The organism is Phenylobacterium sp. (genome assembly GCF_013911965.1).
Classification (GTDB): Bacteria; Pseudomonadota; Alphaproteobacteria; order Caulobacterales; family Caulobacteraceae; genus Phenylobacterium.
The window spans coordinates 1-54,801 of sequence record NZ_JACESE010000004.1 but is presented as its reverse complement, the minus strand read 5'-3'; the positions used below and the strand labels follow the sequence as shown (position 1 = coordinate 54,801).

Annotated in this window: 55 protein-coding genes, 1 tRNA gene, 1 pseudogene and 1 riboswitch (1 of these 58 only partly in view); of the genes and pseudogenes, 29 read left to right on the top strand and 28 right to left on the bottom strand. The window is 70.0% G+C overall.

The genetic code is table 11. The features are described from left to right. Positions 1–1,019: the 5' portion of an NAD-dependent epimerase/dehydratase family protein gene (locus H2041_RS05190; RefSeq protein WP_293410206.1), read on the bottom strand. Its footprint begins 190 nt before the window's first position; 1,019 of the gene's 1,209 nt are visible here — the first part of the coding sequence; its start codon is at positions 1,017–1,019; its stop codon lies beyond the left edge, outside the window. A 112-nt stretch (positions 1,020–1,131) separates the two neighbouring features. Next, positions 1,132–2,001 (bottom strand): UTP--glucose-1-phosphate uridylyltransferase, encoded by an 870-nt coding sequence (locus H2041_RS05185; RefSeq protein WP_293410203.1) that lies wholly within the window; start codon positions 1,999–2,001, stop codon positions 1,132–1,134. Between the two features lie 184 nt (positions 2,002–2,185). Between H2041_RS05185 and H2041_RS05180 the strand changes: the two genes are divergently transcribed. Continuing rightward, positions 2,186–2,470 (top strand): hypothetical protein, encoded by a 285-nt coding sequence (locus H2041_RS05180; RefSeq protein WP_293410201.1) that lies wholly within the window; start codon positions 2,186–2,188, stop codon positions 2,468–2,470. Positions 2,471–2,509: 39 nt separating this feature from the next. Here H2041_RS05180 and glmS read toward each other — a convergent pair whose 3' ends face one another. Continuing rightward, positions 2,510–4,330: a glutamine--fructose-6-phosphate transaminase (isomerizing) gene (glmS, locus tag H2041_RS05175; protein ID WP_293410199.1), complete on the bottom strand. Its 1,821-nt coding sequence runs from the start codon at positions 4,328–4,330 to the stop codon at positions 2,510–2,512. A gap of 128 nt (positions 4,331–4,458) precedes the next feature. Here glmS and glmM point away from each other — a divergent pair, with 128 nt between their 5' ends. Further along, a complete protein-coding gene (gene glmM, locus H2041_RS05170) occupies positions 4,459–5,811 on the top strand; it encodes a phosphoglucosamine mutase (protein ID WP_293410197.1) in 1,353 nt (450 codons plus the stop codon). 106 nt (positions 5,812–5,917) lie between these two features. Beyond that, the gene (locus H2041_RS05165; protein WP_293410194.1) at positions 5,918–6,079 is read left to right on the top strand and encodes a hypothetical protein; all 162 of its coding nucleotides are present in this window, start codon (positions 5,918–5,920) and stop codon (positions 6,077–6,079) included. Positions 6,080–6,140: 61 nt separating this feature from the next. Here the strand turns inward: H2041_RS05165 and H2041_RS05160 are convergent, their stop codons facing one another. From H2041_RS05160 to H2041_RS05150, 3 genes are all read right to left on the bottom strand, one after another. Next, positions 6,141–7,643: a phosphomannomutase/phosphoglucomutase gene (locus H2041_RS05160; protein WP_293410191.1), complete on the bottom strand. Its 1,503-nt coding sequence runs from the start codon at positions 7,641–7,643 to the stop codon at positions 6,141–6,143. A gap of 95 nt (positions 7,644–7,738) precedes the next feature. Beyond that, positions 7,739–8,707: a KpsF/GutQ family sugar-phosphate isomerase gene (locus H2041_RS05155; RefSeq protein ID WP_293410189.1), complete on the bottom strand. Its 969-nt coding sequence runs from the start codon at positions 8,705–8,707 to the stop codon at positions 7,739–7,741. Continuing rightward, positions 8,704–8,949 carry a hypothetical protein gene (locus tag H2041_RS05150; RefSeq protein ID WP_293410187.1) on the bottom strand — a complete coding sequence of 82 codons (246 nt, stop codon included), beginning with the start codon at positions 8,947–8,949 and terminating at the stop codon, positions 8,704–8,706. Before H2041_RS05150 ends, H2041_RS05155 begins: the two co-directional genes overlap by 4 nt. A gap of 120 nt (positions 8,950–9,069) precedes the next feature. Here H2041_RS05150 and gpmA point away from each other — a divergent pair, with 120 nt between their 5' ends. The 4 genes from gpmA to H2041_RS05130 all read left to right on the top strand — a co-directional run bounded on the left by gpmA (position 9,070) and on the right by H2041_RS05130 (position 12,898). Next, positions 9,070–9,783, top strand: coding sequence for a 2,3-diphosphoglycerate-dependent phosphoglycerate mutase (gene gpmA, locus H2041_RS05145; protein ID WP_293410185.1), 714 nt, complete (start codon positions 9,070–9,072; stop codon positions 9,781–9,783). Then, a complete protein-coding gene (locus H2041_RS05140) occupies positions 9,780–10,223 on the top strand; it encodes a deaminase (RefSeq protein WP_293410183.1) in 444 nt (147 codons plus the stop codon). The genes gpmA and H2041_RS05140 overlap by 4 nt, the downstream gene beginning before the upstream one ends. 66 nt (positions 10,224–10,289) lie before the next feature. Continuing rightward, entirely contained in the window at positions 10,290–11,552 is a 1,263-nt protein-coding gene (locus H2041_RS05135) for a pentapeptide repeat-containing protein (protein ID WP_293410181.1), read from the top strand. 83 nt (positions 11,553–11,635) lie between these two features. Next, the gene (locus H2041_RS05130; protein WP_293410179.1) at positions 11,636–12,898 is read left to right on the top strand and encodes a pentapeptide repeat-containing protein; all 1,263 of its coding nucleotides are present in this window, start codon (positions 11,636–11,638) and stop codon (positions 12,896–12,898) included. A 78-nt stretch (positions 12,899–12,976) separates the two neighbouring features. Here H2041_RS05130 and H2041_RS05125 read toward each other — a convergent pair whose 3' ends face one another. Continuing rightward, complete coding sequence (locus tag H2041_RS05125) at positions 12,977–13,432, bottom strand: Hsp20 family protein (protein ID WP_293410176.1); 456 nt, start codon at positions 13,430–13,432, stop codon at positions 12,977–12,979. 223 nt (positions 13,433–13,655) lie between these two features. On the opposite strand from H2041_RS05125, the gene H2041_RS05120 reads away from it, so the two are divergent. Then, positions 13,656–14,504, top strand: a complete 849-nt coding sequence (locus tag H2041_RS05120) for a methyltransferase (protein WP_293410174.1) — start codon at positions 13,656–13,658, stop codon at positions 14,502–14,504. 2 nt (positions 14,505–14,506) lie between these two features. After that, the gene (locus tag H2041_RS05115; RefSeq protein ID WP_293410703.1) at positions 14,507–15,382 is read left to right on the top strand and encodes a methyltransferase; all 876 of its coding nucleotides are present in this window, start codon (positions 14,507–14,509) and stop codon (positions 15,380–15,382) included. A gap of 6 nt (positions 15,383–15,388) precedes the next feature. Here the strand turns inward: H2041_RS05115 and H2041_RS05110 are convergent, their stop codons facing one another. Continuing rightward, positions 15,389–16,000: an MSMEG_1061 family FMN-dependent PPOX-type flavoprotein gene (locus H2041_RS05110; RefSeq protein WP_293410171.1), complete on the bottom strand. Its 612-nt coding sequence runs from the start codon at positions 15,998–16,000 to the stop codon at positions 15,389–15,391. 123 nt (positions 16,001–16,123) lie between these two features. Here H2041_RS05110 and H2041_RS05105 point away from each other — a divergent pair, with 123 nt between their 5' ends. Continuing rightward, entirely contained in the window at positions 16,124–16,432 is a 309-nt protein-coding gene (locus tag H2041_RS05105; protein ID WP_293410169.1) for an SCP2 sterol-binding domain-containing protein, read from the top strand. A 15-nt stretch (positions 16,433–16,447) separates the two neighbouring features. Beyond that, positions 16,448–17,608, top strand: coding sequence for an alpha/beta fold hydrolase (locus H2041_RS05100; RefSeq protein WP_293410167.1), 1,161 nt, complete (start codon positions 16,448–16,450; stop codon positions 17,606–17,608). On the opposite strand, the gene hisN is transcribed toward H2041_RS05100, so the two are convergent. Beyond that, a complete protein-coding gene (hisN, locus tag H2041_RS05095; protein WP_293410165.1) occupies positions 17,571–18,407 on the bottom strand; it encodes a histidinol-phosphatase in 837 nt (278 codons plus the stop codon). The genes H2041_RS05100 and hisN overlap by 38 nt on opposite strands. 71 nt (positions 18,408–18,478) lie before the next feature. Continuing rightward, positions 18,479–18,859 (bottom strand): helix-turn-helix domain-containing protein, encoded by a 381-nt coding sequence (locus tag H2041_RS05090; protein WP_293410163.1) that lies wholly within the window; start codon positions 18,857–18,859, stop codon positions 18,479–18,481. A gap of 133 nt (positions 18,860–18,992) precedes the next feature. Between H2041_RS05090 and H2041_RS05085 the strand changes: the two genes are divergently transcribed. After that, a complete protein-coding gene (locus H2041_RS05085; RefSeq protein ID WP_293410161.1) occupies positions 18,993–19,910 on the top strand; it encodes a lysophospholipid acyltransferase family protein in 918 nt (305 codons plus the stop codon). A gap of 1 nt (position 19,911) precedes the next feature. Here the strand turns inward: H2041_RS05085 and H2041_RS05080 are convergent, their stop codons facing one another. The 4 genes from H2041_RS05080 to H2041_RS05065 all read right to left on the bottom strand — a co-directional run bounded on the left by H2041_RS05080 (position 19,912) and on the right by H2041_RS05065 (position 23,115). Next, positions 19,912–20,778, bottom strand: coding sequence for a M23 family metallopeptidase (locus tag H2041_RS05080; RefSeq protein WP_293410159.1), 867 nt, complete (start codon positions 20,776–20,778; stop codon positions 19,912–19,914). Then, positions 20,757–20,981, bottom strand: a complete 225-nt coding sequence (locus H2041_RS05075; protein WP_293410156.1) for a DUF2093 domain-containing protein — start codon at positions 20,979–20,981, stop codon at positions 20,757–20,759. Before H2041_RS05075 ends, H2041_RS05080 begins: the two co-directional genes overlap by 22 nt. 45 nt (positions 20,982–21,026) lie before the next feature. Further along, positions 21,027–22,505 carry an exodeoxyribonuclease VII large subunit gene (gene xseA, locus H2041_RS05070; RefSeq protein ID WP_293410154.1) on the bottom strand — a complete coding sequence of 493 codons (1,479 nt, stop codon included), beginning with the start codon at positions 22,503–22,505 and terminating at the stop codon, positions 21,027–21,029. 103 nt (positions 22,506–22,608) lie between these two features. Further along, on the bottom strand, positions 22,609–23,115 hold the full coding sequence (locus tag H2041_RS05065; protein WP_293410152.1) for a GcrA family cell cycle regulator: 507 nt from the start codon (positions 23,113–23,115) through the stop codon (positions 22,609–22,611). Positions 23,116–23,339: 224 nt separating this feature from the next. Here H2041_RS05065 and H2041_RS05060 point away from each other — a divergent pair, with 224 nt between their 5' ends. From H2041_RS05060 to H2041_RS05045, 4 genes are all read left to right on the top strand, one after another. After that, positions 23,340–24,176, top strand: a complete 837-nt coding sequence (locus tag H2041_RS05060; protein WP_293410150.1) for an ABC transporter permease — start codon at positions 23,340–23,342, stop codon at positions 24,174–24,176. A gap of 203 nt (positions 24,177–24,379) precedes the next feature. Next, on the top strand, positions 24,380–25,561 hold the full coding sequence (locus tag H2041_RS05055) for an aspartate aminotransferase family protein (RefSeq protein WP_293410700.1): 1,182 nt from the start codon (positions 24,380–24,382) through the stop codon (positions 25,559–25,561). 109 nt (positions 25,562–25,670) lie between these two features. Next, positions 25,671–26,636 carry an ornithine carbamoyltransferase gene (gene argF / locus H2041_RS05050; RefSeq protein WP_293410148.1) on the top strand — a complete coding sequence of 322 codons (966 nt, stop codon included), beginning with the start codon at positions 25,671–25,673 and terminating at the stop codon, positions 26,634–26,636. A gap of 56 nt (positions 26,637–26,692) precedes the next feature. Beyond that, the gene (locus tag H2041_RS05045) at positions 26,693–27,604 is read left to right on the top strand and encodes an Hsp33 family molecular chaperone (RefSeq protein WP_293410146.1); all 912 of its coding nucleotides are present in this window, start codon (positions 26,693–26,695) and stop codon (positions 27,602–27,604) included. A 7-nt stretch (positions 27,605–27,611) separates the two neighbouring features. Here the strand turns inward: H2041_RS05045 and metZ are convergent, their stop codons facing one another. Next, positions 27,612–28,796: an O-succinylhomoserine sulfhydrylase gene (metZ, locus tag H2041_RS05040; RefSeq protein WP_293410143.1), complete on the bottom strand. Its 1,185-nt coding sequence runs from the start codon at positions 28,794–28,796 to the stop codon at positions 27,612–27,614. A 121-nt stretch (positions 28,797–28,917) separates the two neighbouring features. Between metZ and H2041_RS05035 the strand changes: the two genes are divergently transcribed. Both H2041_RS05035 and H2041_RS05030 read left to right on the top strand, forming a co-directional pair. Next, entirely contained in the window at positions 28,918–29,940 is a 1,023-nt protein-coding gene (locus H2041_RS05035; protein WP_293410141.1) for a 2'-deoxycytidine 5'-triphosphate deaminase, read from the top strand. A gap of 79 nt (positions 29,941–30,019) precedes the next feature. Next, positions 30,020–30,454: a hypothetical protein gene (locus tag H2041_RS05030; protein WP_293410139.1), complete on the top strand. Its 435-nt coding sequence runs from the start codon at positions 30,020–30,022 to the stop codon at positions 30,452–30,454. Here H2041_RS05030 and H2041_RS05025 read toward each other — a convergent pair. The 4 genes from H2041_RS05025 to H2041_RS05010 form a co-directional block, all read right to left on the bottom strand. Next, a complete protein-coding gene (locus tag H2041_RS05025) occupies positions 30,441–30,806 on the bottom strand; it encodes a VOC family protein (protein ID WP_293410137.1) in 366 nt (121 codons plus the stop codon). The genes H2041_RS05030 and H2041_RS05025 overlap by 14 nt on opposite strands. A 69-nt stretch (positions 30,807–30,875) precedes the next feature. After that, entirely contained in the window at positions 30,876–31,193 is a 318-nt protein-coding gene (locus H2041_RS05020; RefSeq protein ID WP_293410135.1) for a hypothetical protein, read from the bottom strand. Between the two features lie 173 nt (positions 31,194–31,366). Then, a complete protein-coding gene (locus tag H2041_RS05015; RefSeq protein WP_293410133.1) occupies positions 31,367–31,912 on the bottom strand; it encodes a DUF4142 domain-containing protein in 546 nt (181 codons plus the stop codon). A 12-nt stretch (positions 31,913–31,924) separates the two neighbouring features. Further along, positions 31,925–33,187, bottom strand: coding sequence for a hypothetical protein (locus H2041_RS05010; RefSeq protein ID WP_293410130.1), 1,263 nt, complete (start codon positions 33,185–33,187; stop codon positions 31,925–31,927). A 159-nt stretch (positions 33,188–33,346) separates the two neighbouring features. Between H2041_RS05010 and H2041_RS05005 the strand changes: the two genes are divergently transcribed. The 7 genes from H2041_RS05005 to H2041_RS04975 all read left to right on the top strand — a co-directional run bounded on the left by H2041_RS05005 (position 33,347) and on the right by H2041_RS04975 (position 40,590). Further along, positions 33,347–33,421, top strand: a tRNA-Gly gene (locus H2041_RS05005). 69 nt (positions 33,422–33,490) lie between these two features. Then, a riboswitch (cobalamin riboswitch) is annotated at positions 33,491–33,682 on the top strand. Between the two features lie 134 nt (positions 33,683–33,816). Beyond that, the gene (locus H2041_RS05000; RefSeq protein WP_293410128.1) at positions 33,817–35,763 is read left to right on the top strand and encodes a TonB-dependent receptor; all 1,947 of its coding nucleotides are present in this window, start codon (positions 33,817–33,819) and stop codon (positions 35,761–35,763) included. A 26-nt stretch (positions 35,764–35,789) separates the two neighbouring features. After that, complete coding sequence (locus H2041_RS04995; protein WP_293410126.1) at positions 35,790–36,641, top strand: ABC transporter substrate-binding protein; 852 nt, start codon at positions 35,790–35,792, stop codon at positions 36,639–36,641. Then, complete coding sequence (locus H2041_RS04990) at positions 36,638–37,618, top strand: iron ABC transporter permease (RefSeq protein ID WP_293410124.1); 981 nt, start codon at positions 36,638–36,640, stop codon at positions 37,616–37,618. The genes H2041_RS04995 and H2041_RS04990 overlap by 4 nt, the downstream gene beginning before the upstream one ends. Next, complete coding sequence (locus H2041_RS04985) at positions 37,615–38,394, top strand: ABC transporter ATP-binding protein (RefSeq protein WP_293410121.1); 780 nt, start codon at positions 37,615–37,617, stop codon at positions 38,392–38,394. The genes H2041_RS04990 and H2041_RS04985 overlap by 4 nt, the downstream gene beginning before the upstream one ends. A gap of 22 nt (positions 38,395–38,416) precedes the next feature. Further along, entirely contained in the window at positions 38,417–39,874 is a 1,458-nt protein-coding gene (locus tag H2041_RS04980; protein ID WP_293410698.1) for a cobyric acid synthase, read from the top strand. A gap of 116 nt (positions 39,875–39,990) precedes the next feature. Then, a complete protein-coding gene (locus tag H2041_RS04975) occupies positions 39,991–40,590 on the top strand; it encodes a sensor histidine kinase (RefSeq protein ID WP_293410119.1) in 600 nt (199 codons plus the stop codon). On the opposite strand, the gene H2041_RS04970 is transcribed toward H2041_RS04975, so the two are convergent. From H2041_RS04970 to H2041_RS04960, 3 genes are all read right to left on the bottom strand, one after another. Continuing rightward, positions 40,562–41,308, bottom strand: a complete 747-nt coding sequence (locus H2041_RS04970) for a Crp/Fnr family transcriptional regulator (RefSeq protein WP_293410116.1) — start codon at positions 41,306–41,308, stop codon at positions 40,562–40,564. The two genes, H2041_RS04975 and H2041_RS04970, sit on opposite strands and share 29 nt — an antisense overlap. 294 nt (positions 41,309–41,602) lie before the next feature. After that, positions 41,603–42,100 (bottom strand): pyridoxamine 5'-phosphate oxidase family protein, encoded by a 498-nt coding sequence (locus H2041_RS04965; protein ID WP_293410114.1) that lies wholly within the window; start codon positions 42,098–42,100, stop codon positions 41,603–41,605. A 65-nt stretch (positions 42,101–42,165) separates the two neighbouring features. Further along, positions 42,166–42,972, bottom strand: coding sequence for an undecaprenyl-diphosphate phosphatase (locus tag H2041_RS04960; protein WP_293410112.1), 807 nt, complete (start codon positions 42,970–42,972; stop codon positions 42,166–42,168). A 153-nt stretch (positions 42,973–43,125) separates the two neighbouring features. On the opposite strand from H2041_RS04960, the gene H2041_RS04955 reads away from it, so the two are divergent. Beyond that, positions 43,126–43,497 carry a YciI family protein gene (locus H2041_RS04955; protein ID WP_293410110.1) on the top strand — a complete coding sequence of 124 codons (372 nt, stop codon included), beginning with the start codon at positions 43,126–43,128 and terminating at the stop codon, positions 43,495–43,497. Beyond that, positions 43,494–44,744 (top strand): RNA polymerase sigma factor, encoded by a 1,251-nt coding sequence (locus H2041_RS04950; RefSeq protein ID WP_293410107.1) that lies wholly within the window; start codon positions 43,494–43,496, stop codon positions 44,742–44,744. Before H2041_RS04955 ends, H2041_RS04950 begins: the two co-directional genes overlap by 4 nt. Before the next feature lie 76 nt (positions 44,745–44,820). Here the strand turns inward: H2041_RS04950 and H2041_RS04945 are convergent, their stop codons facing one another. The 5 genes from H2041_RS04945 to H2041_RS04925 all read right to left on the bottom strand — a co-directional run bounded on the left by H2041_RS04945 (position 44,821) and on the right by H2041_RS04925 (position 51,007). Continuing rightward, positions 44,821–45,957, bottom strand: coding sequence for an acyl-CoA dehydrogenase family protein (locus H2041_RS04945; protein WP_293410104.1), 1,137 nt, complete (start codon positions 45,955–45,957; stop codon positions 44,821–44,823). A gap of 34 nt (positions 45,958–45,991) precedes the next feature. Then, the gene (locus tag H2041_RS04940; RefSeq protein ID WP_293410102.1) at positions 45,992–47,182 is read right to left on the bottom strand and encodes an acyl-CoA dehydrogenase family protein; all 1,191 of its coding nucleotides are present in this window, start codon (positions 47,180–47,182) and stop codon (positions 45,992–45,994) included. Between the two features lie 32 nt (positions 47,183–47,214). Next, positions 47,215–48,426 (bottom strand): acyl-CoA dehydrogenase family protein, encoded by a 1,212-nt coding sequence (locus H2041_RS04935; protein ID WP_293410100.1) that lies wholly within the window; start codon positions 48,424–48,426, stop codon positions 47,215–47,217. 71 nt (positions 48,427–48,497) lie between these two features. Further along, positions 48,498–49,706 carry an acyl-CoA dehydrogenase family protein gene (locus H2041_RS04930; protein ID WP_293410098.1) on the bottom strand — a complete coding sequence of 403 codons (1,209 nt, stop codon included), beginning with the start codon at positions 49,704–49,706 and terminating at the stop codon, positions 48,498–48,500. Positions 49,707–49,783: 77 nt separating this feature from the next. Beyond that, positions 49,784–51,007: an acyl-CoA dehydrogenase family protein gene (locus H2041_RS04925; RefSeq protein ID WP_293410096.1), complete on the bottom strand. Its 1,224-nt coding sequence runs from the start codon at positions 51,005–51,007 to the stop codon at positions 49,784–49,786. A 162-nt stretch (positions 51,008–51,169) separates the two neighbouring features. Here H2041_RS04925 and H2041_RS04920 point away from each other — a divergent pair, with 162 nt between their 5' ends. Then, the gene (locus H2041_RS04920) at positions 51,170–52,834 is read left to right on the top strand and encodes a GNAT family N-acetyltransferase (protein ID WP_293410094.1); all 1,665 of its coding nucleotides are present in this window, start codon (positions 51,170–51,172) and stop codon (positions 52,832–52,834) included. Here the strand turns inward: H2041_RS04920 and H2041_RS04915 are convergent. After that, positions 52,828–53,040, bottom strand: a complete 213-nt coding sequence (locus H2041_RS04915; protein WP_293410092.1) for a hypothetical protein — start codon at positions 53,038–53,040, stop codon at positions 52,828–52,830. The two genes, H2041_RS04920 and H2041_RS04915, sit on opposite strands and share 7 nt — an antisense overlap. Before the next feature lie 223 nt (positions 53,041–53,263). On the opposite strand from H2041_RS04915, the pseudogene H2041_RS04910 reads away from it, so the two are divergent. Beyond that, positions 53,264–54,801: pseudogene (locus H2041_RS04910) on the top strand (Localization factor PodJS); the annotation flags it as partial.

The window sequence follows — 54,801 nt, the reverse complement described above, 5'->3', positions numbered from 1 at the left end:
TCGACCACCAGGTCGTTCTCGTCGGCCTCCGCCCGCGGGTTGGGCAGGTGCGCCACCTCCGCCCCCGTCAGGCGGGCGATCATCTGCGCCAGGTCGCGCACGCGCCAGGTCTCGGTCATCTGGTTCATGACCTTCACCCGCTCGCCGCGGGCCGGCGGGTTGGCGAGCGCCAGTTCGACGCAGCGCACGGTGTCCTGGATGTGGATGAAGGCCCGCGTCTGGCCGCCGGCGCCGTGGATGGTCAGCGGATAGTTCACCGCCGACTGCATCAGGAAGCGGTTCAGGACCGTGCCGTAGTCGCCGTCATAGTCGAACCGGTTGATCAGCCGCTCGTCCTTGCGGGTCTCTTCGGTCTGGGTGCCCCAGACGATGCCCTGGTGCAGGTCGGTGATCCGCAGGTGATCGTTCTTGGCGTAGAATTGGAAGAGCAGGGCGTCCTGCGTCTTGGTCATGTGGTAGATCGAGCCCGGATTGGCCGGGTACAGGATCTCGCGCTCGACCCAGCCGTCCGGGGTCTCCACCTTGACCGTCAGATAGCCCTCGGGGATCGCCGCGCCGGCGGTGCCGTAGCCGTAGACGCCCATGGTGCCCAGGTGGGCCAGGTGGATGTCGAGGCCCGAATCAACGATCGCCGCCAGGACGTCGTTGGTGGCGTTCAGGTTGTTGTCGACCGTGTAGCGCTTGTGCTGGGCCGACTTCATCGAATAGGGCGCGGCGCGCTGTTCGGCGAAGTGGACGATGGAGTCCGGCTTCCAGCCCTTCAGCAGGGCCAGGAGACCATCGTAGTCCTTGCCCACCGTCAGGCGATGGAAGTCGATCGCCTTGCCCGAAACCTCTTTCCAGGCGGCGATCCGCTCTTCGATGTCGCGGACGGGCGTGAGGGACTGGACCCCCAATTCGCCGTCGATCCTGCGCCGGGACAGATTGTCGACTATGGCCACGTCATGGCCGCGGGCCGAGAGATGCAGGGCCGTGGGCCAGCCGCAGAATCCGTCTCCGCCGAGGATGAGTACGCGCATCGCCGCTCCGATCCGTACAGTTGTCACTTGCGCCACGGCTAACAAACGCCGGCGCAATGTGAAAGCGCCGTGATCCCTTAAGGGCTCCGTCGTAGGATCGACCGCGGCCGGCTCAGAGCAGTTCGGTGATGGCCCGGCGCGCCGAATCGGCCAGGTCGGGCCGGCGCAGGGCGAAGGCCACATTGGCTCGCAGCAGCCCGATCTTGTCCCCGCAGTCATAGGTCACGCCCTCATATTCCAGGGCGTGGAACGACTGGATCTTCATCAGTTCGGCCATGGCGTCGGTCAGCTGGATCTCGCCGCCGGCCCCCTTTCCCTGCTTCTCGAGCAGGGGGAAGATGTCGGGCTGCAGGACATAGCGGCCGCTGATGAAGAGGTTGGAGGGTTCGGTTCCGGGCGCCGGCTTTTCGACCATGCCGCGCATCTTGTTCAGACGGCCGTCCTGGCTCTCCAGGTCGACGATGCCGTACTTGTGCGCCTCGCCTTCCGGCGCCGGCTCCACCACCACGATATTGCCGCCCACCCTGTCGTGCGCCGCCACGGCCTGGGCGAGCGCGGGGGTGTCGGCGGCCATCAGCATGTCGGGCAGCATGACGGCGAAGGGCTCGTCGCCGATGATGTCGCGGGCGCACCAGACCGCATGGCCGAGGCCGAGCGGCGCCATCTGGCGCACGAAGCTCATCTGGCCGGGCTTCGGGAGGTCGCGACGCACGTCCGCCAGGATCTCGGCCTTGCCCTTGGCTTCCAGGGCGCCTTCGATCTCGGGCGAGGAATCGAAATAGTCCTCGATGGCCCCCTGGCCGCGGCCGACGATGAAGACGATGTGCTCGACGCCTGCGGCGCGGGCCTCTTCGACGATGTAGGACAGGATGGGGCGGTCGACGACGTTGAGCATGTTCTTGGGCGTCGTCTTGGCGCCGGGAAGCACCCGCGTGCCCAACCCCGCCACTGGCAGCACAGCCTTACGAACCCGTCCGCTCATTCCGTCCTCCAGCGCCTCTACGACCCCTGTTCGCCTAGCCGAGCCGTCAGGCGAAATCCACCACCGAACGGCGAAACCTGCCGGTGGGTGGCCGGGCGCCTCCTGACGATCACGAAATTGGGAACAGAGCCGGGCGGCCGGGAGTTAACGCCACCGGGGCCAATCCCAAGGGGAGCATTCCACTGTGAAGATCCGCACTCTGACCACCGTTCTCGCCGGCGCCGTCGCCGCCGTCTCGCTCGCCGCCTGCGGTGACAACGACGCCGCCGAGACCACCGAAACCATGCCGGAAGCGACCGACTCCATGGCCGCCGATCCGATGGCCGCCCCGCCGGCCACGACCGACGGCATGGCGACCACGCCTCCGGCCGACGGCGCCGTGGGCCCGGACGGCATGACGCCGCCGCCGGTCAACGACCCGGCCATGACCGACCCGAACGCGACGTCTCCGGCGACGGAGACCCCGTAAGGTCCGAATTCGCCCGCTCCGCCCCGCGCGGGGCGGGCGTTATTCCACCGTGACGGACTTGGCCAGGTTGCGGGGCTGATCGACGTCGGCCCCCTTCTGCACGGCCACGTGGTAGGCCAGCAGCTGGATCGGCGCCGACATCACCAGGCTGGAGATGAGCGGGTCCGACGACGGTGCGGTGACGACCACCTTGGCGCCGGCCGGCGCGTGCCGCGCCCCCTCGGTGTCGGTGATGAAGACCACCTGACCGCCCCGGGCCATGACCTCGCTCATGTTCGAGGCCGACTTCTCGAACCAGGCGTCATAGGGCGCCAGGATGATGATCGGCGTGCGGTCGTCCACCAGGGCGATGGGGCCGTGCTTCAGCTCGCCGGCGGCATAGCCCTCGGCGTGGATGTAGCTGATTTCCTTCAGCTTCAGCGCCCCTTCCAGGGCGAGCGCCGACATCGGGCCGCGGCCGAGGTAGAGCACGTCCTTGGCCTTGGCGATCTCCGCGGCGATGTCGCGGATGGCGTCCTCCAGCCCGATGGCCTCGGCGATCAGCCGCGGCGCCCCCAGCAGCACCTTGACCAGCCGCGCCTCCTCGGCCTCGTCGATGCGGCCCCGGGCCTTCGCCGCGGCGATGGCCAGCGCGATCATGACGCTGACCTGGGCGGTGAAGGCCTTGGTGGAGGCCACCCCGATCTCCGGCCCGCAGTGGATCGGCCACACCACGTCGGACTCGCGGGCGATGGTCGACTCCGTGGCGTTGACCACCGCGGCGCTCCTCATCCCCTTGGCCTGGCAGTAGCGCAGGGCCGCCAGGGTGTCGGCGGTCTCCCCCGACTGCGACATGGCGATCACCAGAGCGCCGGAGCGCAGGGCCGGCTGGCGGTAGCGGAACTCCGAGGCGATCTCGACGTCCACCGGCAGGTCGGCGAGCTGCTCGATCAGGTACCGGCCGATCATGCCGGCGATATAGGAGGTGCCGCAGGCCACGATCTGGATGCGCTCCAGGCCGGCGAAGTCGACGCCGCCCGGCAGCTTCGCGCGGCTGGTCAGGGCGTCGACATAGGCCGAGATCGTGTGCTGGCACCCCTCCGGCTGCTCATGGATCTCCTTCTCCATGAAGTGGCGGTAGTTTCCCTTCTCCATGAGGACGGCCGAGGCCGGAACGGTCTTGATCTCGCGGGTGACCGGCGCGCCGGTTTCGTCGAACACCTGGGCCCCCTCGTGGTCGACGAGGGCGAAATCGCCGTCCTCAAGATAGGCCACGCGGTTGGTGAAGGGGCCCAGCGCCAGGCCGTCGGAGCCGACGAACATCTCGCCCTGCCCATACCCGAGGGCCAGGGGCGGGCCATTGCGGGCGGCCAGGATCACCTCGTCCTCGCCGCCGATCAGCACGCAGAGCGCAAAGGCGCCGTTCAGCCGGTCGAGCGTCGCCTGGAAGGCCTTGAGCGGCGACAGGCCCTTTTCCAGGTTGGAATCGAGCAGGTGGGCGACGACCTCGGTGTCGGTGTCGCTGGCGAACGTCCGGCCGGCCGCGGTGAGCTCGGCCTTCAGCTCGGCGAAGTTCTCGATGATGCCGTTGTGGACCACCGCCACCCGGCCGACGATGTGCGGGTGGGCGTTGCGCTCGGTCGGCGCGCCGTGGGTGGCCCACCGGGTGTGGCCGATGCCGGTGGTGGCGTGCAGCGGATCGGCGGCGAGAACGGCCTCCAGTTCGCGCAGCTTGCCGGGCGCCCGGCGACGCTGCAGGCGGCCGTCGACCTGGGCGGCGATGCCCGCCGAGTCATAGCCGCGGTACTCCAGGCGCTTGAGACTCTCGACCAGGCGGTCCTGGACCTCGCTCTTGCCGACGATGCCGATGATCCCGCACATGGGCCAAACCTCACTCCGCTTTGTCGGGATCGCCCGACATGTCTAATCTCTCGCCCCGCGCCGCCTTTAGCATTCGCAAACGCGGGGTCGACTAAATCTGGGTTTCCGATCTTTTCGTGAGTTCCACCATGTCCAAGCGCGCCTACTTCGGAACCGACGGCATTCGGGGCGAGGCCAATCGCCATCCGATGACCGCCGAGGTCGCCCTGCGGGTCGGCATGGCCGCCGGCAAGGTCTTCATGTCCAGGGACGAGCGCCGCCACCTCGTGGTCATCGGCAAGGACACGCGTCTGTCCGGCTACATGATCGAGCCTGCGCTGGTGGCCGGATTCGCCAGCGTGGGCATGGACGTGCGGCTGCTGGGGCCCATGCCGACGCCGGGCGTCGCCATGATGACGCGCTCCATGCGCGCCGATCTGGGCGTGATGATCAGCGCCTCGCACAACGCCTTTTCCGACAACGGCATCAAGCTGTTCGGTCCCGACGGCTTCAAGCTCTCCGACGAGCGCGAGCTGGAAATCGAGGCCCTGATGGACGAGGGGCTGCAGGAGCGGCTGGCCGCCCCCGAGGCGCTCGGCCGGGTCTCGCGCATCGACGATTCGCAGGCCCGCTACGTCGAGATCGCCAAGGCCACCTTCCCGCGGCGGCTGGGCCTGAACGGCCTGCGCATCGTCATCGATTGCGCCAATGGCGCGGCCTACAAGGTGGCGCCGACGGCCCTCTACGAACTGGGCGCCGAGGTCATCAAGCTGGGCGTCGAGCCGAACGGCTTCAACATCAACAGCGAGTGCGGCTCCACCCATCCCGAGGCCATGGCCAAGATGGTGAAGGAGTATCGCGCCGATATCGGCATCGCGCTGGACGGCGACGCCGATCGCCTGGTGATCTGCGACGAGACCGGACGCGTGGTCGACGGCGACCAGATCATGGCGCTGATCGCCGACCATTGGGCCAAACGCGGCCGGCTGGCGGGCGGCGGCGTGGTCGCCACGGTGATGTCCAACCTCGGCCTCGAGCGCTTCCTGGCGGCGCGGCAGCTGAAGCTCGAGCGCACGCCGGTGGGCGACCGCTCGGTCATGATGCGCATGCGCGAAGGCGGCTACAATCTCGGCGGCGAACAGTCCGGCCACGTGATCCTGTCGGACTTCTCCACGACGGGCGACGGGCTTCTGGCCGCCCTGCAGGTGCTGGCCGTGCTCAAGGAGGCCGACAAGCCGATGAGCGCGCTGGCCCGCCAGTTCGAGCCGGTGCCCCAGCTCCTCGAAAACGTGCGCTTCGGCGGCGGCCGCCCGCTGGAGAGCGAAAAGGTGAAGGGCGCCATCGCCCAGGCCGAGGAGCGGCTGAACGGCGGCGGGCGCCTGCTCGTCCGCGCCTCGGGCACCGAGCCCCTGATCCGCATCATGGCGGAGGGCGACGACGAGAAACTGATCTTCGAGATCGTCCACGAACTGGCCGGCGTGGTGCGTCAGGCCGCCGCCTGACGGAAGGCTTTCAGCAACCCTGTTCAGCCTCGGCGAATTATGTCAGTCTCGTAATGTCCTGGCCGCTCGACCGGTCCGGAGACATAGAATGACTGGGAGAAACGTCATGGCTCGCGACTCTGCCATTGCAGGGCGTAGGGCGACGGGCACGCAGCGGGGCGCAGCCTCGGTGGCCTGTCTCGCCTTCGTCGGATTCCTCGCCGCCGCCTTCTGGGCCGGGGCCGTCTTCATCGGCCAGCAGCTGATCAGCCTCTTCGCCCTGGGCTGATTTCGCCCGCATCGTGCGTCCGGATCGACCCACCGAACGGTGAGCCGATCCCTGACGCATGTCAGACTTCCTGATTGTAGGCGCCCACCTGCGGATGCTTGGCCAGCCGCGGCTTGACCTCTTCGCGGAAGAGGGCGCGCATGTCGTCGGCCGACGACGTGCTCTCCACCACCACCACGATCTCCGGCTTGTTGGACGAGGCGCGCACCAGCACCCACGAGCCGTCCTCCAGGGCCACGCGCACGCCGTTGACCGTGATCAGGTCGACGATCTTGCGGCCCAGGATCGTCCCGCCCTGGTCGCGCAGGGCCTGGTATTCGCTGACGATCCTGTCGACCACGCCGTACTTCTCCTCGTCGGGGCAGTGCGGCGACATGGTCAGAGAGGTGTAGGCGACCGGCAGGGCCTTCTTCAGGTCCGAGAGCTTCTTGTCGGGATTGCGGTCCAGCATCGACAGGATGGCCGCAGCCGCCACCAGGCCGTCGTCATAGCCGCGGCCGATGGGATCGTTGAAGAAGAAGTGGCCGCTCTTCTCGAAGCCCGCCAGGGCCTTCAGCTCGGCGGTCTTGCGCTTGATGTAGGAGTGGCCGGTCTTCCAGTAGACGGTGGTCGCGCCGTTGGCCTTCAGCACCTCGTCGGTGGCGTAGAGACCGGTGGACTTCACATCCACGACGAAGGTGGCGTCCTTGTGCAGGGCCGAGAGGTCGCGCGCCAGCATCAGGCCGATCTTGTCGGCGAAGATCTCCTCGCCCTCGTCGTCGACCACGCCGCAGCGGTCCCCGTCGCCATCGAAGCCCAGGGCGACATCGGCGCCGTACTCGCGCACGGCCTTGGCCATGGCGTGCAGCATCTCCTGGTCTTCCGGGTTGGGATTGTACTTGGGGAAGGTCCAGTCCAGCTCGCAGTCCATCTCGTAGACGACGGCCACGCCCATCCTGCGCAGCGCCTCGGGCGCGAAGGCCCCGGCCGTGCCGTTGCCGCAGGCGCAGACCACCTTGAGCGGGCGCTTCAGGCTGGCGCGGCTGGCCACGTCCTCGATGTAGCGCTCGGTGACGCCGGAGACGTGGGTGAGGCTGCCGCCGGGGCGCTGCTCCCACTTGCCCGACAGCACGATCTCCTTCAGCCGGCCCATCTCGTCGGGGCCGAAGGTCAGGGGGCGCTGGGCCCCCATCTTCACGCCGGTCCAGCCGTTCTCGTTGTGGCTGGCGGTGACCATGGCCACGCAGGGGGCGTCGAGGTCGAACTGCGCGAAGTAGGCGATGGGCGACAGCGCCAGGCCGATGTCCAGAACCTCGCATCCGGCCGCCACCAGGCCCAGGGTCAGGGCCTGCTTGATGGAGAGCGAGTAGGAGCGGAAGTCGTGGCCGACCACGATCTTCTTCTGGCCCATCTCGTGGATCAGCGTGCCCAGCCCCAGGCCCAGCGCCTCGACGCCCAGAAGGTTGAGGTCCGGCCCGAAGAGCCAGCGGGCGTCGTATTCGCGAAAGCCCGTCGCCTTGACCAGCGGCTGGGTCTCGTAGGCGAGGGTGTTCACGGCGAGGTCGGCGCGAGGGGCTGACAGCATCTGGGCTCCGCAGGTGGGTCGAAACAGCTTTCGGTGGAAATCAAGCCTGGAGGCTAGCCGAACGCGCAGCCTCTACTGTGGGTTCGCGACGGTTGCTACATCACGCCTGCCCGAAGCAGGTCGTGGACGTGGAGAATGCCTACGGGCCGGTCGTCCTCGACCACGAACAGGACGGTGACGGACGGCGGAGGATCGCTCATCAGGGCCAGGGCCTCGGAGGCCATCATGCCCGGCGGCACGGTCTTCTTCGGCCCCGGCGTCATCACCTCGCCCGCAGTGTGGGAGAGCAGGCCGTCGATATGGCGGCGCAGGTCGCCGTCGGTGACGGCGCCGACCAGGCGGCCGTCCGCATCGGTGACGCCGACGATGCCCCAGCGCTTTTCGGTCATGACCAGCAGGGCCTGCGGCATGGGCGTGTCGTGGCTGACCAGCGGCAGCTCGCCCGGGCCGTGCATCAGGTCGCCGACCGTGCGCAGCATGGCGCCCAGCTTTCCGCCGGGATGGAAGGTCTTGAAGTCGCCGGCTGTGAAGCCGCGCCGCTCCAGGAGCGCCACGGCCAAGGCGTCGCCGAGCGCGATCTGCAGCGTGGTGGAGGTGGTCGGGGCGTTGACCTCGGCCGTGGCCTCCGCGCCGTCGGCCAGCTGCAGGATGACGTCGGCGGCCGCGCCGAGGGTGCTCTCGCGCACGGCGGTCAGGGCGATCAGCGGGATTCGGAAGCGTTTGGCGTAGGCCAGGATGTCGGCCAGCTCCCGCGCTTCCCCGGACTTCGACAGGGCCAGCACCACGTCGTCCTGGCCGATCATGCCCAGATCGCCGTGGCTGGCCTCCGACGCGTGGACGAAAAAGGCCGCCGTGCCGGTGGAGGCGAAGGTGGCGGCGATCTTGCGCGCCACGTGGCCGGACTTGCCGATGCCGGTGCAGGCGATGCGGCCGCGGGCGGCGAACAGCAGGTCGACGGCGGCGGTGAAATCGCCGTCCAGCGCGTCGGCCTGCAGGGCCAGGGCGGAGGACTCGGTGGCCAGAACGCGGCGGCCCACCGCGACGGCGTCGAAGCTTGCGGTCATGGATCGGGTGTAACGGCTTGGGTCTGCAGGTCCTGGACCGCCTCACGGGCGGCTTCGATGCGGCGCTGCGAGGCCTCGGTCTGCCGCTTCATGGCCGCCTGCATCTCAGGCGTCTGCAGGACGGGCGTGTGGCCGAAGGGGCCGGGCGAGCGGGCGCCGAGGCCCTGGGGCCAGACGAGGGCCAGCGCCACCGTCAGCACGGTCGCCAGGCCCAGAAGCGGGAAGAACAGACGGTCGAACATCGCGGTTCGGTATAGCGCCTCGCCCGCGTCGGGGCCATGGCGTTCGGGCGCTCTGCGCCTTGACGGCGGCAAGGCCGCGCCCTAGCCGGAACGCGTCCCGCCGCCCAAGGAGATCTCCCAGTGCCGACCCTCGTCCTGCTGCGTCACGGCCAGAGCCAATGGAATCTGGAAAACCGCTTCACCGGCTGGGTCGATGTCGACCTGACGGCCGAGGGCGAGGCCCAGGCGACCAAGGGCGGCGAGCTGATCAAGGCCGCGGGGCTGCAGATCGACCGGGCCTACACCTCGGTGCTCACGCGGGCCATCCGCACCTGCTGGCTGGCGCTCGCCGCGGCCGGCCAGGCCTATGTGCCCGAGGTCAAGGACTGGCGGCTGAACGAGCGCCACTACGGCGGCCTGACCGGCCTGAACAAGGCCGAGACGGCGGAGAAGCACGGCGAGGAGCAGGTGAAGATCTGGCGCCGATCCTACGACGTGCCGCCGCCGCCGCTCGCGCCCGGCGGCGCGTTCGACTTCTCCAAGGATCGCCGCTACGCCGGCGCCGTCCTGCCCGACACCGAGAGCCTGAAGACCACGCTCGACCGCGTGCAGCCCTACTGGGAGGCGCAGATCACGCCGGACCTGAAGGCCGGGCAGACCCTGCTGGTGGCCGCCCACGGCAATTCCCTGCGGGCCATCGTCAAGCTCCTCTTCGCCGTCGGCGACGACGACATCGTCGGCGTGGAGATCCCCACCGGCAATCCGCTGCTGATCGAGCTTACCGACGACCTGAAGCCGGTGTCGGCGCGCTATCTCGACGAGAGCCGCGCCCAGGCCTTGCCGGCGGTCGGTTGAGCCGGGCGCTCGACATCTCGCACATGCGCCGCGCCATCGAACTGGCGCGCGGCCAGCTCGGGCGGACAGGGGCCAACCCCGCCGTCGGCTGCGTCATCGCCGCCGGCGAGCGGGTGCTGGGCGAGGGCGCCACGGGCGATGGCGGCCGGCCTCACGCCGAGGAGCTGGCCCTGGCCGCGGCCGGCGGCCAGGCGGCGGGCGCCACGGCCTATGTGACGCTCGAACCCTGCGGCGTCCGCTCCTCCGGCGCCGCCTCCTGCGCCCGCCGCCTGGCGGAGGCTGGCGTGGCGCGGGTCGTCATCGCCAGCCGTGACGCCTCCGTCTTCGCCGCCGAGCAGGGACCCGCCCATCTGCGGGCCGCCGGCGTGGCCGTGGAATGGGGGCTGCTGGAGGCGGAGGCCGCGCGCCTCTACGAGGCCTATCGCCCGGCAAAAGGCTAAGACGCGGAAGGGGCTCGTTAATCTTGCGGCCGTAGGCTCAGGCGACGCTCGCTGCAACCGGCCCCCATGCTCTCCGCCCGCCCCGCCTCGATCCCCGAACTCCGGCGCCTCACCCAGGCCGAGGTCGATGCGGTGTGCGCCAAGCATGACCGTCTTTGGACCTCCCGCCCCGGCGGCGCCCGGGCGGTGTTCGCCTGGAAGGACCTGACCGGCGTCGACCTGCGCGGGCGCAACCTGTCGGACGCCGACTTCACCGGCGCCTGCCTCAACGAATGCACGATGCAGGGCGCGCGCCTGGACAACGCCAACCTGTTCGGCTGCGACATGCAGGGCGCCAATCTCGTCGACGCCTCCCTGCGGCGGGCCGACCTGCGCGGCGCCTGCCTGCGCGGCGCGAACCTGACCGGCGCCGACCTGTTCGAGGCCGACCTTCGCGAAGGCTCGATCGCCGCCGCCGACCGCGACCACGGCCTGCGCATCCTCGAACACCTGGCCCGGGCGGGCGAGGTGCAGGGCGCGGTCCTGGCCGGGGCCAATCTCGAGCGCTCGCGCCTTTCGGGCGTGATGGCCGCCCGCGCCGACTTCTCCGACGCCGTGCTCAAGGACGCCAAGCTGGTCCGGGCCAATCTGAAGCAGGCGAACATGAGCGGCGCCAACATGCAGGGGGCCGACCTGTCCGGCGCCGACCTCGCTGGCGCCGACCTGCGCGACGCCATTCTCGTGGGGGCCAAGACCTTCGCCTGGAACGTCAGCAAGGCCGAGATGGAGGGCGTCCTGACCGACGCGCCGGCCGGCATGGCGGTGGCGGACCTGCCCTACAAGACCATGATCCGCGAGCACGCCCGCTGGTGCGAAACCGGCGGAGCGGAAGGCAGCCCGTCGGTCTTCGACAATGCCGACCTGCGGGCCCTGGAGACGATCCGCGGCTTCAACCTGACGGCCCTCTCGGCCAAGGGCGCGGTCTTCTACGGCCTCGACATGGAAGGCGTGCAGATGCAGGGGGCGCAGCTCGACGGCGCCGACCTCCGCGCCTGCAACCTCCGCCGCGCCGACCTGCGCGGGGCGCGACTGATGGGCGCCAAGCTCTCCGGCGCGGATCTGCGCGACGCGCAACTCGGCCCGCTGCTCATCGGCTCCAACCGGCTGCTTCCCAGCAACCTCACCGGCGCGGCGCTCAAGAACACCGACTGCGCCCGCGCCGACTTCCGGCAGGCGGTCCTCGTGGACGCCGACCTCTCACGCGCCAACTTCACCGGCGCGCAGCTCAAGCAGATCGACCTCACGCGTGCGAAGCGCGCCGGCGCCCGGGGCCTGGCCGACGTCATCTAGAGAACGTCGTTCTCTTAACTCTTGGTTTTGAACTTGTGCGGCAGATTGCCGCGACAATCGTTCACATGGAGATAGGAACGCCCGTGTCGGCCGCCGTCGCTCTTTCCGGTCGCAGGAAGCTCTCCCTCGGTGAGATCGAGATGGTCCTCGCCGCGCACGAGCGGTTCATCACCGGTCGGCCGGGCGGAAAGCTGGCGGCCCTGCGCTTCATCGACTTCACGGGCGTCGACCTCTCGGGCCGCAACCTCTGCGACGCCGACCTGTCGGCCTCGATCTTCGATGGCGCCAAGCTCGTCGGGACGAAGCTCGAGCGCGCCAACCTGTTCGGCTGCGACCTGCGCAAGGCCGACCTGCGGCGGGCCAATCTCAGCCGCGCGGACCTTCGCGGCGCCTGCCTGCGCGGCGCCGACCTGACCCAGGCGAACCTCACCCAGGCCGACTTCCGCGTCGGCCAGGTCGCCGTGCCCCACCCCTCCAAGGGACTGGCGTCGCTGATCCACCACCAGCGTTCGGGCGAGCTCGACCACGCCAAGCTCACCGGCGCGACCCTGGACGGATCGCAGCTCGAGGAGGTCAGCGCCTTCGCGACGGACTTCACCGACTGCTCGCTGCGGGGCGCCAAGCTCAACCGCGCCAATCTGAAGGACGCCAATCTCGAAGGCGCCATGATGGACTGGGCCGACGTGGCGGGCGCCAACCTCGAGGGCGCGCAACTGGCCGACTCGGTCCTGACGGGCGTGGATATCCGCAAGGCGCGCACCTCCGGCGCCAATCTGGAGGGGGCGCTTTCGGCGCCCGACCAGGAGGCGATGGACCTCGCCGGCGACCACTATCAGATGGCGCTCGCCAACCAGACCTGGTGCAAGACCGGCGGTCGGGAAGGCAAGCCGGCCTGCTTCGACGGCAAGGACCTGCGGCCGCTGGACCAGCGCCTGCGGGGCCTGCGTCTCAGCGTGATGAGCGCGAAGGGGGCGATCCTGGTGGGCCTGGACCTTGCGGGCGTCCACCTGCAGGGCGCCAATCTGGAGGACGCCGACCTGCGCGGGGTCTGCCTGCGGGGCGCGGACCTGCGCGGGGCCAAGCTCGCCGGCGCCAAGCTCACCAAGGCCGACCTGCGCGAGGCGATCCTCGGGCCGCTGCCGCTCAGCGCCGACCGCGTCAACCGCGGCGACCTGCATCATGCGCGGATGCGCTATGTGAACGCGCAAGGAGCGGACCTGACCAGCGCCATCCTCGACGAGGCGGATGTCCGCGGCTGCGACTTCTCCGGCGCCATGATGCGCGGGGCGAGCCTCCGCGGCGCGGACCTGTCGCTGGCGCTCGGTCTGGAAACCCTCGGCGCCTGAAACCTCTCCGCTCAAAGAAAGAGGCGGCGCGTTTCCGCGCCGCCTGCAGGGTGAAGACAGCCTTGTGGGGGGAGGGACTTAGGCGGCCTTCTCGCCTTCGATCAGATCCTGGGCCGGGCCCGTGGCGATCTCGATCTGGCGGGGTTTCAGGGCTTCCGGGAGCTCGCGACGGAGCGAGATCGAAAGCAGGCCGTCGGCGAGGCGGGCCTCGGTCACGACCACATAGTCGGCCAGCTGGAAGCGGCGCTCGAAGTCGCGTTCGGCCAGGCCGCGGTGCAGGAACCGGCGGGTCTCGTCATTGGCCGCCTTGCGACCCTGGACGGTGAGCAGGTTCTCCTTGACCTCGATGGTCAGCTCGTCGGCGCGGAAGCCGGCGACGGCGATCTCGATCCGGTAGGCGTTATCGCCCGTGCGCTCGATGTTGTAGGGCGGATAGCCGCTGGCGGCGTCGGCCGCGGCGGTTTCCAGCAGGCCGGCCAGACGGTCGAAGCCGACGACGGAGCGGTAGAGCGGGGAAAAGTCGAGAGTACGCATGTGCGGTCACATCCTTCTTGGCTAAGCAAGGTTGCGTCATGATCGACCTGCGGCGAGCCGTTCGGCCTCGCCTGCGGCCGGAAGGCCCGGACATCCAGCGCCTTCGCTCAAGGATTTGGGGCGCAGTTTTTCGGTTTCAAGAGGTCGATCGCACAGGCTCAGCCTTGCCAGATCGTCTCGCGTCCTTAGGGTCACCGGCCAGCAAGAACGCCGGAGCCCAAGCATGTTCCACCCCAGGTTCGAAGCCTTCGTCGTGGGCGCCGTCGCGGCGCTCGCCCTGAACACCGCAGCCCAGGCCGAGGACGCCGTCCTTCGCCAGGTGATCGGCGGCGGCCAGCGCGGCGAGGCCCATGTGGCGCGCGACGAGGCGCGCCATCCGTACGAAAGCCTGGTCTTCTGGGGCCTCAAGCCGGGCCAGACCGTCGTCGAGATCTCCCCCGGCTCGGGCTACTGGACGGAGATCCTGGCCCCCTACGTCAAGGCCGCCGGCGGGACCTACGTGGCCGCTGTCGCCGACCTGGACGATCCGGGCCTGTCGGACGGGGCGCGTAAGGGCCGCGCCGCCTTCGAGGCCAAGTATGCGGACGCCGCGGTGTTCGGCGACATCGCCTATGTCGGCTTCGGCGCCACGTCGAAGCCGCTCGGCGCGCCGGGTTCGGCCGACCTCGTGCTCACCGCCCGCAACATCCACAACTGGATGTGGCGGGACGGCATGCTGGAAAAGGCGATGAACGACTTCTACGCCGTCCTCGAGCCGGGCGGCGTGCTGGCGGTGGAGGAGCATCGCTCCGATCCCCGTCCGGAGGTCGAGGGGGCCCGCGACGGCTATGTCTCGACCGCCACCGTGGTGGCCGCCGCCGAGAAGGCCGGGTTCAAGCTCGAGGCCCAGTCGGAGATCAACGCCAATCCCAAGGACACGAAGGATCATCCGTTCGGCGTCTGGACCCTGCCGCCGGTCCGCCAGAGCGCGGCCCGAGGCGAGGCGCCGGCCGCCGACTTCGACCGCGCCAAGTACGACGCCATCGGCGAGAGCGACCGCATGACCCTGCGATTCGTGAAGCCGGCGGCGTGAGCATGGCGGACCTGTTGCTTTCGCGTCGCGCCGCCCTCGCCGGCGCCCTGTCCCTCGGCGGGGCGGCCCTGGCCGGCTGCAACCGGGGGGAAGAGGCCGAACCTCGGGTGCCCGCCTCGGCCATGACCCTGCAGGAGGCCGTCGCCGGCGAGTGGCGGCCCCCGGAGGACAAGGCGCGCGACGCCTGGCGCCATCCGGCGGAGACGCTGGACTTCTTCGGCCTGAAGCCGGGCATGACGGTGGTCGAGATGTGGCCCGGCGCCGGCTGGTACACCGACATCCTGGCGCCGTACCTGGCCGCCTCCAACGGCAAGCTCTACGCCGCCAACCTGCAGCCCAGCGACCCCGCCTCGGTCGAGGTGGTCGAGGCCTACCGGCAGAAGCTGCGTTCGCGTCCGCGTCTCTATGGGGAGGTGGAGATCACCGCCTTCGGACCGACCAGCGGGCCGATCGCGCCGGCCGGCACGGCCGACCTGGTGCTGACCTTCCGCAACATCCACAACTGGATGGCCGGCGGCATCGTCGACAAGGCCTTCGCCGACGCCTTCGCGGCCCTCAAGCCCGGCGGCGTGTTCGGCGTCGTGGAGCATCGCGCCGAGCCCGGCGGCGTCCAGGATCCCGCTGCGGCCAGCGGCTATGTGGATCAGGCCTATGTCATCCGCCTGGGGCAGGAGGCCGGTTTCATCCTGGACCGGACCAGCGAGATCAACGCCAATCCGCGCGACACCAAGGATCACCCCTTCGGCGTCTGGACCCTGCCGCCGGTCGGCCGCACCTCGCCGCGCGGCGAGCCCGTGGACCCCGACTTCGACCGCAGCCGCTACGAGGCGATCGGCGAGAGCGACCGCATGACCCTGCGGTTCGTCAAGCCGACCTGAGGCGCCTCAGAGCTGGGTCTTGTAGCTTTCGATGATCTGCTCGTTCGTGACGGGCAGGGGGCCGAGCTTCAGCTGATCCGACACCATCTCCGCGCCGCTCGGCAGCAGGCTGCGTTCCACGCGGGCGTCGGGATCCCAGAGGCGGCCGCGCATGATGGCCTTGGGGCAGTGGAGGAAGGCCTCCTCCACGGCTATGCGCAGGACCAGGCGCGGCAGGCGGCCGAACTCCTCGAACTGGGCCAGCAGGTCGGCGTCGTCGCTGGCCTCGGCGCGGCCGTTGACCCGGTAGACGTCGTCGAACCCCGGGATCATGAACATCATGCCGATGCGCCCGTCGCCGGCCAGGATGCTGCGCAGGATGTCCAGCCGGTTGTTGCCCGGCCGGTCCGGCAGAAAGAGGGTGCGTCCGTCCTCGCTCACATGGACGAATCCGGGCTCCCCGCCCCGCGGCGAGACGTCGAGCCGCCCGTCGGGGCCAGCGGCGCTGACGACGCAGAAGGGCGAGAGGGCGACCAAGGAGCGGCCGTGGCTGTCGACGTGGTTCAGCACCTTGTCCAGCACCACCTTGCCCGGGGGCCGATAGAGCCTGTCGAGGTCGGCCAGCTCCAGCTTGCCCATGGTTCGCCTCCCAGATTTGCGAATTGTTCGCAAGATACTGGACGAGCCGGGTCTCCGTGTCACGGCCCTTCGGTTTACATCGTCCGGCGGCCGGGCCACTGTCGCGCCGAAGGAAGGGACGTCATGGCCGGCCTCGAGGAACTGACCGAACGCATCGCCCGGGCGGTGGCGGCGGGGGAGCCGCTTCCCCACACCGTCAAGCTCGACCTGAAGGGCGACGGCGTGATCCATATCGACGGACGCCACGTCAGCAATGACGACGCCCCCGCCGACCTGGTGGTGACCATCAGCCTCTCCGACCTGAAGGCCCTGGGCAAACGCCGGCTCGATCCGATGACCGCGCTGATGAGCAAGCGGATGCGGATGTCGGACATGGGCCTGGCCTTCTCCATGCAATCGAAGATCCAGAGCCTGTTCGCCCAGGCCGCCTGACCGGCGAGGAGTTCCATGGCCGAGACCGCCCCGCTGACCGACATCCCCGCCGCCCCGGTTCCGGCCGGGGCCTCCGCCCGTTGGATCATCGGCGCCGGCGGCGCGAAGCTGCGGGCGGCGCTGTTCCCGGCCCAGGGGACGCCCCGGGGCTCGGTGGTGCTGAGCGGCGGCCGGACGGAGCCGATCGAGAAGTACTTCGAGGTCATCGAAGACCTGACCGGCCGCGGCTTCGTCGTGCTGGCCCACGACTGGCGCGGCCAGGGCCTGTCGCACCGCGCTCTGCCGGACCGGCTGAAGGGCCATGCGGACGGCTACGACGAATTCCTGGCCGATTTCGACATCCTGCTTTCCGCCTTCGAAGCCGAGCTTCCGAAGCCGTGGCTCGCCGTCGGCCATTCCATGGGCGGCTGCCTCACTCTTTTGGCGCTCGCCCACGGACAGGCTTCTCGCTTCGCCGCGGCCGTCCTGTCGGCGCCCATGCTGGGGGTGAAGGTCGGACGCTATCCCAGGGCCGTCGGGCTGATGGTGGCGGCCAACCGGCTGCTGGGCCGGGGCGGCGGCTATGTTCTGGGCGATCCGGGCAAGCCCTTCGACGACAGCTTCGACGGCAACGTCCTGACCCACGACCGGACCCGCTTCGCCCGCGCCCGGGCCCAGATCGCGGCCAATCGCGATCTCGCGCTGGGATCGCCCACCTGGAGCTGGCTGCATTTCGCCCTGAAGGCGCGCGACGAGTTCGTCCGCCCCGGCGCCCTGGACGGCGTGACCATCCCCGTCGTGATCTGTCAGGCCGAGCAGGAGAAGCTGGTCGACAACGCCGCCCAGGACGAGGTCGCCCGCCGGCTGCCGGACGGCCGCCTGGTGGTGGTGAAGGGCGCTCTGCACGAGATCCTGATGGAGACCGACGAGCGGCGCGCCGTCTTCTTCGCCGAATTCGACGCCCTGGCCGACCGCCATGCTCCGAGACCGGCCGCGCCCAAGGCCGCACGCAAGCCGGCGACGTCCAAGGCCGCCGCGGCCGGGGCGGATGCGCCGAAGCCGGCGGCGAAGGCCAGGCCCGCCGCTTCGAAGGCGGCTGCGGCCGGCGCGGCGAAGACAAAGCCAGCGTCGGGGGCGGCGACGCCCAAGACGGCCGCGCCTAGGACGCGGAAGAAGCCGACTTCGCCGAACGCCTGAGCGCCACCAGGGCCTCGTCCAGGCAGGCCCGGTCGCCGCAGATGACGATCTGGCCGCCGTGCGGCCCGGGCGGGTTGCCGCGCCAGTCGGTGACGAGGCCGCCGGCGCCGGCGATCAGCGGAATGGCCGCCTCGATGTCCCACGACTTCAGGCCGGCCTCGATGACCATGTCCATGGCCCCCGCCGCGACCATGCAATAGGCGTAGGCGTCGAGGCCCAGGCGCGCCAGCCGCGCGGCGGCGCGCACCTGCGTCCAGGCGCCGGCCTCGGCCCCGTCGAAACAGGCCTCCGGATCGGTGGTGGAGATGGTGGCGTCGGTCAGCTTCGGGCAGGCGCGCACGCGCAAGGGGCGCGAGACCCCGCCGCGCAGCAGGCGAGAGCCGCCCGCGTGGCCCATGTAGAGCTCGTCGAGATAGGGCTGGTAGATGGAGCCCAGCACCGGCCGGCCCTCGTGCCGAAGGCCGATGAGCACGCACCAGAGCGGCAGGCCGGAGATGAAGGACCGCGTGCCGTCCACAGGGTCGAGCACCCAGACGAACTCCGCATCCGGGCGATCCTCGCCATACTCCTCGCCGATGACGCCGTGTTCGGGAAAGCGCTCGGCGATGATCCGACGGATCGCCGCCTCCGCGCCCTTGTCGGCGGCGGTGACGGGATCGAAGGCGTTCAGGCCCGGCGCGCCGCCCTTGTCCTCCAGGCCGTGATCGGCGCGGAACAGGGGCAGGGCGACGTCAGCGGCGGCGCGGTTCAGCTCGACGAGGACGTCTTCGAGCGCGGAGAGGCGATCGGGGCTCAGCATCCGGGCGGTTTAGCCCGCAAGCGGCGCCCACGGAAAGCCGAACCCGAGGGCGCGGCCAAGATCGCCGGGATTCAGCCCGCTTCGCCGTCGCCGTTGAGCGACTTGGCCAGGTCCAGGAGCCGCCGGCGGGGCCGCTCGCCCAGCTGGTAGTAGGCCCGGATCAGGTCCATGGTCTCCTTGCTGGCCAGGACCTCGCCGCCCGAATCGCACGGCTGGGGCCGTTCGCCCGCCTTCTCCGACAGACCGTCGTAGAAATAGGCCACAGGAACCTCCAGCGCCTCCGACAGCTGCCACAGCCGGGCCGCGGAGATGCGGTTGGCGCCGCACTCGTACTTCTGGATCTGCTGGAAGCGGACGCCGCAGGCGCCGGCCAGCTGCTGCTGGGTCAGGCCGAGCAGCCGCCGCCGACGGCGGAGGCGCTTGCCCAGGTGAACGTCGATTTCGTTGCCCATGTCTCTTTCCCCCTCGTGGTTAAGAGATGCGCCGTCCCGAACAGAGACGGTGTGAGCCGGCTTCCGCAAGTCGCGCGCCAAGCGACTGCGGTTCGCGTTGCACGAAGGCGCTGGGCGAGACTAGTAGAGGTCCATGGCGCGCGCGCGAACTTCCTTGGGTCAGGACCTGCTCTGGCGGCTGGAGGCCTTGGCCTATGACGGCGTGACGGCCCTGGCGCGCCTGTTTCCCATCGACACCGTCTCGGACTTCGGCGCCTGGCTGCTCCGCCGGCTGGGGCCGCTGACCAGCGCGCACAGGACGGCGGAGCGCAACCTGCGGATCGCCTTTCCCAATCTGAGCCAGGCCGAGATCGACGCCCTTCTGGATGCGCAATGGGCGCAGACCGGCCGCAATTTCGCGGAATTCCCGATCATCGACCGCATCGTCGGCGCGGGCGACCGCATCGAGATCGTCGGCGCCGAGCGCCTGGCCGAGATCGCCCGCACGCACGAGCCCGTGGTCTTCGTCTCCGGCCATCTGTCGAACTGGGAGATCATGCCCGCGGTCATCGCCCATTCGGGCGTGACCTGCCACATGACCTACCGGGCGGCGAACAACCCCTATTTCGACCAGCGCATCCGGGACAACCGCTTCCGCTACGGGGTGAGGCTGTTCGCGCCGAAGGGCGGCGACGGCGCGCGCGAGGTGCTCGAGGCGTTGGCCAGGGGCGAGTCCGTGGCCCTGATGAACGACCAGAAGTTCAACGGCGGGGTGGCCGCCCCCTTCTTCGGCAAGACGGTCCACACTGCGCCCGGCCCTTCGCGCCTGGCCCTTCGCTTCGACACGGTGCTGCAGCCCATGTCGGTCCAGCGGCTGGACAAGGCGCGCTTCCGTGTGATCGTCCACCCGCCCATCAAGCCCAAGAAGAGCGGCGACCGAACCGCCGACATCGCCGCCTCCGTGGCGCGCATCAACACCTTCATGGAAGAGCGGATCCGTGAACGGCCGGCGGAGTGGTTCTGGGTCCACAAGCGCTGGCCCAACGACACCTACGCGCGCAAGCGGCGCTAGCTCAGGCCGCGCGCAGGCCCACGAGGCTGAGCGGATTGAGGTTGCGGTCGCGCCACTTCATGCGCCAGCACAGGTGCGGACCGGTGGCGCGGCCTTCGGCGCCGACGGCGGCGATCGGCTGGCCCTGCGCCACCTCCTGGCCCGGAGCGACCAGCACCTGCGACAGATGGAGATAGGCGCTGACCAGGCCCTGGCCGTGATCGAGCATGATCAGGCCTCCCTCGTAGTGCAGTCCCGTCTCGGCGAAGGCCACGGTGGCGGCCGCGGGGGCCAGGACCGGGGTTCCGAGGGGAGCGGCCATGTCGACGCCGTAGTGCGGACGCGACGGCGAGCCATTGAGGACGCGCTGGTCGCCGAAACGGCCCGAGAGGCGGAACTCCGACAGCGGCATGATGAAGCCGCTCTTGAAATCGTCCCGCTGCGCAAGGCTGGCGAAGCCGACCTGCTTGCGCTCGGCCTCGGCGCGGATCCGCGCCAGCAGGTCCGGGTCCATGGGGGTGACGGTGTCCTGGGGCAGGCCGTCGATCCGCTGCACATCGTACTCGCCCGACTGCAGGACCAGCGGACGGACCGCCTCCGAATGGCCGTCGGTCACGCGCAGCAGGATGCGGCTCGGCGCGTCGCGATCGAAGCCGATGACGAACCAGCCGCCGTCCGACGCGGCGGTCAGAGGCGTCTCGTCCAGCAGGACCTGGGCGCCGGGGATCGTCCGGCCGACGGCGACTCCGCCCTGCATGAACCGCCCGTCGAGGCGCAGCGGCAGGCCATCCTCGGCGAGGCTCCGCGCCGGCGCGGCGAGGCCCGCCGCCAGGCCGAGCAGGGCCGTGCGTCGGTCGGGCCGCCAGCTCAGGGGTTCATCTCCTTCCACCGGGCGAGCGCCTCGTTGGGGCCGGCATAGGCTTCCTGCAGGGCCGGGCTCCAGTAGCGCAGGGCCTCCAGCGGAATCTTCACGCCGGAAACGGCGCAGACCACGTGGCGGCCCGGCTTGAGCACGACGAAGTCGCCGTCGCCATAGTGCAGCACGGCCAGCTCGGCCGCCTGGCCTGGAAGGTCGCGATCATGTGCGTTCATCGCCCTAATGTAGCGCGCAGGCGCCGGCGATGACAGAGGCCCGTCTCAGAAGAGATCGCCCTGTACGGCCCCGGGGCCGGCGCCTGGCGCGGCGGGTTTGCGCGGCCTGGGCCGGGGGGCCGGCGCGACCGGCGCCTCGGCCCGGTCGGGATGGGCCGGATCGACGCCCTGGCCGTCGATCACGGCGTTGCGGGTGGCGTCGGCGAAGACGAGGCGGACGGCCTCGCCGCGGTCGAGGGCCGCCCCCTGCCGGGCCAGCGATCCGTCGGCACGATGGACGCGGGCGAAGCCCCGCGACAGGGGGCGGTCCGGATTGAGCGACTGGCGGAGCTTCTCCACCGCGGTCAGCCGCTCCGACAGGCGCTCCATGCGTCGCTGAACGGCTGGGGCCATGCGGGCCGTCAGGGCGTCCAGCCGCTGCTTCTGGGCCTCCTGCGGACGCTGGAGCAGGTTGGGCGACAGCCGCGAGGCCACGCGCACCAGATCCCGCTCGTGCGCCGCAGCGTTGCGCTGCAGGCCGGCGGTCAGACGCCCCGAGGCGAGATTGAACCGCTGGGCGGCCATCTCCACCAGGTCGGGCACGCGGGCCAGGCTGCGGCCGGCGCTCTGCACGCGGCCGGCGCGGTCCTCCACCACCCGCCCGCCGCAGCGGTGCAGGCGGGCGTTCAGGTCGCTGATCGCGGCGCGCAGCTCGGCCAGAACCGGCGTCGCCATCTCCGCGGCGGCCGTGGGCGTCGGCGCCCGGCGGTCGGAGACGAAGTCGATGAGGGTCGTGTCGGTCTCATGGCCGACCGCCGAGATGACCGGGATGTCGGCCGCGGCCACAGTCCGGGCCAGGGTCTCGTCGTTGAAGGGCCAGAGGTCCTCCACCGAACCGCCGCCGCGGGCCACGATGATGACGTCGGGGCGGGGCAGGTCGCCGCCGGCGGGCAGCTCGCAGAAGCCGCGGACCGCGCCGCACACCTGGGCGGCGGCCTGGTCGCCCTGCACCACCACCGGCCAGACCACGACGCGGCAGGGCCAGCGGTCGCGGATGCGGTGCAGGATGTCGCGGATCACCGCGCCGGTCGGACTGGTCACCACGCCGATGACAGCCGGCATGGCGGGCAGGGGCCGCTTGCGGGCGGGCTCGAACAGGCCCTCGGCGGCGAGCTTGGCCTTCAGGCGCTCCAGCTGGGCAAGCAGGGCGCCCATGCCGGCGGCCTCCATGCTCTCGATGACGATCTGGTAGCGCGAGCCGGCCGGATAGGTGGTGATCTTGCCCGTGACGATCACCTCCAGCCCCTGTTCGGGCCGGACGGAGAGGTTGCGGACCGAGCCCTTCCAGACCACGCCGTCGATGGCGGCGCGCTCGTCCTTGATCGTCAGATAGACGTGGCCGTTGGAGTGGTGGGTGACCTTGGACAGCTCGCCACGCAGGCGCACGAAGCCATAGGCGTCCTCCACCGTCCGCTTGAGCGCGAAGGCCAGTTCGGAAACGGAATAGGCGTGGGCGTTCGACTCAGGCGGCGCGACGTCGGTCATCGGCGGAATCTAGTCCGCGCAGGCCCGATCCCCAACCGCCGGAACGAAGAAGGGGCGGCGCCTCGCGGCGTCCGCCCCCTTGTCGCGATCGTCTGCCGACCGATCAGATATACCGCCGCAGCGACCGGGCCAGATCCGAACCGCCGGAGCGCTTTTTCGCCTGGGCCGGCTGATAGGCCACCTTGGCGTGCTCGACGCAGTAGGGGCCTTCGCTGGCGCGGCGGCCGCAGAAGGTGAAGCCGTCGCTCGACGGATCGCCGATCGGCCACTTGCACATGTGGGCGCCGAGCGTCAGCACCGTGGCCGAGCCGGGCTCTTCGTCCACATAGCGGGTCGGCGCCGGCGTCTGGGCGGCCTCGGCCGCCACGGGCTCGGCGATGCGGCGCGGCGCGGACGGCGCGGTGGCGGCCGGGCGCTGCGGCCGGGGCGCCTTGAAGGCCGGACGGGCCGGTTTCGACGGCGCGGCGCGGCCCGACAGGCCCAGGCGGTGAACCTTGCCGATCACCGCATTACGGGTGACTCCCCCCAGTTGTTTCGCGATCTGACTGGCCGAAAGGCCATCCTGCCAGAGCTTTTTCAGCGACTCGACACGCTCGTCAGTCCAACTCATCAGAGCCTCCCAAACGGCCAGAGCGGTTCCGAACGCCACCCCGCGCAACGGTCGGAACTACATCTAGTGAGGACGCGTCATTCTGCGCCCCACGGACTACTAGATATCGTAAAGACTTCCTTAAAGGCCACAATAGGCGCCCCTGGTTCCATCCACAGGAACTAGATATAGCGTCGGAAGGTCGCACACTTGCGGTCAAGCCCGCGGCGGCGCATGTGTGCGGCATGAACGACATGTCGCCTGGCCGCGCCGCCGAAATCTCGTCCGCCGTCCCGCCCCAGCCACGGGCCTATTCGGGGTTCAACTGGCCGGGCTTCCGGACCCTTTACCTGCGGGAGGTGAAGCGATTCTGGAAGGTCGGGACCCAGACTCTGGCCGCGCCGGTCGTGACCTCGTTGCTGTACATGATGGTCTTCGTGGTAGCCGTGGGTGGCGCCCGGCCGGATGTCCACGGCGTGCCCTTCGCGACCTTCATCGCGCCGGGCCTGATCATGATGACCATCCTGAACAACGCTTTCGCCAACTCGTCCTCGAGCCTTCTGCAGGCCAAGGTCAACGGGCTGGTGGGGGACTTCATGACCCCGCCCCTGACGCCGCTGGAGCATGTCGCGGGCTTCGCGCTCGGCGCCGCCACCCGCGGCCTGGCCGTCGGCGCGGTCACCTGGATCGCCGTCCTGCCCTTTGCGGACCTGCCGCTGACCCACCTGTGGGCGGTGCTCTACTTCGCCGTGGCGGCTTCGCTGATCCTGGGCATGCTCGGCATGATGGCCGGCCTCTGGGCCGAGAAGTTCGACCACATGGCCGCGGTGACCAACTTCATCATCATGCCGATGACCTTCCTGTCGGGGACCTTCTATCTGGTCGACCGCCTGCCCGAGCCGTTCCGCACGGCCAGCCACTTCAACCCGTTCTTCTATCTGATCGACGGCTTCCGCTACGGCTTCATCGGCCAGGCCGAGGGTTCGCTGGTGACGGGGATCGGGATGACGGCGGGCATCGCCGTGGCCTTCGCCTTCGTCTGTCTCTGGATGTTCGAGACCGGCTACAAGCTGAAGACCTGAGGCGGTCGGGGAAGCGGCGCCACAGTCCCTCGCGACCCTGTGGCGGCCCGCCTGCAAATCATTGACAGAGCGGCGTTCGCGCCGGAAAAGATCGGGCCTTCCAGTCCCCGCAGCCTGCGCGCGGGGACGCTTCGCTTTGGAGGGCTCCTCCCGTGACCGAAAAGACCGCGACGTCCGCCGCGACCGTTCCCAGCGACCACATCATGGGCGTGTACAACCGCGCTCCGCTGGCGTTCGAGCGAGGCGAGGGCGCGCGACTGTTCACGGCCGAGGGTGACGCCTATCTGGACTGCATGGCCGGCATTGCGGTGAACGCGCTGGGCCATTCCCATCCCCGGCTCGTCCAGGCGGTGAAGGACCAGGCCGAGAAGCTCTGGCACGTCTCCAACATCTTCCAGATCCCGGGGCAGGAGGCGCTGGCCAAGCGCCTCTGCGCCGAGACCTTCGCCGACATGGTCTTCTTCACCAACTCCGGGACCGAGGCGGTGGAGTGCGCGATCAAGACGGCGCGCAAGTATCATTGGGCCCGCGGCAACCCCGAGCGCATCGACATCATCGGCTTCGAAGGCTCCTTCCACGGCCGGACGGTCGCGGCGGTGAACGCCTCGGGCAACAAGTCCTATCTCGAAGGCTTCGGCCCGCCGCTGCCCGGCTTCGTCCAGCTTCCCTATGGCGACCACGAAGCGCTGAAGGCGGCCATCGGCCCAACCACGGCGGCGATCATCATCGAGCCGGTGCAGGGCGAGGGCGGGGCGCGCGCCCTGCCGGTGGCCTGCATGAAGGGCCTGCGCAAGCTGTGCGACGAGCACGGCATCCTGCTCATCTATGACGAAATCCAGTGCGGCCTCGGCCGCACCGGCCGCCTGTTCGCCCACGACTGGGCCGACGGCGAGGGCGATCCGGACATCATGTGCGTGGCCAAGGCGCTGGGCGGCGGCTTCCCCGTCGGCGCCTGCCTGGCCACGGCGGAGGCCGGGGCGGGGATGAGCGTCGGCTCGCATGGCTCGACCTATGGCGGCAATCCGCTGGCCATGGCGGTGGGTCTGGCGGCGGTGGACGAACTGGCCAAGCCGGAACTGCTGGCGCATGTCCGCGAGGTCGCCGGCTACTTCAACCAGCAGCTCGCGGGTCTGAAGGACCGCTATCCGGACGTGGTCCTCGACATCCGCGGCAAGGGCCTGCTGATCGGCGTCAAGCTCGGCACGCCGAACCGCGAGTTCATGCAGCTCGCCCGCGACCAGCACCTGCTGGTGGCCGGCGGCGGCGACAACTGCGTCCGCCTGCTGCCGCCCCTGACGCTGACGCTCGACGAGGCGCGCGAGGCGATCGAGCGCTTCGAACGCGCCTGCGAGGCCGCCCGCGCCAAGGCCAAGGAAGCCGCCTGATCCTTTTTCACGCCCGGCCCGCCGGGACTCCATTGATCAAGAGCCCCGCGCCGAAGGCGTCGCCTTCGTGCTTTTCCGGCGCCGGCGCGGGGCCGTTGGGACCGTTCCCATGAGCCTTTCCTCCGGACTCCCGTCCACCAAGCCAGCCGCCGTCAGGCACTTCCTCGACCTCTGGCGGATGGAAGCCGCCGACCTGCGCGCCATCCTGGACGACGCCAAGGCGCGCAAGGCCGCCCGCGCCGGCTGGCCCAAGGGCCGCGTCGACGCCGACGCGCCGGCCCGCGACCGCGTGCTGGCCATGATCTTCGAGAAGCACTCCACGCGGACGCGCTTCTCCTTCGACGCGGCCATGCGCCAGCTGGGCGGCGACGTCATCATCTCGACCTCGGCCGACATGCAGCTTGGTCGCGGCGAGCCCATCGAGGACACGGCCAAGGTGCTCTCGCGCATGGTCGACGCCGTCATGATCCGCGCCAATACGCACGAGGACCTGGAGCGCCTGGCGCTGGCGGCGACCGTGCCGGTGATCAACGGCCTGACCGACAGGAGCCACCCGTGCCAGATCCTGGCCGACCTCCTGACGTTCGAGGAGCATCGGGGGCCCGTGGCCGGGCGCACGCTCGCCTGGGTGGGCGACGGCAACAATGTCTGCGCCAGCTTCATCCATGCGGCCGGCAAGTTCGGCTTCAAGCTGAACATCGCCTGCCCGACCGTCTATCATCCCGACCTCACCGACCTCGCCCGCGCCGCCGAGATGCAGGGCCGGGTGGAGATGACCGAGGATCCGCGCGAGGCCGTGCGCGGCGCCGACTGCGTGATCACCGACACCTGGGTCTCCATGGGCGACACCGATCACGACGAGCGCCTGCGCGCCTTCGAGCCCTACCAGGTGGACACCGCCCTGATGGACCTGGCGGCCAAGGACGGCGTCTTCCTCCACTGCCTGCCCGCCCACAGGGGCGAGGAGGTGGTCGATGCGGTGATCGACGGCCCCAGGTCTCTGGTCTGGGAGGAGGCGGAGAACCGCATCCACGCCCAGAAGTCGGTCCTGGCCTGGTGCTTCGGGGCGATCTGAGGCTGTGACGGGCGCAGGCTCGCAAATGCGGGTCCGCCCCCCTATATGGCGCCACGATGTCTTCCAACACCGCTCCCCAAATCCCCGACGACGTCGTCGGTCCGTTTCAGATCGAGGGCGAGGCCGTGCGCGGCCGCCTGGTGCGCCTAGGTCCCGCCATCGACGAGATCCTGGCCGCCCACGACTATCCGGAACCCGTCGCCAACCTGCTGGGCGAGACCTGCGCGCTCGCCGCCCTGGTCGGCTCGAACCTGAAGTTCGACGGCCGCCTGATCGTCCAGGCCCAGGGCGAAGGGCCCGTCCGCTACGTCGTGGCCGACTACGACACCGAAGGCGCCCTGCGCGGCTATTGCCGGTTCGACCCCGAGGCGGTCGCCGCGGCCTCGCAAGGCTTCGCCCGTCCGGGCGCCCGCAGCCTGCTGGGCCAGGGCGTCTTCATCATGACGGTCGATCAGGGGCCGGACATGGACCGCTACCAGGGCGTCACCGCCATCGAGGGCGAGACCCTGGCGCTGTGCGCCGAGCAGTACTTCGCCCAGTCCGAACAGACGCCGACGCGGCTGCGGCTGGCGGTGGGCCAGGCCGACACCGGCGAGGGCCTGCGCTGGCGCGCCGGCGGCATGCTGATCCAGAACATCGCCGAGGATGACACCCGCGGCTCCACCGAGGAGGCCTGGACCCGCAGTCAGGCCTTCTTCGAGACCATCGGCGAGGACGAACTGCTCGACCCCGGCATTTCGGGCAAGACCCTGCTCTTCCGCCTGTTCCACGAGGACGGGGTGCGGGTCTACGAGGACAAGCCGCTGCGCGCCTTCTGCCGCTGCTCGGAAGAGCGCATCCGCGGCGTCATCGCCTCCTTCGGCGAGGACGAACGGGCCGACATGGTCGAGCCCGACGGCCACATCCACGTCACCTGCGAGTACTGCTCGAAGGAATACAGGCTCTCGCCCGAGAGCCTGCAGGCCTGACCCGGCTTCACGCGGCGTCGAGCGCCCGCTCGACGTCGCGCTGCAGGTCGACGGCGCTTTCCAGGCCGACGCTCATCCGCACCCAGCCCTCGGTGAGGCCGATGGCCTCCCGCTCCTCGGCCGGCATCGACCGGTGGGTGGTGGTGCAGGGATGGGTGGCCATCGACTTGGCGTCGCCGAGATTGTTCGAGATGTCGACGATCTGCAGGGCGTCCAGGAACCGCCAGGCGGCCTCGCGCGAGCCGAGGTCGAAGGCCAGCACATTGCCCCCGCCGGACATCTGGTTGGCGATGATGGCCGCCTGCGGGTGGTCGGGACGGCCGCAATAGACCGTCTTGCGGACCTTGGCGTGCGCGGCGACCGCATCGGCCACGACGGCGGCGTTGTCGCTCTGGCGGCGCACGCGCAGGTCCAGCGTCTCCAGACCTTTCAGCAGCACCCAGGCGTTGAAGGGCGAGAGCGCCGGGCCGGTGTGGCGCAGGATGTCCTTGTAGGCCTCCAGCATCAGCGCTTCTGAGCCGAGGATCGCCCCGCCCAGCACCCGGCCCTGGCCGTCGATGTGCTTGGTCGCCGAATAGACGACGATGTCGGCCCCCAGCGCCAAGGGCTTCTGGAAGACGGGCGTGGCGAAGACGTTGTCCACCACCAGCCGGGCGCCGGCCGCGCGGGCGATCTCCGCCACGGCCCCGATGGCCGTCACCTCCAGCAGCGGATTGGCGGGGCTTTCCACCAGGAAGCACCTGGTGTTGGGGCGCACCGCATTCTTCCAGGCCTCGAGGTCGGTGGCGTCCACATAGGTGACCTCCACTCCGAACCGCGGCAGCCACTCGGAGATGATCCAGCGGCAGGAGCCGAACAGGGCGCGGCCGGCCACGAGGTGGTCGCCGGCGCGCAGCAGGCCGGTCAGCGCCACATGCACGGCCGACATGCCCGACGAGGTCGCCCGGCAGAGCTCGGCGCCTTCCAGGAGCGCCAGCCGATCCTCGAACATCTGCGTCGTGGGGTTGCCGAAGCGCTGATAGATGAAGCCCGGCGCCTCGCCCGCGAACCGGGCGTCGGCGGCGGCGGCGCTGTCGTAGGCGAAGCTCTGGGTCAGGAAGAGCGCCTCGGAAATCTCGCCGTATTCGGTGCGCATGAGGCCGCCGCGGACGAGCTTGGTCTCCAGGTTCCAGTCGCGCGGATCTTCGGCCATCGGGGTCTCCTTCCCGGCATGCAGCAAGGCTGCGCATCAACGCCCTGAGCCGCCCGCGGTCAAGCGCCCCGGCGGCGCTTCCAGCTTGTCAGACTCAGGGTCAGCGGCGACTGTCGCCCCGATGAACGATCAATCCCAAGCGCCCGGCATCCTGCCCTGTCAGGCCATCGACGCCCTGATCGCCCAGGGCGCCATCGCAAGCGCCACGCCGTTCGACGCCGACCAGGTGCAGCCGGCCAGCCTCGACCTGCGCCTGGGCGCACGGGTCTGGCGCGTGCGCGCCTCCTTCCTCCCCGGACTGGGGCGCCGCGTCACCGACCGTATCGCCGACGTGGCCATGCACGAGCTGGACCTGACCGCCGGCGCCGTGCTGGAGAAGGGCTGCGTCTATATCGCCGAGCTGCAGGAGCGTCTGGCCCTGCCGCCGGGCGTGGCCGCCCGCGCCAATCCGAAGAGTTCCACCGGCCGGGTGGATGTCTTCGTCCGCCTGCTCACCGACCATGGCGCGACCTTCGACGACGTGGCCGAGGGCTATTCCGGCCCGATCTTCATGGAGATCGCGCCCCAGACCTTCTCCGTCCTGGTGCGCACCGGCACGCGGCTGAACCAGCTGCGCCTGAAGCGTGGCGAGCCGCCCAAGCTTTCCCTGCGCAGCGTCGGCGTCGATCTGACCGAGACCATCGCCGGGTTCCGCGCCCGCCGCCATGCCGGCGTGATCGACATGGACAAGGAAGACGGTCACGACCCGCGCGACTTTTGGGAGCCGCTCGTCCCCCGTCACGGCGAACTGCTGCTCGATCCGGGCGAATTCTACATCCTGGCCTCCAAGGAGGCGGTCGAGATCCCGGTGCTGCAGGCCGCCGAGATGACGCCCATCGATCCGTCCGTGGGCGAGTTCCGCGTCCACTACGCCGGCTTCTTCGATCCCGGCTTCGGCACGGAGGAGGCGGCCGGCAAGGGCTCGCGCGGCGTGCTCGAAGTGCGCAGCCATGAGACGCCCTTCCTGCTGGAGGACGGCCAGACGGTCGCGCGCCTGGTGTACGAGCCCCTGACCGAGCGACCGCAGCGCCTCTATGGCGAGGACGGCTCCCACTACCAGCGGCAGGGCCTGAAGCTCTCCAAGCACTTCCGCCCCTGGGGCTGACCGACCGGGGATTACCTGCCAGGTCGTTGCCGCAGGTCCGGCGGCGAGAGAGGCTCCCCCCGCGAAAAGGAGGAGCGACATGAACGGTTTCTGGAAGACCTGGCTGAACGTCTGGTGCCTGGGCGTCGGCCTGTTCGGCCTCGTCCTGGCGGGCGGCGCCTTTGCGGCGACGAGCGGGCCCGTCGAGCGCCTGTTTGACATCCTGGGCGGGGGGCCGCCGGAGATCACGCCCGCCTTGCGCTTCTCGCTGGCGGTGATGGGCGCGGTCACCCTGGGCTGGGCGCTCACCTTCTATGCGGCGTTCTCGGCCGCCGCCGCGCTCGGTCCGCAGGGCCGCTCCGCCTGGCGGGTCGTCACCGTCGCGGTGGCCGGCTGGTATGTGATCGACTGCTGGCTCTCGATCGCCACGGGGTTCGCCCTGAACGCCGTTCCCAACACGCTGCTGCTGGCGGGATACCTGGCGCCCGTCTGGCGCAGCGGCGTGTTGGGCGCGCGCAGCCTCAGCCCATCTTGAAGACGCAGAGCTTGTTGCCGTCCAGGTCGCGGAAGTAGGCGCCGTAGAAGTTGGGGATGCGGATCCCCGGCGCCCCTTCGTCCGCCGCCCCGTTCTTCAGCGCCAGGGCGTGGACCTCGTCCACCACCTCGCGGGAGGGGGCGGCGAGCGCCACCATGGTCCCGTTGCCGGCGCTCGGCGCCTCGCCGTCATAGGGCGTGCAGACGCTGAGCATCGGCCCGGCCCCGCTGGAAAAGCCCTGCATCCGGTCGCTGCCCCAGGCGGGCTTGGCGCCGAGCGGCCCCAGCACCGTTCCGTAGAAGCTCTTCGCCCGTTCCAGGTCGTTCACGCCAAGCGTCACATAGCCGATCATGTGGATCCTCCCCGATCTCGATGGAAGCGGAGCATAGATCGGGTGACGGACGGGGAAGCAAGATCGACGTCAGGCGACGCCCAGCTTCTGCGCCTCGTTCTCAAAGTCGCCGGCGATGTCGTTGAGCGTCGGCAGGCCGAGGTCCTTCAGTTCGCGATGCACCCTCTGGGCCGGTTCGGAGTCGAGGTCGCGCTTGAAGTTCACCACCACCTCGTGGGCGCTGTCATAGCCCTCGAAGCGGTCGATCTCCGACCGCGTGGCCCGCTGGACGTGTTCCAGCTTCTCCTTCTCCGTATCCGACCGTCCCTCCGGCGAGGCGTCGAGGACAGGATCGAAGGCCCGTTCCTTCAGGAAATCGACCAGCTTTTCCTTCGCACTGTCGGCCATGGATGTCTCCGTTCGGGGCCGACCCTCTGGGCCGGTTCGGTTTCGTGTCGAAGCCGCCGCCGGGGGCTGGCGGGCTCCATGTGATCGCCCCGGGGTCCGGCCGCCGGAAGGACCGGCCCCGCCCCCGCGAAGGCGGCGGGACCGGTCCCCGGGGAGACCGCCATGGGCGGTGTTCAGTGGCCCTTCAGCCGGCGCGCCATCTCCAGGTGACGCTCCACGACGGGCAGCGAGCCCATGGCCCAGGAGCGCAGCTGCGGATTGTCGCCGTTCTCCATGTAAGTCCGGAGCAGGGTCGCCGTTTCGTAGTGGGCGGCGAGCTGCTGGTCGAGGTAGCGCTTGTCGAAATCCTCGGCCTTGGCCTCCTGCAGATGGTCGACCATGCCGCGCCGGCGGTCGTCCAGCTCCATGGGGGGATCGCCGACGTCCTTCGCCTCATGCATGCGCAGGGCCGACTTCATCTGGTGGCCGGCTGTGGTGTGGTCCTCGATCATCTTGCGGGCGAACCCGCGGATCTCCTCGGACTGGCAGCGCTCCAGGGCCACCTGCGCCGCCTCGATCTCGTACATGTTGCCGATGACGGCGTTGTTCAGGAACTGCGGCGTGGAGTGGCCGCCCGCGGTGCTGGCGGCGGCCTTGCCGACCATCCCGCCGACGGCGTCGCCCATCTTGTTCATGGCGCCCTTCAGGCCGCCTTCCTCTTCGTGGGGCTGGGTGTTCATCGCTGATCCTCCTCAGTGCGCGGCCTGGCGGACGGCGCTGGCATAGCCGAGCTCGCCGCTCTCGCCCTGGCGCAGGGCCTCCACGGGATGGGGACCGTCAGTCTCGAACCGGTAGTCCTCGCCGAACTCCTGCACGTGGCGGCGAATGACGTCCTCGGTGGGGGAGCCGTCGGCGTTCACGCGCGCCTGGTAGTCGAAGTAGCGATGCTCCTCCGGCAGGGTCGCCACCGGCACGAATTCGGAGTCCCAGGCGGTCAGGTCCACCTGCTCGGCCACCAGCTTACGCAGGTAGGCCTTGTTCGGCTCGAACACCATCGGCGTCTCCAGCCGGGTGTCGGGCAGCAGTTCGCGCGGATCCTTTCGGTCGATGGCCTTCATCATCTCGCAGGCCGTCTGGAAGTGCTCGATCTCCATGTTCAGGTGCAGCTCCCAGATGGCGCGCACCTTCGGATCGACCTCCTCGACCATGCAGGACCAGTAGAGCCAGCACTCGTGGAACTCGTGCAGCACCCAGTTCTCCATCCAGGTCAGGGTGGGATCGAGGATGCTCTCATAGTGGCTGACGTGCTGCTCCTCGATCTGGGCGATCTCCAGATAGAGGGCGCGGGCCAGCGGCTCGGTCGGCCGGTTCCCGACCGTCATGTAGTAGTTCATGGTCTGCTGCTCGGCCGCCACCAGGGTCAGGCCGTTCAGCACCGACTGGCGGTCGGCGCCCACCTTGGTCATCGGCCGGCGCAGATCGTCATGCGGATGGCGATGCTCGAAGATGGTGGGGCGGCCCGGGATGATCTCGGTCAGGTCGCCGGTGATGTCGGCCGCCTTCCGGGACTCGCCCATCAGGTCCATCAGGTTGGCGTAGCGATAGAGGTGGTCGAAGTCCTCCAGCAGGCCGAAGTCGTAGACCTGCTTCAGGTACGGATCGGGCTCGTTGCGCGCCACCCAGGCGGTCAGGTCCACCGCCACCTGCTCGTAGCCGATGGTGACGGCGATGTTGCTCTCCTGGCCCGGGATCAGCCAGTTCACCGCCTTCTGCTGCTGCTGCTCGATGCGGCGGACCATGGCCAGCTTCTGCTTCAGCCCGACGTCGGAATTGTGCCGCGCCGCCTGGTGCGAGTTCATGATGGCCTCGACCTCGATGCCGTTCATGAGGATGGCGCGGGTCCGGGTATAGGGGTGGACGGCTTCGGTGGCGTAGGGCTGGACGTTCAGTTCAGACCAGCTGCGGAGCTGCCGCTCGAGCGGAATGCCGCGCTCGCTCATCGGGTCAAAGGCCATGGGTCCCTCTCGTTTTGGGTGTGCGGACCCCTCAACTCGCCAGCGCGAGCACATGTTCGAGCGCGGCCGTTCGCAACCGAGCTTCACAGCGATCACGTTCGCCGTGAGCGCCGGCCAGTTGACAGCCGACCCCCGCCGCGCCGATAGGTGCGGACGAGCGCGGTCGTAGTTCAGAGGTAGAACGTCAGCTTCCCAAGCTGAATGTCGCGGGTTCGATTCCCGCCGGCCGCTCCAACGCCTCCCAGGACATCGAAGCCGTCAGGGCCGCCGCGGCGCCGATTGACGCCCCATGGTCGAGCCTATATCCGGACTCCCGCGCAAGGTTCCTCGAAAGAGGATGAAAAGGGAACGGGGGAATTCAAATCCCCGGCTGTCCCCGCAACTGTAGGCGGCGAGCCCGCGCGTCATTCAGCCACTGGACCTTGGTCTGGGAAGGCGACGCGCATCGGTGAAGACCCGCGAGCCAGGAGACCTGCCCGGCGCGGTCGTCCATCGTTTGGCCGGGGTGTGCCAGGCGAGCGGGAGCCCCCGAGAGACGACGTCCCATGGTCACCGGCCGCCGCGTGCGGCCGGCTGCGGGCGCTTGGCCGATGGTCCGGGCGTGCGCAGGTCGTCTTGAAGGATGAGAGATGAAGCGCGTCTATCTCGCGGCCGCCGGTCTGGCCGCACTTTCCACCGCGGCGCCGGCCGCCGCCCAGCAGGCGCCCGAGCCCGACGTGGCCGGCCGCGCCGGCGCCTCGGCGGTGTCGGAGGTCGTGGTCACCGCCACCCGCACCCCCCAGCCGATCGAGCGTATCGGGGCCGCCGTGACGGTGCTGACCAAGGCCGAGATCGAGGCCAGCCAGGCGGTCACGGCCGTCGACCTGCTCGCCGCGACGCCGGCCCTCAACTATGTGCGCAACGGCGGCCCCGGCACTGCGGCGACGGTGAACATCCGCGGCGCCGAGGGCCAGCACACGGTGGTCCTGATCGACGGAGTGAAGCTGAACGATCCGGCGTCCACGCAAGGCGCCTTCAACTTCGGCAACCTGCTGATCGGCGACGTGGCCCGCGTCGAGGTGCTGCGCGGCGCCCACTCCACCCTGTGGGGCAGCCAGGCCGTGGGCGGCGTGGTCAACATCGTCACCGCCCGGCCCGAGGCGCCGTTCGAGGCGGGCGCCGAGGTGGAGGGCGGCTCACGGGGCACGGGCTATGTCCGCGCCGGCGTCGGCGGTGCGGGCGAGCGCTATGAATGGCGGCTGGCGGGCGGCCACTATACGACTGAGGGCTTCTCGGCCCTGGCTTCGGGGACCGAGGACGATGGCTATGACAACACCGGCGCCTCGGGCCGGGTCCGCCTCGACCTGTCCGACGCCTTCGGCGTGGAGGCGCGCGCAGTCTATTCCAACGGCCGGGCGGAGTTCGACGCCTTCAACGGCGATTCCGACGAGTACGGGACGACCAAGGAGCTGGTGGCCTATGCCGGCGCCTCGCTCGCCCTGTTCGAGGGCCGCCTGAAGAACCGGCTGGGCTACGCCTTCACCGACACGGACAGAGAGAACTACAATCCGGCCGCCGCGCCCTTCGATCTCAGCTTCGAGGCCGACGGGGAGAACAGGCGCTGGGAGTACCAGGGCGCTTTCGCGCTCGCGCAGGGCTGGGACGCCACCTTCGGCCTGGAGCGCGAGACCGCGGAGATGCGGACCCGCTCGCCCAGCAGCTTTGATCCCGACCCGGCCCTCGTGATCGGCGAGGCCGAGGTCGACAGCGCCTACCTGCTGATCCAGGGCGAGGTGCTGCCGGGCTTGACCCTGACCGGCGGCGTGCGCCGCGACGAGCACGACGCCTATGGCGGCCATACGACAGGCCAGGCGGCGGCGGCCTGGGCGCTGAACGGCGGCGCCACGGTGCTGCGGGCCAGCTTCGGCCAGGGCTTCCGCGCGCCGGGCCTCTACGAGCTCTTCAGCGAGTACGGCAATCTCGACCTGGAGCCGGAGTCCTTCGACGCCTGGGAGGCCGGCGTCGAGCAGGCCTTTCTCGACGGCGCCCTGCGGCTGTCGGCGACGGCCTTCCGGCGCGAGGCCGACAACGAGATCCGCTACAACAGCTGCTCGCCCGGCACGACCGATCCGCTCTGCACGCCGGGCGGCGTGGCCCGCTGGGGCTACTACCGCAACGTCCAGGCGACGGAGACGCAGGGCGTGGAACTGGCCGGCGACGCCAGGCTCGGCGAGCGGCTGACGCTCGTCGGCAACTACACCTACACCGAAGCCGAGTTCGCTTCCGGGGCCAATGCGGGCAACCGCCTGGTGCGCCGGCCCGAGCACCTGGCCAATCTGTCGGCGACCTATCGGTGGCCGGGCGGCCTCTCGGCCACGGCGGCCCTGCGCCATGTGGGCGAGGCCTTCGCCAATGACGCCAACACCACGGTGACGCCGGACTATACGCTGGTGGACCTGCGCGCGGCCTATCCGGTGCGCGAGGGGCTGGAGGTCTATGGGCGGGTGGAGAACCTGTTCGACCAGGACTACGAAACCGTGCGGGGCTACGGCGCCGCCGGGCGCGGCGCCTTCGTGGGCCTGCGCGCCCGCTTCTAGGGGCCGAGCCTGAGGGAGACGCCGCCATGTCGCTCAACCGCCGCAGCCTCGTCGCCGCGGGCCTGGCGGCCGGCGCGGACCGGGCGTTCGCCGCCCCGTCGGCGCCGGAGCGGATCGTCTCCCTCAATCCCTGCCTCGACGCCATTCTGGTGAAGGTGGCCGACCGCGGCCAGATCACGGCCATCAGCCACTACTCCCACGATCCGGGCGCCACCAGCATCGGCCCCTCGGCCCGGGCCTTCCCTGCGGTCTATGGCTCGGCCGAGGAGGTGGTGGCCCTGCGGCCCGATCTCGTCCTCGCCGCCCGCTACGGCGCGCCGGCGACGCGAGCGGCCCTGGCGCGGCTGGGCGTGCGGCTGGAGGTGTTCACCCTGCCGGGCAGCATCGCCGAAAGCCTCGCCCAGGTGCGGCGGATGGGGCAGGTGGTGGGCCGGCCCCAGCGCGGCGAAGCGCTGGCGGCGGGAATCGAGGCCGCCCTGGCCGCCGCCGCGCCGCCGCCGGGCGCGCCGAGGCTCTCGGCCCTGGTCTTCCAGTCGGGCGGCTTCGCCGTGGCCGAGGGGACGATGATGGACGAACTCCTGACCCGCACGGGCTTCGACAATGCGGCCAGCCGCTATGGCCTGAAGCTCAGCGGCAAGGTTCCGCTGGAGCTGCTGATCGCCGATCCCCCGGACGTCCTGCTGGCGGGCGAGGCCCGGCCGGGCGCCCCGACCTGGGCCGACCGCGTGCTCAGCCATCCCGCTCTGAAGGCCGTGGCCGGCCGCATGCGCAGGGCGAGCCTGCCCCAGTCCCTCACCTATTGCGGCGGGCCGGTCCTGATCGCCGCCGCCCAGCGCCTGGCGGCGATCCGCGACCAGGCCCTGGAGGCGCGCGCATGAGGCGGCGGGCGGGCCTCAGCCTGGCGGCCCTGGGCCTGCTGCTCCTGGCGCTCTGCGCCGCGAGCCTCATGGCGGGCCGCGTCTGGGCGCCGTTCTCCGCCTGGACCGATCCGTCGGACCCGCGCTGGGCGATCATCTTCCAGCTTCGCATCCCGCGGACCGTGCTGGCCGTGGCGGTGGGGGCGGCGCTCGGCCTCTCGGGCGCGGCCATGCAGGGCTATACTCGCAACCCCCTGGCCGATCCCGGCGCGCTCGGCGTCTCGGCCATGGCCGCGCTGGGCGCCGTGACGAGCCTCTATTTCGGGGCGGGCGCGCAAGGGCCCTGGCTGATCACCGGGCTCGCCATGGCTGGCGCCCTGGCCGCCGTCGTCATCCTCCTCGCCCTGGCCGGAGGAGGTTCGACCATGGTCACCTTCATCCTGGCCGGCGTGGTGCTGCAGGCGCTTGCGGCCGCCGGCGTGGCGCTCGCCCTCAGCCTCGCTCCCAATCCCTGGGCGGTGAACGAGATCGTCGACTGGCTCATGGGCTCGCTCGCCGACCGCAGCGCCGGAGAGGTCGCCTTCGCCCTGCCGTTCATGGCCGCCGGCGCCGTCCTCGTCCTGATGACCGGGCGCGCGCTGGACGCCCTGACCCTGGGCGAGACCACCGCCCGCTCGCTCGGCGTCGACCTGCGGCGCACACGCGTGCTGCTGGCGGCCGGCGTGGCCCTGACCAGCGGGGCGAGCGTCGCTGTGACGGGCGTCATCGGCTTCGTCGGCCTGATCGTGCCTCACCTGCTGCGGCCCCTGGTCGGCGCCCGGCCCGGCGCGCTGCTCTGGCCCAGCGCGCTCGGCGGGGCGGTGCTCGTGCTCGCCGCCGACATCCTGGTGCGCCTGACCCCCGGGGCCAACGAGGTGAAGCTGGGCGTGGCCATGGCCGCCATCGGCGCGCCCTTCTTCTTCGGCCTGCTGCTGGTCCTCCGGCGGAGGGCCCTGTGAGCGAGACGATCCGCGCCATCGACCTGACCGTCGCACTCGGCGGGCGAACCATACTGAACGGCCTGGACCTGGAGCTGCGGCCCGGGAACCTGACGGCGATCGTCGGCCCCAACGGAGCGGGGAAGTCGACCCTGCTGTCGCGTCTGGCGGGGCTGGAGCGGGCGGAGCGGGGGCGGGTGGAGCTGGACGGCCGGCCCATCCTCGAACTGCCGCCGCGTGAGCGCGCTCGGGCCATCGCCTTCCTGGAGCAGTCGCCGGAGGTCGCCTGGCCCGTCGAGGTGCGCATTCTGGTGGGGCTGGGCCGCACCCCCTTCATCGGTGCGCGCGGGCTTTCGGCCGATGACGCGACCGCCATCGACCAGGCCCTGGCGCGCACCGGCATGACCGACTTCGGCGACCGGCTCGTCTCCACCCTCTCGGGGGGAGAGCGGGCGCGGGTGCTGCTCGCCCGGGCGCTTGCCGGCGATCCCCGGTGGCTGCTCGCCGACGAGCCGCTGACGGGGCTCGACATCGGCCACCAGCTCGATGCGCTTCACCTGCTCCGCGGTCTCGCCGCCGAGGGACGGGGCGTGGTGGTCACCCTGCATGACCTGGCCCTGGCGGCGCGCTTCGCCGACCGCCTCATCGTGCTGTGGCGCGGCGCCGTCGTGGCCGACGGTCCGCCGGCGCAGGCCCTGACCTCGCAGGTGCTGGCCCGCGTCTACGGCGTCGAGGCGAGCATCACCGGCGCCGGCCAGGATCTGAGGCTTGAGGTTCAGGGCCGTGTCCGATCCTAGGGCCCGCCACGCCGGCGCCCTGATGATTCAGGGCTGCGGCTCCGACGTGGGCAAGTCCGTGCTGGTCGCCGGCCTCTGCCGCCTGTTCGCCAACCGCGGCCTCGCGGTCCGGCCGTTCAAGCCGCAGAACATGTCCAACAACGCCGCCGTCACCGCCGACGGCGGCGAGATCGGCCGCGCCCAGGCCCTGCAGGCGCTGGCCTGCCGCACCCCGCCGACGACCGATATGAACCCGGTGCTTCTGAAACCGCAGAGCGATGTCGGCGCCCAGCTCGTCGTGCAGGGGCGGATGGCCGGCGCCTGGGCCGCGCGGGACTATCAGGGGCGCAAGGCGGCGCTGCTGCCGACCGTGCTGGAGAGCTTCGAACGCCTCAGGAGACAGGCCGACCTGGTGGTCGTCGAAGGCGCCGGCAGTCCGGCCGAGATCAACCTCCGCGCCGGCGACATCGCCAATATGGGCTTTGCGCGCGCCGCCGGCGTGCCCGTGGTTCTGGCCGGCGACATCGACAGGGGCCACGTCATCGCCGCCCTGGTCGGGGCGCACGCTGTGCTGGACCCCGAAGACCGCGCCATGATCGGCGGTTTCCTGATCAACAAGTTCCGCGGCGACGCCAGCCTGTTCGACGACGGCCGGACCGAGATCGTGCGGCGCACCGGCTGGCGCGATTTCGGCCTCGTCCCCTGGCTTTCGGCCGCGCGGCGCCTGCCGGCGGAGGACGCCGTGGTGCTGGAGCGCGAAGCCGAAGGCCCGCGCCGCCGCGTCCGCATCGTGGTGCCGATGCTGTCGCGGATCGCCAACTTCGACGACTTCGATCCCCTGCGCGCGGAGCCGGAGGTCGACTTCGCCTTCGTGCCGCCGGGCCGGCCCCTGCCGGGCGACGCCGACCTGGTCATCCTGCCGGGCAGCAAGGCGACGCTCGCCGATCTCGCCTTCCTGCGGCGGCAGGGCTGGGACATCGACCTCCTGGCCCACGTGCGGCGCGGCGGGCGCGTTCTGGGCGTCTGCGCCGGGTTTCAGATGCTGGGGCGCAGGGTGATGGATCCCGACGGCGTCGAGGGGCCGGCCGGGGAGGCGCCGGGTCTTGGACTGCTGGACGTCGAAACCGTGCTGACGGGCGAGAAGCGGCTGGCGCTGGCGGACGGGCGGCTGGCGGGGGGCGCGCCGGTGCGGGGCTACGAGATGCATGTCGGCCGCACCACGGGGCCGGACATGGCGCGGCCCTTCGCCTGGCTGGAGAGCGGCGCGCCCGACGGCGCCGTCACCGCCGACGGCCGCATCGCCGGCTCCTATCTGCACGGCCTGTTCGACATGCCCGCCGCGCGCGCCGCCCTGATCGGCGCAGGCGTCGCCGGCGTCCGGCCGACAGCGCATTCCGCGGCCGTGGACACGGCGCTCAACGAGATCGCGCAGGCCCTGGAGGCGGCGCTGGATGTCGAGGCCCTGACGGCTCTCGCGGGCCTGCCGCGCCTGCGATACTGATCCTTTCGCCGCAGGCGTGAGCGACGCAGGTGCGGCTTAACCTGCGATAAGTCGTCCAGGCGACAAACCCTCCCGCCCGACGCATGTTTAGTGGGAGGCGTCAGGGGGCTTCAAGGATGGCGGAACAGGACGGGCCGGCTGCGGAGTCGGCCTCGGAGGTGCGGCATCGCACCGCCAACACGTTGCAGCTGCTGGCGACGCTTGCGCGGATGCGCGGCCAGCGGTCGACCGACGCAGAGGCGCGCCGCCAGATGGTCTGGATGGCCGAGGCCATCGGCGCCCTGGGGGCGCTCGAGCGCCAGCGTGCGGCCGACGGCGTCGACTTCGGAGCCTATCTGAACGACATGGCGCCGGTCTGGCGGCGGCGTCGGGCGGGTCAGGAGATCGAAGTGCGGGTGGAAGCCGGCTCTTTGAAGGTCCGGGACCAGGCCGCCTCGACCCTGGCGCTGGTCACCGGCGAGCTGATCGCCAACGCCCTGACGCACGGCCTGCGCGACGACCCGCCGCCCGTATTGCGCATCAGCCTGGATCGCGATGGCGAGACCGACATCGTCCTTACGGTGAGCGACAACGGACCAGGCCTGCCGGGCGCCGCGCTGCGGGAGGGCTTCGGCCTCTGGCTCGCCCGAAGCCTGGCGGCTCAGGTGCGCGGAAAGCTGACCATGGCTGCGGCGCCGGGCGGCGGCGTCAGAGCTGAGCTGCGGTTTCCGCTCTGACCTCCTGGGAGCTTGGCGGGATCAGCCGGTCATAGGCGCGGCGCACCACGCCGTAGCATTCGCAGGCGCCGGCCTCGAGAACGCTGCGGTCGATGATGTCGACCTGGCCGCGGCGATAGCGGATCGCCCCCTTTTCCTGCAGCGACCGGGCGACGGCCGTGACGGTGGTCCGCTGCACGCCGAGCATGTCGGCCAGGAATTCCTGGGTGAGGGCCAGGGTGTCGCCATCGATGCGGTCGTGGCAGGACAGCAGCCACCGGCAGAACCGCTCCTCCACCGAGTGCAGCGCGTTGCACGCCACCGACTGGGCCGCATGGGCGTAGAGCCCCTCGCCGTGCCGGTCCGCGAGCTGGCGCAGGGTCGCGCTGGTCAGCCAGAATTCGTGCAGCGGTCCGATCCCGATGCGATAGGCCCGTAGGGGCGACTGGACCACGGCGCGGCCCTGCGCGACCCGCGGCGCGGCGGCGGCCGCCAGGCCGAACGCCCCTTCCGGTCCGATCATCGCCGACTCGATGGCTGCGCCGTTCTCCATCAGGGTCATCAGCGAGATGACGCCTGTCACCGGAAAATAGGCCTGTTCAATGGGATCGCCGGGCTCGCAGATCGTGCGCCCCCGGCCCAGCTCCACCGCAGAGAGGTGCGGCGAGAGTCGTGCCAGCTCGCCTGCGGGAAGGGCGGCAAGGAGCCTGTTCTGCAACTGGGGAATGGGCCTCTGCATCGGGGAATCAAAACGCCGCCCTACGGCGGAGGTTTCAAGTTACCGAGGCCTTAGCTGAAAGTTTGTCGAGGACTCGACACATATATTGAAGAACAAAGGAGAACTTCCACCTGCGCTCGAAGGTCTTCCCTGCGACACGGGCAGGGGAAGGGAGGGCAATGTCGGATATCCGACTTTCGCAGGGGGCCTATTCTTTTTCCTGACCGGCGTCCACGGCGGCCTGTCCTGGCGCGATCACCCGCAAAGACGAACGGCCCCGCAGGTGCGGGGCCGCTCGCCGGCCAGTGGCTCAAGTCAGTGGAAGCGCACCTCGGTGCGGCCGCCGAGATCGGGCTGATGGCCGGTGGCGTTGGCCTTGGCGATCTCCCAGGCGAAACGTATGGGGCCAGCTTCGGAGACCCAGACCTGCGCGTCGGCGCATTCCATGCAGAGCAGGGTCAGATGAGGGTCGTCCTTGCCGTCCGGGTACCAGGCCGCCACCACGGCGTTCCAGTACTTGTCCATCCGCGCACGGTCGTGCCGGACCGTCAGCCGGCCGGCCACGCAGGCCCGGAAGTCGCGCTGCTGAAAGACGAACATGGCGGAGTGTCCATCGCCGATTTCACGCACGAGATCGGTGTCGTCGCGGGTGAAGAACCACAGGCGGCTGGCGTCGGGTTCGGCGAAGGCGGTCATCGGCTGCAGATGGTGCGGGGCGCCGCCGACCACGCCCAGCATGCCGATCTGATGGTTTTCGATCTCGTTCCACAGCCGCCGTTCGACGGCGGCCGTGTCGTTCGCGATTGCGCTCATGGCGATGTCCTTCCGGATGCCCGCCAATAAAACCGGCGAATGGCCAAGCCGGTTCCTGAACGAAATCAGGTCGCCAGCAGCAGGACGGCGGCGACGGAGCCGAGCACGATCCGGTACCAGGCGAACGGCGCGAAGCCGTAGCGGCCGACCACGGCGACCAGGCTCTTGACCACCAGCAGGGCCGTCAGGAAGGCCACCACGAAGCCGATGGCGATCGCCGTGAAGTCGTCGAAGTTCAGCTGATCCCAGGACTTGTAGAGATCGTAGGCGGTGGCCGCCACCATGGTCGGCGCGGCCAGGAAGAAGGTGAACTCCGCCGCCGTCTTGCGCTCCACGCCCATCAGCAGGGATCCCATGATCGTCGCGCCGGACCGGGAGACGCCGGGCACCATGGCCAGGCACTGCACCAGCCCGATGGTCAGGGCGTTCAGCCAGGACAGGCTTTCGATCTCCATGATCCTCGCCGGCGGCGCCAGGCGCTCGATGATCAGGATGGCGATCCCGCCGACGATCAGGGCCACGGCCACGACCATGGGCGATTCCAGCAGGGCCTTGATGCCGTCATAGGCGAAGACGCCGATGACCATGGCCGGCACGACCGCGAGCAGGATGTTGCGGGCGAAGGCGATGTCGCGCCTGCGTCCCTGCAGCGCCCCGAGGCCGGCGTTCCAGAAGCGTTGGAAATAGACGACCAGGACCGCCAGGATCGCGCCCAGCTGGACGACGATCTTGAAGGTGGACTCCGCCGGTCCCTTGAAGCCCAGGATCTCGCTGGCCAGGATCAGGTGGCCTGTGGAGGAGACCGGCAGGAACTCGGTCAGGCCCTCGATGATCCCCAGCACGATGACGCTGAGAAGGGAATTCTGGTCCACGCCGCCCTCCGATGCAGGCGGCCCCGATAGCGAATATCCGGCAGGTTGGATAGCGGCCGATGGTCCTGGCTGGGGAAATCGCCACTTTCTGCAGATCGGCGTGTCGGCTGGAGGCATACTGGCGCGTCCTCCGACCGAAAGGGAAAGACGCCCATGCTGTACGCCGTGCTCTGCTACCACTCCGAAGCCGTCGTCGGCGGCTGGTCCAAGGCCGAGGACGACGCGGTCATGGAGAAGCTGGAGGCGGTCCAGGAGAAGCTCGCCGCGGAAGGCCGGCTGGGGCCCGTGGCGCGGCTTCTGCCCACCTCCGCCGCCACGACGCTGCGCAAGGATTCCGATCCGCCCCTGATCCTCGACGGCCCCTTCGCCGAGACCAAGGAGCAGCTGCTGGGCTTCTACATCCTGGACTGTCAGAACCTCGAGGAGGCGTTGGAGGCGGCCCAGGAACTGGCGGCGGCCAATCCCGGCGGCGCCTACGAACTGCGGCCCGTCGGTCTCTTCCGCCAGGGCGTGCTGACGCCGTGAGCGACCTGGCCTGGATCGACGCGGCGCTCGGCGCGGCGCGGCCCCAGGCCATGGCCGCCCTGCTGCGGTACTTCCGCGACCTGGACTTCGCCGAGGAGGCCTTTCAGGAGGCCTGCCTGCGGGCGCTCAAGGCCTGGCCGAAGAACGGGCCCCCGCGCGACCCGACCGCCTGGCTGGTCTTCGTCGGCCGCAACGCCGCGGTCGACACCGTGCGCCGTCGGGCGCGCGAGGTGGAGCTGCCCGACGAGGTCGCGCTCTCCGACCTCGGGGACGCCGAGGCCGATCTCGCCGAACGCCTGGACGGCGGCGACTACCGCGACGACGTCCTGCGGCTGCTCTTCATCTGCTGTCATCCCGACCTGCCCGACACCCAGCAGATCGCGCTCGCCCTGCGGATCGTCTGTGGCCTGAGCGTGAGGGAGATCGCCCGCGCCTTCCTGGTCGGCGAGAGCGCCATGGAGCAGCGCATCACCCGCGCCAAGGCCAAGGTCGCGAAGGCCGACGTGCCGTTCGGCGCGCCCGGCGCGGTGGAAAGGGCCGAGCGCCTCGCCAGCGTGGCGGCGATGATCTACCTGCTCTTCAACGAGGGCTACTCGGCCAGCGGCGGCGAGGCGCCGGTCCGCGCCGGCCTCTGCGACGAGGCGATCCGTCTGGCGCGCCTGCTGCTGCGGCTCTTTCCGGCCGAGCCGGAGATCATGGGGCTGGCCGCCCTCATGCTGCTGCAGCACGCCCGCGCCGGCGCGCGGTTCGACGAGGAGGGGGCGGTGGTCCTGCTGGAGGACCAGGACCGCACGCTCTGGAACGGCAAGATGATCGCCGAGGGGCTGGCCCTGATCGACAAGGCCATGCGCCATCGCCGACCGGGGCCCTATCAGATCCAGGCCGCCATCGCCGCCCTGCACGCGCGCGCGCCGCGGCCGGAGGACACCGACTGGCGCGAGATCGCCGGGCTCTACCAGGCCCTTGAAAGGCACATGCCGTCGCCGGTGGTCACGCTGAACCGGGCCGTGGCCGTCTCCAAGACCGAAGGGCCGGCCGTGGCCCTGGACCTGGTCGAGCCGCTCGCCGACCGGCTGTCGGCCTATTTCCACTTCCAGGGCGTCCGCGGCTGGCTGCTGCTGCAGCTGGACCGCAAGGCCGAGGCGCGCGAGGCGTTCGACCGCGCCATCGCGCTCGCCCATACGCCGGCGGAGGCGGCCCATATCCGCATGCATCTCGACAGGCTGTCCGCCGAAGGGGCGGACTGAGCCCAAGAAAAAACCCCCGGCCGCGAGGCCGGGGGTCTGATCTTCAGCCTTCCGGGCGCTCCGGCCCGGACGCGGCTCAGTAGCCCTGGATGCGGGCGTAGCGGTCGCGATGGTAGGACTGGCTGCCATAGGCCGCCTCGGCCGCACGGGCGCGCTTCAGGTAGAAGCCCGCATCGTGGGCGTCGGTCATGCCGATGCCGCCGTGCATCTGGACCATCTCGTTGGAGACGAGGTGGAAGACGTCGCCCATCTTGGCCTTGGCCAGGCTGACCAGTTCCGGGACGTCCGGGGTGTCGGCGTCGATGGCCTGCAGGGCGGCCTCGACGGCCGAGCGGGCCAGCTCCAGATCGGTGAACATCTTGGCCGCGCGGTGCTGCAGCGCCTGGAAGGAGCCGATCACCTGACCGAACTGCACGCGGACCTTGAGGTAGTCCAGTGTGGTTTCGAACGCCTGCAGGGCCGAGCCGAGCATTTCGGCGGCCAGGCCGGCGCGGGCGCGGTCCAGGGTCTTCTCCAGCAGCGGCCAGCCCTTGTCGACTTCGCCGAGGACGGCGTCGGCGCCCACTTCCACGCCGGCGAACTCGATGTTCGCCGCGCCGCGGCTGTCGGCCAGGTGCAGACGCTTGCGCGTCACGCCCGCCGCGTCAGCCGGGACCAGGAAGAGGGTGATGCCATCGGTGTCGCCCGGCTTGCCCGAGGTGCGGGCCGAGACGATCAGCAGGTTGGCCGCCAGGCCTTCCAGCACGAAGGACTTCGCGCCCGTCAGCTTGTAGCCCGCGCCGGACTTTTCAGCCTTGAGCGCGACCTTCTCCGGCGCGTGGTGCGCGCCTTCGTCCACCGCCAGGGTCCCGACGATCTCGCCGCCGGCGATCTTCGGCAGCCACTCCGACTTCTGCTCCTCGGAGCCGCCGAGCACGAGCGCCGAGGCCGCGGCCAGGCCGGACGCCAGCAGGGGCGAGGCGGTCAGGGTGCGGCCGGTTTCCTCCAGGATCAGGCCCATGGAGAGGTAGCCGAAGTTCGATCCGCCGTATTCCTCGGGGATGATCACGCCGGCCCAGCCCATCTCGGCCATTTCGTTCCAGGCGGCGGCGTCGTAGCCCAGCTCCACGCCGCTATCGCGCATCTTGCGGAAGGCGGTGACCGGCGACTTTTCCTGCACCCAGCTCTTCGCGGCGTCGCGAAGCATCGTCTGTTCTTCGTTGAGAACGGCCATGTTCTTCTATTCCCTATAAAAATTCGATGATGGCTTATTTCGGATCGGGCAGGCCGAGGATCCGCTTGGAGATGATGTTGTTCTGCACCTCCTGCGAGCCGCCGTAGATGGTCGTCGCCTTGCCGCCCAGCCAGCCGCGCACGGCGGCCAGTTCTTCAGCGGTGAAGTCGTCGCCTTCCCAGCCCAGGCCCTGATGGCCCATCAGCTCGATGGTCAGTTCGGCGCGGTCCTGCATCCAGCGGGTGCCGGCGTTCTTCATGATCGAGGTCGCCGCCGAAGGCCCGGAATTGGCCTTGGACTCCGCCATCGCCCGCAGGGCGGTGAGCTGGAAGGCGCGGCCGTCGATCTCGTTCATGATCACGCGGGTGCGCAGGTCGCTGTCGGCCAGGCGGCCGGCTTCGTCCACGCCCACATACTCCTTGGCCAGCTTGACCAGCGAACGACCGCCGCCGCCGCCGCCGGCGCCCGACAGGCCCGAACGTTCGTGCTGCAGGAGGCGCTTGGCCACCGTCCAGCCGCCGTTCACGGGGCCGACCACCTGATCCTTCTCGACGCGGACGTCGGTCAGGAAGGTCTCGCAGAAGGGCGAGTTGCCGGCGATCAGCGGGATCGGGCGGACTTCCACGCCGGGCGTGGTCATCGGGAACAGCACGAAGGAGATGCCTTCATGCTTCTTCGTGGTGTCGGTCCGCACCAGGCAGAAGCACCAGTCGGCGTACTGGGCGCCGGAGGTCCAGATCTTCTGGCCGTTGACGATGTAGTGGTCGCCCTTGTCCTCGGCGCGGGTCTGCAGCGAGGCGAGGTCGGAACCGGCGCCCGGCTCGGAGAAGCCCTGGCACCATTGCAGCTCGCCCTTCACGATCGGCGGGATGTGCTGCTGCTTCTGGGCCTCGGTGCCGTACTCCAGCAGCGTCGGGCCGAACATCATCACGCCCATGCCGCCGATGGGGTTGTAGGCGCCGGCGCGGCCCAGCTCCTGCTGGATGACGCGGGCATGGGCCGGCGTCAGACCGCCGCCGCCATACTGCTTCGGCCAGGTCGGCGTGCCCCAGCCCTTCTCGCCCATGGCCTTGCGCCAGGCGGTCATGTCCGGAGTCGGCTCGGTGCGCTCTTCGCGCATCATCATGCCGCCCTTGCCCTTCAGGGACTTGGGGAAGTTGGCTTCGATCCAGTCGCGCACTTCCGTACGGAAGGCGTCCAGATCCGAGCCGCCAAAGTCAGCCATAAAATTTCTCCTTGAAAATCAGATGTTTCTAATCACTTCGACTGCGTCGCCTCCGGCAGGCCGAGGATGCGCTTGGAAATGATGTTGTTCTGCACCTCGTTGGACCCGCCGTAGATCGAGCCCGCCTTGCCCGCGAGCCAGCCGCGAACGGCGGCCAGTTCCTCGGCGGTGAAGGCTTCGCCTTCCCAGCCCAGGCCCTGATGGCCCATGAACTCCAGCGTCAGTTCAGCCCGCTCCTGCGCCACTTTCATGTTGGCGTTCTTCATGATGGAGGTGGTGGCCGAGGGGCCGGCATTGCCCTTGGCCTCCAGCGCCGCCCGGCGGACGGTCTGCTGCAGGGCCTTCAGGTCCATGTCGTTCTGGATGATGCGCGTGCGCAGGTCGAGATCGGCCAGGCGGCCCTGCTCGTCCTCGCCGACATATTTCTTGGCGATCACGCCGAGGGCGTCGCGCTTGCCGCCGCCTTCGCCGGCCCGGCCGCCCATGCCGCTGCGCTCGTGCTGCAGCAGGCGCTTGGCGACGGTCCAGCCGCCGTTCAGCGGGCCGATCAGGTTCTCCTTGGGCACCTTCACGTCGGTGAAGAAGGTCTCGCAGAAGGGCGAGGAGCCGGCGATCAGCCGGATCGGGCGGACCTCGACGCCGGGCTGATGCATCGAGAAGACCACGAAGGAGATGCCCTCGTGCTTCTTGGTCTGGTCCGTGCGCACCAGGCAGAAGATCATGTCGGCCCACTGGCCGCCGGAGGTCCAGATCTTCTGGCCGTTGACCAGCCAGTGGTCGCCCTTGTCCTCGGCCTTGGTCTGCAGGGAGGCGAGGTCCGAGCCCGCGCCCGGCTCCGAAAAGCCCTGGCACCAGCGCACCTTGGCGGTGGCGATGTCGGGGATGTACTTCTTCTTCTGCTCTTCGGTGCCGTATTCCAGCAGGGTGGGGCCGAACATGCCCACGCCCATGCCGCCGATCGGGTTCCAGGCGCCGATCCTGGCCATTTCCTGCTGCAGCACGCGCGCTTCCTCGCGCGACAGGCCGCCGCCGCCATACTGGGCCGGCCAGGTCGGGACGCCCCAGCCCTTCTCGCCCATGCGGTCGCGCCAGAGCGCCAGATCGCCCTCGATCTTCACGCCGCCGGCCATGGCCTGCGCCTGAGCCTCTTCATTGCCGGCCAGGGACTTGGGGAAATTCGCTTCGAGCCACTCGCGCGCCTGGGCGCGGAAGGCGTCCAAATCGGCGCCGCCAAAGTCAGCCATGAATATTCTCCCTAAAATTCATTATGTTAGTCTTCAGTATAGCATGGAGTGGCGGCGCCGGGGAGTCACCCTTACTTCGGGTCCGGCAGGCCCAGGACGCGCTTGGAGACGACGTTCAGGTTGATCTCCGAAGTACCGCCCTCGATGGAGTTGCCCTTGGAGCGCAGCCAGGCCCGCACCAGCGCCAGCTCGGGGTCGGAGAAGCCTTCGCCCTCCCAACCCAGGCCCTGATGGCCCATCGCCTCGACCATCAGTTCGTTGCGGTCCTGGGCGATCTTGGCCCCGGCGTACTTCATGATGGAGGTGGCGGCCGAGGGGCCGGCGTTGGACTTGGCCTCGTCGGCGGCGCGGCGCACGGTCAGCTGGAAGGCCTGGGCCTCCATCCGGTGCTCGATAATGCGGCGGCGCAGGTCGCGATCGGCGATGCGGCCCGTCTCGTCCACGCCGACATACTGCTTGGCCGCATCCTGCACGCTCATCACGGCGGCGGGGGCGCCGATATTGCCGCCGCCCAGGCCCGCCGAGATGTTGTCGCGCTCGAACTGCAGCAGGCGCTTGGCCACCGTCCAGCCGCCGTTCAGGGGCCCGAACAGCTGGTCCTTGGGCACCTTCACGTCGGTGAAGAAGGTCTCGCAGAAGGGGGAGCCGCCGTTGATCAGGCGGATCGGCCGGACCTCGACGCCCGGCGTCCTCATGTCGATGAGCAGGAAGGAGATGCCCTCGTGCTTCTTCGTGGTGTCGGTGCGCACCAGGCAGAAGCACCAGTCGGCGAGGTTGGCGCCGGACGTCCAGATCTTCTGGCCGTTGACCAGCCAGTGGTCGCCCTTGTCCTCGGCGCGGGTCTGCAGGGAGGCGAGGTCGGAGCCCGAGCCCGGCTCGGAATAGCCCTGGCACCAGCGGACCGAGCCCGTGACGATGCCGGGCATGTGCTGGCGCTTCAGCGCCTCGGTCCCGTACTCCAGCAGGGTCGGGCCGAACATCATCACGCCCATGCCGCCGATGGGGTTGCGGGCGCCGATCCTGGCCATCTCCTCGGCGAGGACGCGGGCCTCCTGGCGCGACAGGCCGCCGCCGCCGTACTCGGCCGGCCAGGTGGGGACGCCCCAGCCCTTGGCGCCCATACGTTCGCGCCACAGCCGGGCGTCGGGGCTTTCCTCGCCGCCGCCCATGGCCGCGCTCTGTGCGGCGGCGTCGCCCGCCAGGCTCTTGGGGAAGTTCTCTTCGAGCCAGGCCTTGGCCTCGCTGCGGAAGGTCTCCAGGTCGCCGCCGAAATCGGCCATGTGAAATCCGCCCTTTGAAAATGGTCTTGTGTCACCGCCGGTCGAAAATGCGGCCGGCGGCGAAGGTCTGAAAACAGCTATTTCGGGTCCGGAAGCCCCAGCACGCGCTTGGAGATGACGTTGAGGTTCACCTCGCTGGTGCCGCCCTCGATGGAATTGCCCTTGGAGCGCAGCCAGCCGCGGACGGCCAGCAGCTCGCCGCCCTTGTAGGCCTCGCCTTCCCAGCCCAGGCCCTGATGGCCCAGAGCCTCCACCATGAGCTCGGAACGCTCCTGGGCGAAGGTGGCCGCCGCATACTTGATGATGGAGACGGCCGCGCTCGGCCCGTTGCCGGCCTTGGACTCCGCCGCCGAGCGGGCGATGGTCAGGCCCAGGCACTGCATGTTCATCTTGTTCAGCGTGATGCGCTGGCGCAGGTCCGGATCGGCGAGCGCGCCGCTCGCATCGGCGCCCACATAGGTCTTGGCCAGCTGGCCGAGGTCGCCCGCCGCGCCGCCGGCGCCCCCGCCGCCGCCGAAGCCGCCGGAGATGTTCTGGCGCTCGTACTGCAGCAGCCGCTTGGCGATCTCCCAGCCGCCATTGACCTTGCCGACCAGGTTCTCCTTGGGGATCTTCACGTCGGTGAAGAAGGTCTCGCAGAACGGGCTCTCGCCGGAGATCAGCTGGATGGGCCGCGTCTCGACGCCCGGCGTGCGCATGTCGATGAGCACGAAGGAGACGCCCTCATGCTTCTTGCTGGTGTCGGTGCGCACCAGGCAGAAGCACCAGTCGGCCTTGTCGGCGTAGGAGGTCCAGATCTTCTGGCCGTTGATCAGCCAGTGGTCGCCCTTGTCCTCGCAGCGGGTCTGCAGCGAGGCGAGGTCGGAGCCGGCGCCCGGCTCGGAATAGCCCTGGCACCAGCGGATCTGCCCGTTGATGATCTTGGGGAGGTGCTCCTGCTTCTGGGCCTCGTCCCCGTACTCCAGAAGGACCGGGCCCAGCATCCAGACGCCGAACGAGGCCAGCGGCGTGCGATAGCGGCCGGCGGCCAGCTCCTGATCCAGAATTCGGGCCTGGGCCGGCGACAGCCCGCCGCCGCCGTACGCCTTGGGCCAGGTCGGGGCGGTCCAGCCCTTCTCGGCCATGCGGCGCATCCAGACGATCTGCGGATCGTTCGAGCCTTCGAAGGCGCGGCCGCCCCACATGGCCTCGGGATGGACCTTGGCGTCGGCGCCGCGCAGCTCCGCCGGATAGTTCGCCTCGAGCCAGGTGCGGACCTCTGACCGGAAGGCGTCGAGTTCTCCGCTGCCGAAATCGGCCATGGCCGTCTCCCTCTCCAATGAGCCTGGATTTTGCGCGCCACATTAGCGCCGGGCGAGGCGAGGGCAAGACGCGTGCGAACACTTGTTTGACAGAGGGTTTTCGGCCCGGCCGACGAATCCGGTCTATATGGGCGCAAGCATGCGACCGGGACGCTCGATCTGATGAAGCTCTTGCGCGAACTGCGGCCCGCCGCCATGGCCGTAGCCCCGCTGACCGCAGCCGTCCTGACCCTCGCGGCGGGCGTCATGCTGGTCGTCTCGGCGGCCACGCCGTCGGTGCCGACGCGCTTCCTGGCCCTGCTGGAAGTCACGCCGGTCATCCTGATCGAGCTCAGCCACTTCCTGTCCAGCGTTCTCGGCCTGGTGCTGATCCTGCTGGCCTTCGGCCTGCGGGCCCGGCTGGACGCCGCCTGGACGGCGACCATGGTCGTGCTGGCGGTGGCCCTGCCGCTGACCCTGCTCAAGGGCATCGTGTGGGAGGAGACGGCCTGGCTGGCGGCGCTGATGGTGGCCCTCGCCCCCTTCCGGGCCGCCTTCGTTCGCCAGGCGCGGCTGACGCGCATGGAGATCACGCCCGGCTGGCTGCTCTCGGCCACGGCGCTGGTGCTCGGCGCCGGCCTGCTCGGCCTGTGGTCCTTCGAGAACGCCGACTACGGCAACCGGAGCTGGATCCGGGTGATGGTCGAGGACGACGCCGCCCGCGCCATCCGCGCCTGGGCGGGGGCGGCCATCCTGCTGCTGGTCTTCGGCCTCTGGCGGCTCTTCGCCTCGGCGGCCAAGCCCCAGGTGGTCAGCCCGGGCGACGAGGACTTCCAGAAGGTCCGCGCCGTCCTGGCCAACGCCCAGTCGGCGGAGCCGGCCTCCAACCTCGCCCTGCTGGGGGACAAGCGCTTCATCTTCTCGCAGTCGGGCGAGAGCTTCCTGATGTTCGGGGTGCGCGACCGTTCCTGGATCGCGCTGGGCGCGCCGGTTGGGCGGCGGGACGAGCGGATGGAGCTCCTCTGGCGCTTCCGCGAGATGGCCGATTCCCATGCCGCGCGGCCCGGCATCTACGGCATCGGCGCCGACGACCTTCCCGATGTGGTGGAGCTGGGATTCTCAATCCAGAAGATCGGCGAATCCGCCGCGGTGCCCCTGGAGACCTTCTCGGTGGAGGGGCGCAAGCGGGGCAATCTGCGCCGGGCCTGGCGCAAGGCGGGCGAGGAGGGGGCCACCTTCGAGGTGCTGCCGCCGGCCGGCGTGCCGGCGGTGCTCGACGAACTGCAGGCCATTTCCGACCAGTGGCTCTCCCACCATGCCGGCGGGGAGAAGGGGTTCACCATGGGCGGCTTCACCCGCGCCTATGTGGCGGAGTTCCCGGTGGCCGTGGTCCGCCAGGACGGCCGCATCGTGGCCTTCGCGACGCTGTGGACGACCAGCGCGCGCACCACCTTCTCCATGGACCTGATGCGCTATTCCAACGCCGCGCCCAAGAACATCATGGACTATCTGTTCATCGAGCTGATCGCCTGGGGACGCGAGCAGGGCTATCAGGCCTTCGAGTTCGGCATGGCCCCCCTGGCGGGCCTGGAGCACCGGCCGCTGGCGCCGATCATGTCCCGCGTCGGCCGCCTGCTCTTCGAGCGTGGCGAGGAGATCTACAACTTCCAGGGCGTGCGGAAGTACAAGGACAAGTACGATCCCGTCTGGCAGCCGCGCTACCTGGCGGCCCCGCACAAATGGGCGATCCCGCTGCTGCTGGCCGATGTGGGCCTGCTCTCCTCGGGCGGCATGGCGGGCCTCGCCAAGCGGCCCAAGCGGGTCGAGGCGCAGGCCGAGGTTCAGTAGCCCGGACGGCCGGTGGTCACGCCCAGCAGATTGACCAGGTGGACCAGCATCACGATCAGGCCGGCGGCGCCCATCAGCATGAGGAAGCGATAGGGCACCATCCGCGGCCCGCGCTTCAGGTCGGGCGGCCGCGCGCCCATCCAGCCGGAAAACACGGTCAGGGCCAGCAGGGCGGCGCCTGCGGCGAGGGTGATCGTCAGGTCCATCTGCGACGCCGTACCGCACGTGCGAAGGCGCGGCAAACGGCGACGGCGACTCAAGGGTTAACGATCCGTTAACCCTCCTTCCGCTCATTGGAGGCCAGGGGGTGCGGTGGCTCCGCCTTCATCCACAGCTGATCGCGTCGAACGCAATATCTAGCGTTAACGTCGCGTTTACACCCCAAGGATCGGTGGCTAGCGTCGAAGTCGGGGTAGGAGATTCGATTCGATGACGGCGGCGACGCCATGGAGCGTCAAGGGTATCGACCCGAAGGCCCGGGAGGTCGCCAAGGACCTCGCCCGGCGTTCGGGAATGACCCTGGGCGAGTGGCTCAATCGGATGATCCTCGACGACGAGGGCCCGGAGGACGCCGTCTCCGAGGCCGACTTCGCGCGCCGTCCGGAACCGGCCTACTTCGAAAGCCCGCGGCGGTCCGAGGGGGCGCCGGCCCGGGTCGAGGCGGTCGAGCATCCCGCGGACGAGATGGGCCGCATCGCGCTGGCCCTCGACCGTCTGAGCGAGCGGCTGGAGAGCTCGGAGAGCCGCACGGGGCTGGCCATTTCCGGGGTCGAGCACTCCGTCCGCGCCGCCCTGGCCCGCATCGAGGCCGCCGAGCGCGAGCACATCGCCGTGGCCGCCCGTTTCGAGGGGGCGGTCGAAGAGGTCGCCGGGCAGCAGAACCGCATCATCGAGCGCATCCGGCGGATCGAGAGCGAGGCCGCCGGTCCCCGCTCCGCCGAGGCGCTGCGCGCCCTGGAAGGCGCGCTCGGCAAGGTCGCCAACCATCTCTATGACGGCGAGACCCGCACCCGCGACTCCATGGCCGCGCTCGAGGCGCGCATGGAGCGCGTCGAGGCCCAGGGCGGATCCGAATCGCCTGGCCTGATCGAGGAGGTCGTCGGCCGGGTCTCGCAGCGCCTGAGCGAGGCGGAGACCCGCACGGCCGAGGCGCTGGAGAGCCTGCGCAACTCCTTCGCTGCGCTCGACTCGCGGATGGAGCAGGTCGAAGGCGGTTCCGCTCCCGGCATCGATCGGCGCCTGGAGGAAATGGCGACCAAGCTGTCCGAGCGGGTGGAAGCCGCCCGCCTGGAGATGACGCAGAAGCTGCACGCCTCCGCCGACGGCCGGTTCGACCGCATGGAGCGCCGGCTGGGCGAGATGACCGCCCATGTGAAGGCGGCCGAACAGCGTTCGGCCCAGGCTATCGAGGCCATGGGCCGCGAGGTGCTCAGCATGGCCGAGAACCTGAACCGCCGGGTGCAGGCCGCCGAGCAGTCCAGCGCCCAGGCCATCCAGACGGTGGGCGGCGAGGTGGCGCGGATCGCCTCGGCCATGGAGGCTAGGCTCGGGCGTTCCGACAGCCTGCACGCCGAGGCCCTGGAGAAGCTGGGCGGCGAGATCGCCAAGATCACCGAGAAGCTCGGCGAACGCATCGCTGCGGCCGAACGTCGGTCGGCCCAGGCCATCGACGACGTCGGCGACCAGGTGGCCCGCGTCACCGAGCGCATCAGCCACCGCCAGGAGCGCGCCAGCGAGGAGCTCTCCGAGCGGATCCGCCAGAGCGAGGAACGCACGGCGCGTCTGCTCGACGAGGCGCGCGAGCGGATCGACCGCCGGCTGGCCGAGACCGCCGCCCGGCCGCCGGAGCCCGTGGCGGCCCCGGCTGCGCCGCCTGTCCCGGCGACTGCGGCGCGCCGCGAGGCGGAAGAGCCGGCCTTCGAGCCCGACGACGACTTCTCGCCCTTCCGTCCGGCCGCCCCCGCCCC

Coding starts and splice junctions, on each gene's coding strand:
- H2041_RS05185 (WP_293410203.1), bottom strand. CDS start 2,001: ATGAGCGGACGGGTTCGTAAGGCTGTGCTGCCAGTGGCGGGGTTGGGC.
- H2041_RS04915 (WP_293410092.1), bottom strand. CDS start 53,040: ATGGACCTGACGATCACCCTCGCCGCAGGCGCCGCCCTGCTGGCCCTG.
- H2041_RS05065 (WP_293410152.1), bottom strand. CDS start 23,115: ATGAGTTGGACTGACGAGCGTGTCGAGTCGCTGAAAAAGCTCTGGCAG.
- H2041_RS04970 (WP_293410116.1), bottom strand. CDS start 41,308: ATGCAGAGGCCCATTCCCCAGTTGCAGAACAGGCTCCTTGCCGCCCTT.
- H2041_RS05085 (WP_293410161.1), top strand. CDS start 18,993: ATGGCGCGCGCGCGAACTTCCTTGGGTCAGGACCTGCTCTGGCGGCTG.
- H2041_RS05030 (WP_293410139.1), top strand. CDS start 30,020: ATGAACGGTTTCTGGAAGACCTGGCTGAACGTCTGGTGCCTGGGCGTC.
- H2041_RS05045 (WP_293410146.1), top strand. CDS start 26,693: ATGTCTTCCAACACCGCTCCCCAAATCCCCGACGACGTCGTCGGTCCG.
- xseA (WP_293410154.1), bottom strand. CDS start 22,505: ATGACCGACGTCGCGCCGCCTGAGTCGAACGCCCACGCCTATTCCGTT.
- H2041_RS04955 (WP_293410110.1), top strand. CDS start 43,126: ATGCTGTACGCCGTGCTCTGCTACCACTCCGAAGCCGTCGTCGGCGGC.
- H2041_RS05090 (WP_293410163.1), bottom strand. CDS start 18,859: ATGGGCAACGAAATCGACGTTCACCTGGGCAAGCGCCTCCGCCGTCGG.
- H2041_RS04945 (WP_293410104.1), bottom strand. CDS start 45,957: ATGGCCGTTCTCAACGAAGAACAGACGATGCTTCGCGACGCCGCGAAG.
- H2041_RS04940 (WP_293410102.1), bottom strand. CDS start 47,182: ATGGCTGACTTTGGCGGCTCGGATCTGGACGCCTTCCGTACGGAAGTG.
- H2041_RS04930 (WP_293410098.1), bottom strand. CDS start 49,706: ATGGCCGATTTCGGCGGCGACCTGGAGACCTTCCGCAGCGAGGCCAAG.
- H2041_RS05055 (WP_293410700.1), top strand. CDS start 24,380: ATGGGCGTGTACAACCGCGCTCCGCTGGCGTTCGAGCGAGGCGAGGGC.
- H2041_RS05075 (WP_293410156.1), bottom strand. CDS start 20,981: ATGAACGCACATGATCGCGACCTTCCAGGCCAGGCGGCCGAGCTGGCC.
- H2041_RS04925 (WP_293410096.1), bottom strand. CDS start 51,007: ATGGCCGATTTCGGCAGCGGAGAACTCGACGCCTTCCGGTCAGAGGTC.
- H2041_RS05120 (WP_293410174.1), top strand. CDS start 13,656: ATGTTCCACCCCAGGTTCGAAGCCTTCGTCGTGGGCGCCGTCGCGGCG.
- H2041_RS05020 (WP_293410135.1), bottom strand. CDS start 31,193: ATGGCCGACAGTGCGAAGGAAAAGCTGGTCGATTTCCTGAAGGAACGG.
- H2041_RS05015 (WP_293410133.1), bottom strand. CDS start 31,912: ATGAACACCCAGCCCCACGAAGAGGAAGGCGGCCTGAAGGGCGCCATG.
- H2041_RS05165 (WP_293410194.1), top strand. CDS start 5,918: ATGGCTCGCGACTCTGCCATTGCAGGGCGTAGGGCGACGGGCACGCAG.
- H2041_RS05025 (WP_293410137.1), bottom strand. CDS start 30,806: ATGATCGGCTATGTGACGCTTGGCGTGAACGACCTGGAACGGGCGAAG.
- H2041_RS04990 (WP_293410124.1), top strand. CDS start 36,638: ATGAGGCGGCGGGCGGGCCTCAGCCTGGCGGCCCTGGGCCTGCTGCTC.
- H2041_RS04975 (WP_293410119.1), top strand. CDS start 39,991: ATGGCGGAACAGGACGGGCCGGCTGCGGAGTCGGCCTCGGAGGTGCGG.
- glmM (WP_293410197.1), top strand. CDS start 4,459: ATGTCCAAGCGCGCCTACTTCGGAACCGACGGCATTCGGGGCGAGGCC.
- H2041_RS05060 (WP_293410150.1), top strand. CDS start 23,340: ATGAACGACATGTCGCCTGGCCGCGCCGCCGAAATCTCGTCCGCCGTC.
- H2041_RS05010 (WP_293410130.1), bottom strand. CDS start 33,187: ATGGCCTTTGACCCGATGAGCGAGCGCGGCATTCCGCTCGAGCGGCAG.
- H2041_RS05155 (WP_293410189.1), bottom strand. CDS start 8,707: ATGACCGCAAGCTTCGACGCCGTCGCGGTGGGCCGCCGCGTTCTGGCC.
- H2041_RS04920 (WP_293410094.1), top strand. CDS start 51,170: ATGAAGCTCTTGCGCGAACTGCGGCCCGCCGCCATGGCCGTAGCCCCG.
- H2041_RS05160 (WP_293410191.1), bottom strand. CDS start 7,643: ATGCTGTCAGCCCCTCGCGCCGACCTCGCCGTGAACACCCTCGCCTAC.
- H2041_RS05000 (WP_293410128.1), top strand. CDS start 33,817: ATGAAGCGCGTCTATCTCGCGGCCGCCGGTCTGGCCGCACTTTCCACC.
- H2041_RS05150 (WP_293410187.1), bottom strand. CDS start 8,949: ATGTTCGACCGTCTGTTCTTCCCGCTTCTGGGCCTGGCGACCGTGCTG.
- glmS (WP_293410199.1), bottom strand. CDS start 4,330: ATGTGCGGGATCATCGGCATCGTCGGCAAGAGCGAGGTCCAGGACCGC.
- H2041_RS05115 (WP_293410703.1), top strand. CDS start 14,507: ATGGCGGACCTGTTGCTTTCGCGTCGCGCCGCCCTCGCCGGCGCCCTG.
- metZ (WP_293410143.1), bottom strand. CDS start 28,796: ATGGCCGAAGATCCGCGCGACTGGAACCTGGAGACCAAGCTCGTCCGC.
- argF (WP_293410148.1), top strand. CDS start 25,671: ATGAGCCTTTCCTCCGGACTCCCGTCCACCAAGCCAGCCGCCGTCAGG.
- H2041_RS05105 (WP_293410169.1), top strand. CDS start 16,124: ATGGCCGGCCTCGAGGAACTGACCGAACGCATCGCCCGGGCGGTGGCG.
- H2041_RS04980 (WP_293410698.1), top strand. CDS start 38,417: ATGATTCAGGGCTGCGGCTCCGACGTGGGCAAGTCCGTGCTGGTCGCC.
- hisN (WP_293410165.1), bottom strand. CDS start 18,407: ATGCTGAGCCCCGATCGCCTCTCCGCGCTCGAAGACGTCCTCGTCGAG.
- H2041_RS04995 (WP_293410126.1), top strand. CDS start 35,790: ATGTCGCTCAACCGCCGCAGCCTCGTCGCCGCGGGCCTGGCGGCCGGC.
- H2041_RS05100 (WP_293410167.1), top strand. CDS start 16,448: ATGGCCGAGACCGCCCCGCTGACCGACATCCCCGCCGCCCCGGTTCCG.
- H2041_RS05110 (WP_293410171.1), bottom strand. CDS start 16,000: ATGGGCAAGCTGGAGCTGGCCGACCTCGACAGGCTCTATCGGCCCCCG.
- H2041_RS04965 (WP_293410114.1), bottom strand. CDS start 42,100: ATGAGCGCAATCGCGAACGACACGGCCGCCGTCGAACGGCGGCTGTGG.
- H2041_RS05035 (WP_293410141.1), top strand. CDS start 28,918: ATGAACGATCAATCCCAAGCGCCCGGCATCCTGCCCTGTCAGGCCATC.
- H2041_RS05135 (WP_293410181.1), top strand. CDS start 10,290: ATGCTCTCCGCCCGCCCCGCCTCGATCCCCGAACTCCGGCGCCTCACC.
- H2041_RS05125 (WP_293410176.1), bottom strand. CDS start 13,432: ATGCGTACTCTCGACTTTTCCCCGCTCTACCGCTCCGTCGTCGGCTTC.
- H2041_RS04935 (WP_293410100.1), bottom strand. CDS start 48,426: ATGGCTGACTTTGGCGGCGCCGATTTGGACGCCTTCCGCGCCCAGGCG.